The 57671-nt window shown below is 73.2% G+C and carries 42 protein-coding genes and 1 rRNA gene (1 of these 43 running past the window's edge); 30 read left to right on the forward strand and 13 right to left on the reverse strand.

Translation table 11 applies throughout. The annotated features are described in order from the left end of the window. Positions 1 to 91, forward strand: a 5S ribosomal RNA gene (rrf, locus tag ACGFX4_RS21115); the annotation flags it as partial. A 65-nt stretch (positions 92 to 156) separates the two neighbouring features. Next, positions 157 to 1014: a phosphatase PAP2 family protein gene (locus ACGFX4_RS21120; RefSeq protein WP_393076498.1), complete on the forward strand. Its 858-nt coding sequence runs from the start codon at positions 157 to 159 to the stop codon at positions 1012 to 1014. A 93-nt stretch (positions 1015 to 1107) separates the two neighbouring features. Here ACGFX4_RS21120 and ACGFX4_RS21125 read toward each other — a convergent pair whose 3' ends face one another. From ACGFX4_RS21125 to ACGFX4_RS21135, 3 genes are all read right to left on the reverse strand, one after another. Then, positions 1108 to 1620 carry a hypothetical protein gene (locus tag ACGFX4_RS21125; protein WP_393076501.1) on the reverse strand — a complete coding sequence of 171 codons (513 nt, stop codon included), beginning with the start codon at positions 1618 to 1620 and terminating at the stop codon, positions 1108 to 1110. Between the two features lie 134 nt (positions 1621 to 1754). Beyond that, positions 1755 to 2288, reverse strand: coding sequence for a GPR1/FUN34/YaaH family transporter (locus ACGFX4_RS21130; protein WP_393076504.1), 534 nt, complete (start codon positions 2286 to 2288; stop codon positions 1755 to 1757). Positions 2289 to 2550: 262 nt separating this feature from the next. Then, positions 2551 to 5109: a SpoIIE family protein phosphatase gene (locus ACGFX4_RS21135; RefSeq protein WP_393076507.1), complete on the reverse strand. Its 2559-nt coding sequence runs from the start codon at positions 5107 to 5109 to the stop codon at positions 2551 to 2553. Between the two features lie 486 nt (positions 5110 to 5595). On the opposite strand from ACGFX4_RS21135, the gene ACGFX4_RS21140 reads away from it, so the two are divergent. The 8 genes from ACGFX4_RS21140 to ACGFX4_RS21175 all read left to right on the forward strand — a co-directional run bounded on the left by ACGFX4_RS21140 (position 5596) and on the right by ACGFX4_RS21175 (position 18024). After that, complete coding sequence (locus ACGFX4_RS21140) at positions 5596 to 10128, forward strand: HAMP domain-containing protein (RefSeq protein ID WP_393076795.1); 4533 nt, start codon at positions 5596 to 5598, stop codon at positions 10126 to 10128. Between the two features lie 201 nt (positions 10129 to 10329). Then, positions 10330 to 10965: a response regulator gene (locus tag ACGFX4_RS21145; protein WP_345701981.1), complete on the forward strand. Its 636-nt coding sequence runs from the start codon at positions 10330 to 10332 to the stop codon at positions 10963 to 10965. A gap of 122 nt (positions 10966 to 11087) precedes the next feature. Further along, positions 11088 to 13739, forward strand: a complete 2652-nt coding sequence (locus ACGFX4_RS21150; RefSeq protein WP_393076510.1) for a DNA translocase FtsK — start codon at positions 11088 to 11090, stop codon at positions 13737 to 13739. 159 nt (positions 13740 to 13898) lie between these two features. Further along, the gene (locus tag ACGFX4_RS21155) at positions 13899 to 14777 is read left to right on the forward strand and encodes a helix-turn-helix domain-containing protein (protein ID WP_393076513.1); all 879 of its coding nucleotides are present in this window, start codon (positions 13899 to 13901) and stop codon (positions 14775 to 14777) included. Positions 14778 to 14849: 72 nt separating this feature from the next. Then, positions 14850 to 16295 carry a 30S ribosomal protein S12 methylthiotransferase RimO gene (gene rimO, locus ACGFX4_RS21160; RefSeq protein ID WP_393076516.1) on the forward strand — a complete coding sequence of 482 codons (1446 nt, stop codon included), beginning with the start codon at positions 14850 to 14852 and terminating at the stop codon, positions 16293 to 16295. Further along, positions 16292 to 16924 (forward strand): CDP-diacylglycerol--glycerol-3-phosphate 3-phosphatidyltransferase, encoded by a 633-nt coding sequence (gene pgsA / locus ACGFX4_RS21165; RefSeq protein WP_393076519.1) that lies wholly within the window; start codon positions 16292 to 16294, stop codon positions 16922 to 16924. Before rimO ends, pgsA begins: the two co-directional genes overlap by 4 nt. Continuing rightward, entirely contained in the window at positions 16921 to 17409 is a 489-nt protein-coding gene (locus tag ACGFX4_RS21170) for a CinA family protein (protein WP_393076521.1), read from the forward strand. Before pgsA ends, ACGFX4_RS21170 begins: the two co-directional genes overlap by 4 nt. 243 nt (positions 17410 to 17652) lie before the next feature. Beyond that, a complete protein-coding gene (locus tag ACGFX4_RS21175; protein ID WP_345699207.1) occupies positions 17653 to 18024 on the forward strand; it encodes a helix-turn-helix transcriptional regulator in 372 nt (123 codons plus the stop codon). Between the two features lie 249 nt (positions 18025 to 18273). On the opposite strand, the gene ACGFX4_RS21180 is transcribed toward ACGFX4_RS21175, so the two are convergent. Next, complete coding sequence (locus tag ACGFX4_RS21180; RefSeq protein ID WP_393076524.1) at positions 18274 to 22926, reverse strand: ATP-dependent helicase; 4653 nt, start codon at positions 22924 to 22926, stop codon at positions 18274 to 18276. A 157-nt stretch (positions 22927 to 23083) separates the two neighbouring features. On the opposite strand from ACGFX4_RS21180, the gene ACGFX4_RS21185 reads away from it, so the two are divergent. The 6 genes from ACGFX4_RS21185 to rny all read left to right on the forward strand — a co-directional run bounded on the left by ACGFX4_RS21185 (position 23084) and on the right by rny (position 30002). Continuing rightward, a complete protein-coding gene (locus ACGFX4_RS21185) occupies positions 23084 to 24607 on the forward strand; it encodes a S8 family serine peptidase (RefSeq protein WP_393076527.1) in 1524 nt (507 codons plus the stop codon). A 206-nt stretch (positions 24608 to 24813) separates the two neighbouring features. After that, positions 24814 to 25008, forward strand: a complete 195-nt coding sequence (locus ACGFX4_RS21190; protein WP_393076530.1) for a DUF3046 domain-containing protein — start codon at positions 24814 to 24816, stop codon at positions 25006 to 25008. A gap of 121 nt (positions 25009 to 25129) precedes the next feature. After that, on the forward strand, positions 25130 to 26320 hold the full coding sequence (locus tag ACGFX4_RS21195) for an AI-2E family transporter (RefSeq protein WP_393076533.1): 1191 nt from the start codon (positions 25130 to 25132) through the stop codon (positions 26318 to 26320). Between the two features lie 133 nt (positions 26321 to 26453). After that, positions 26454 to 27551 (forward strand): recombinase RecA, encoded by a 1098-nt coding sequence (gene recA / locus ACGFX4_RS21200; protein WP_393076536.1) that lies wholly within the window; start codon positions 26454 to 26456, stop codon positions 27549 to 27551. A 202-nt stretch (positions 27552 to 27753) separates the two neighbouring features. Continuing rightward, positions 27754 to 28452: a regulatory protein RecX gene (locus tag ACGFX4_RS21205; protein ID WP_393076538.1), complete on the forward strand. Its 699-nt coding sequence runs from the start codon at positions 27754 to 27756 to the stop codon at positions 28450 to 28452. Between the two features lie 149 nt (positions 28453 to 28601). After that, entirely contained in the window at positions 28602 to 30002 is a 1401-nt protein-coding gene (gene rny / locus ACGFX4_RS21210; protein WP_393076541.1) for a ribonuclease Y, read from the forward strand. 11 nt (positions 30003 to 30013) lie between these two features. Here the strand turns inward: rny and ACGFX4_RS21215 are convergent, their stop codons facing one another. From ACGFX4_RS21215 to ACGFX4_RS21235, 5 genes are all read right to left on the reverse strand, one after another. Then, positions 30014 to 31738 (reverse strand): FAD-dependent monooxygenase, encoded by a 1725-nt coding sequence (locus ACGFX4_RS21215; RefSeq protein ID WP_393076543.1) that lies wholly within the window; start codon positions 31736 to 31738, stop codon positions 30014 to 30016. 98 nt (positions 31739 to 31836) lie between these two features. Continuing rightward, a complete protein-coding gene (locus ACGFX4_RS21220) occupies positions 31837 to 32673 on the reverse strand; it encodes an amino acid ABC transporter permease (RefSeq protein WP_393076546.1) in 837 nt (278 codons plus the stop codon). Continuing rightward, positions 32670 to 33320, reverse strand: a complete 651-nt coding sequence (locus ACGFX4_RS21225) for an amino acid ABC transporter permease (RefSeq protein WP_393076549.1) — start codon at positions 33318 to 33320, stop codon at positions 32670 to 32672. The genes ACGFX4_RS21220 and ACGFX4_RS21225 overlap by 4 nt, the downstream gene beginning before the upstream one ends. A 45-nt stretch (positions 33321 to 33365) precedes the next feature. Further along, positions 33366 to 34268 carry a glutamate ABC transporter substrate-binding protein gene (locus tag ACGFX4_RS21230; RefSeq protein WP_393076552.1) on the reverse strand — a complete coding sequence of 301 codons (903 nt, stop codon included), beginning with the start codon at positions 34266 to 34268 and terminating at the stop codon, positions 33366 to 33368. 73 nt (positions 34269 to 34341) lie between these two features. Further along, positions 34342 to 35103, reverse strand: coding sequence for an amino acid ABC transporter ATP-binding protein (locus tag ACGFX4_RS21235; protein ID WP_393076555.1), 762 nt, complete (start codon positions 35101 to 35103; stop codon positions 34342 to 34344). A gap of 363 nt (positions 35104 to 35466) precedes the next feature. On the opposite strand from ACGFX4_RS21235, the gene ACGFX4_RS21240 reads away from it, so the two are divergent. Further along, the gene (locus ACGFX4_RS21240) at positions 35467 to 36216 is read left to right on the forward strand and encodes a response regulator transcription factor (protein ID WP_393076558.1); all 750 of its coding nucleotides are present in this window, start codon (positions 35467 to 35469) and stop codon (positions 36214 to 36216) included. Between the two features lie 6 nt (positions 36217 to 36222). Further along, positions 36223 to 37653 (forward strand): sensor histidine kinase, encoded by a 1431-nt coding sequence (locus ACGFX4_RS21245; RefSeq protein WP_393076561.1) that lies wholly within the window; start codon positions 36223 to 36225, stop codon positions 37651 to 37653. A gap of 13 nt (positions 37654 to 37666) precedes the next feature. Here the strand turns inward: ACGFX4_RS21245 and ACGFX4_RS21250 are convergent, their stop codons facing one another. Then, the gene (locus ACGFX4_RS21250) at positions 37667 to 38692 is read right to left on the reverse strand and encodes a TAXI family TRAP transporter solute-binding subunit (protein WP_393076563.1); all 1026 of its coding nucleotides are present in this window, start codon (positions 38690 to 38692) and stop codon (positions 37667 to 37669) included. Between the two features lie 73 nt (positions 38693 to 38765). On the opposite strand from ACGFX4_RS21250, the gene miaB reads away from it, so the two are divergent. Both miaB and ACGFX4_RS21260 read left to right on the forward strand, forming a co-directional pair. Next, a complete protein-coding gene (miaB, locus tag ACGFX4_RS21255) occupies positions 38766 to 40250 on the forward strand; it encodes a tRNA (N6-isopentenyl adenosine(37)-C2)-methylthiotransferase MiaB (protein WP_393076799.1) in 1485 nt (494 codons plus the stop codon). Positions 40251 to 40370: 120 nt separating this feature from the next. Next, positions 40371 to 41063 (forward strand): hypothetical protein, encoded by a 693-nt coding sequence (locus tag ACGFX4_RS21260; protein ID WP_393076566.1) that lies wholly within the window; start codon positions 40371 to 40373, stop codon positions 41061 to 41063. A gap of 15 nt (positions 41064 to 41078) precedes the next feature. Here the strand turns inward: ACGFX4_RS21260 and ACGFX4_RS21265 are convergent, their stop codons facing one another. Next, positions 41079 to 41315 (reverse strand): antitoxin, encoded by a 237-nt coding sequence (locus tag ACGFX4_RS21265; RefSeq protein ID WP_393076568.1) that lies wholly within the window; start codon positions 41313 to 41315, stop codon positions 41079 to 41081. A gap of 113 nt (positions 41316 to 41428) precedes the next feature. Between ACGFX4_RS21265 and miaA the strand changes: the two genes are divergently transcribed. The 5 genes from miaA (at position 41429) to hflX (ending at position 47909) form a co-directional block, all read left to right on the forward strand. Beyond that, complete coding sequence (gene miaA, locus ACGFX4_RS21270; protein ID WP_393076571.1) at positions 41429 to 42364, forward strand: tRNA (adenosine(37)-N6)-dimethylallyltransferase MiaA; 936 nt, start codon at positions 41429 to 41431, stop codon at positions 42362 to 42364. 245 nt (positions 42365 to 42609) lie between these two features. Further along, the gene (locus ACGFX4_RS21275; protein ID WP_393076574.1) at positions 42610 to 43089 is read left to right on the forward strand and encodes a hypothetical protein; all 480 of its coding nucleotides are present in this window, start codon (positions 42610 to 42612) and stop codon (positions 43087 to 43089) included. A gap of 35 nt (positions 43090 to 43124) precedes the next feature. Beyond that, the gene (gene dapF / locus ACGFX4_RS21280; RefSeq protein WP_393076801.1) at positions 43125 to 44003 is read left to right on the forward strand and encodes a diaminopimelate epimerase; all 879 of its coding nucleotides are present in this window, start codon (positions 43125 to 43127) and stop codon (positions 44001 to 44003) included. 161 nt (positions 44004 to 44164) lie between these two features. Beyond that, positions 44165 to 46396: a RelA/SpoT family protein gene (locus ACGFX4_RS21285; protein ID WP_393076804.1), complete on the forward strand. Its 2232-nt coding sequence runs from the start codon at positions 44165 to 44167 to the stop codon at positions 46394 to 46396. A 7-nt stretch (positions 46397 to 46403) separates the two neighbouring features. Beyond that, a complete protein-coding gene (gene hflX / locus ACGFX4_RS21290; RefSeq protein WP_393076577.1) occupies positions 46404 to 47909 on the forward strand; it encodes a GTPase HflX in 1506 nt (501 codons plus the stop codon). Positions 47910 to 47971: 62 nt separating this feature from the next. On the opposite strand, the gene ACGFX4_RS21295 is transcribed toward hflX, so the two are convergent. Beyond that, positions 47972 to 49138: a trypsin-like serine peptidase gene (locus tag ACGFX4_RS21295; protein ID WP_393076580.1), complete on the reverse strand. Its 1167-nt coding sequence runs from the start codon at positions 49136 to 49138 to the stop codon at positions 47972 to 47974. 29 nt (positions 49139 to 49167) lie between these two features. After that, complete coding sequence (locus ACGFX4_RS21300; protein ID WP_393076583.1) at positions 49168 to 50220, reverse strand: trypsin-like serine peptidase; 1053 nt, start codon at positions 50218 to 50220, stop codon at positions 49168 to 49170. A 252-nt stretch (positions 50221 to 50472) separates the two neighbouring features. On the opposite strand from ACGFX4_RS21300, the gene ACGFX4_RS21305 reads away from it, so the two are divergent. The 5 genes in view from ACGFX4_RS21305 to ACGFX4_RS21325 are tightly spaced (at most 12 nt apart) and all read left to right on the forward strand, a layout consistent with a single transcriptional unit that may run on beyond the window. After that, positions 50473 to 52242, forward strand: coding sequence for an IucA/IucC family protein (locus ACGFX4_RS21305; protein ID WP_393076586.1), 1770 nt, complete (start codon positions 50473 to 50475; stop codon positions 52240 to 52242). Next, positions 52134 to 52799, forward strand: coding sequence for a GNAT family N-acetyltransferase (locus tag ACGFX4_RS21310; protein WP_393076807.1), 666 nt, complete (start codon positions 52134 to 52136; stop codon positions 52797 to 52799). Before ACGFX4_RS21305 ends, ACGFX4_RS21310 begins: the two co-directional genes overlap by 109 nt. 6 nt (positions 52800 to 52805) lie before the next feature. After that, on the forward strand, positions 52806 to 54182 hold the full coding sequence (locus ACGFX4_RS21315; protein ID WP_393076589.1) for a lysine N(6)-hydroxylase/L-ornithine N(5)-oxygenase family protein: 1377 nt from the start codon (positions 52806 to 52808) through the stop codon (positions 54180 to 54182). Beyond that, positions 54160 to 55929: an IucA/IucC family protein gene (locus ACGFX4_RS21320; RefSeq protein WP_393076592.1), complete on the forward strand. Its 1770-nt coding sequence runs from the start codon at positions 54160 to 54162 to the stop codon at positions 55927 to 55929. The genes ACGFX4_RS21315 and ACGFX4_RS21320 overlap by 23 nt, the downstream gene beginning before the upstream one ends. 12 nt (positions 55930 to 55941) lie before the next feature. Beyond that, on the forward strand, positions 55942 to 57671 hold the 5' portion of the coding sequence (locus tag ACGFX4_RS21325; protein WP_393076595.1) for an ATP-dependent DNA helicase. Its footprint extends 349 nt past the window's final position; 1730 of the gene's 2079 nt are visible here — the first part of the coding sequence; it begins with the start codon at positions 55942 to 55944; its stop codon lies off the right edge, out of view.

The raw sequence follows: 57671 nt of genomic DNA on the forward strand, positions 1-57671 counted from the left end.
GCCCGGTTACATTCCGAACCCGGAAGCTAAGCCTCACAGCGCCGATGGTACTGCAGGGGGGACCCTGTGGGAGAGTAGGACGCCGCCGAACAATCATTCAGGGAAGGGCCCCGCCACTTGTGGCGGGGCCCTTTTCGCGTTGTGTACTCTTCGCCAATGCAGAACCTCACCCTGACCTGGCAGACCTCGGCGGTCGCCTCCGTTGCGCTGTACGGCTCGGCGTTCGCGGTCGCGCGGTTCGCCAAGCGGCCGGGGCCGGCGGCGGTGCTGCGGGAGGCGGGGACGCTGCTGGCGCTGTTCACGCTCTGGCAGGTGGTGGGCCACCTGTCGCTGATGAGCACCGACCACGCGCTGGACCGGGCGGAGTGGATCCACCGGACGGAGCTGGAGTTCGGGCTGCCGGACGAGGTGGCGTGGCAGCGGGTCGTGATGCCGCATCCGTGGCTCGTCCAGGCGGCGAACTACTACTACGCGACGATGCACTTCGGCGCGATGCTGGTGCTGCTGCTCTGGCTGTTCGTGAAGCACCGGGCGAAGTATGCGTGGGTGCGGACGACGGTGGTGGTGACCACGGCGGTCTGCCTGCTGGTGCAGTTCGTTCCGGTGGCACCGCCGCGGATGCTGCCGGGGAACGGGTTCGTCGACCTGGCGGTGCAGTACGGGCAGTCGGTGTACGGCGGCGCGGTGGCGGGGGTGGTGCCGGACCAGCTGTCGGCGATGCCGTCGGTGCACGTGGCGTGGTGCGTGATCGTCGCGGTGGCCGTGATCGCGGTTGCCCGCGGGCCGTGGCGGTGGCTGGTGGTGCTGCACCCGGTGCTGACGGTCGTGGTCGTGGTGGTGACGGCGAACCACTTCTGGGCGGACGGCCTGGTGGCGGTGGGCATCCTGCTGGTGGTGTACCTGGTGCAGAACGCGGTGTCCGGCTGGCGTCAGGGGACACCGGCCGTCCAGGCGGTCACGGAGGCAGCCGCACAGGAGCTGCCGGAGCGCAGGCCGGTGGGCCGGAGGCGCTGAGGGGCCCGACATACCCGGCACACTCGACGCAGAGCCACGTGAGGGGCCAGAAGCAGCCCCGAGCAGCAGCGAGGTCCCGCGGAGGGGTGGAACTCAGCTCCCGGAGTCCTTGCGGTAGCGCTTCGCGAGGACCGGGTCGGATTCCCACCACAGGCCGGTGCTGTTGCTCTCCCCGTCACCGGCGGAATCGGAGCCGGAGCCGGGGTCGGGGTCTGCCGAAGCAGTCGCGGTCTCGTCGTGGCGGAGGCGGAACAGCAGGCCGGGCACGGTCTGGAGCAGCACGGCGAACAGCAGGACGGTCAGCACGGTGAACAGCGGCGGGGTCACCAGGCCCGCCAGGGGCACCAGGAAGACAGTGTGACCGAGGCCGGTGCCGCGCGCTCTGAGCAGGCATTCCTGTTCGTCGGTGACGTTCGCGGTGATCACGTTCGACGAGGTGCGGTCCTTGGTGTGGACGCGTACCCGGTGGGTGCCGGCGGTGGCCGGGAAGCGGGCGGTGTGGCCTTGGCGGACGTCGCCGGCGGGGGTGCCGTCGATGGTGACGAGGAGGGTGCCGGCGCGGCCGATTCTCGGTGCTTCGGCGTGCACGACGATCGTTCCGGTCATCGTTCCGGTCATGGCTGCGCGGCCCCCCTGGCCCTGGATCGTTGATCGCCGGCCAAGGGTAGCGGGGTGGCGGTGACATGGCTGGGCCGGGCCCCCTGGAGGGTCCGGCCGTGGTGCCGTGCGTGTGGTGCGGGCTACTTGTTGAGCGGGAGCGACACCCCGAGCCACTTGCCCTCGGTGAGGGCGAGGGTGGCGGAGTACCAGGCGGCGAGGCCGGCGACGGCCGCGACCCAGGCGCCGGCCTTGGCGAGGCCGTCGGTGCTGCCGAGGGTCGCGATGGCGCTGAGCACCAGCGAGACCGTGAGCAGGCCGTAGGTGGCGCGGCTCCAGAGCCCGGCGCCCCAGCTCGCCGCGGTGAGGGTGAGCGCGAGGAGTGCCCAGAGGAGCAGGAACAGGCCCGCGGTGTTCTTGTTGGCCGCGCCCGCGCCGGACCATACGGCCCAGAACGCGCCGAGGCTGGTGAAGGCGGTGCCGCTGAAGCGGTCGCCGCCGCGGAACTGCCAGAGGCCGGCGATGAACAGCGTGATGCCGCCCACCAGATGGGCCAGGGAGGCGGCGCCGCCGGAGCTGGTGCCGCTGAGGACACCGGTGCCGAGCACGCCGTAGCCGAGAAGGGTCAGACCGAGAGCCAGATTGCCGAGCGGGGCCGCGGAGGCGTCATTGCTCACCGTGGGCTCCTTTCACTCTGCGCCAGGGCATGGCGCGTTCACTGGTGAAGGTGAGGTGATGGTGGTGCGTGGATGCCGGGCCGTGGGCGCACCGGCAGAAGGGTGCGGCGGCAGCGGCTGAGTGAAGAACCGGCTGGTCAGGTGCCGGTCGAGTGTCCCCTCCGGGGTGAATCCCCGGTGATGTCGGTGTACCCGGCACCAACGCCTTGTACCCTTGTGAATCTCACAATTTGGGTATCTGTCAGATAACCGAATCGGACAACTACGGTCGCCGTTGGGTCGGAATGCGCAACGTGAGGATCGCCATGTCGTCCGAGGGCGGCTCGGGCGCGAAGCGTTCGACGGCGCGGTGGACGCGGGCGGCGACGGCGCCGGCGGTCAGTCCGGTGCAGCCGGTGAGCACTTCGGCGAGGCCGTCGTCGCCGAGCATCCGGCGGCCTTCCCGGCGCTCGGTGACGCCGTCGGTGACGCAGAGCAGGACCTCGCCGGGGGCGAGGATCAACTCTTCTGCGGTGAGGTCGAGTTCGTCCATGACGCCGAGCAGCGGCTGGGGCGAGGCGGCCTGGTCGACCTGGCCGTCGGTGCGCAGTCGCAGCGGCAGCGGGTGGCCGGCGCAGACCAGGGAGAGGGCGGTGGAGCCGTCCTCGCGCGGGGTCAACTCGCCGTAGAGCAGGGTGAGGAAGCGGGCGCGGGTGCCCTCGTCGAGGATCGCGGCGTTGAGCCGGCTGAGCACCTGCGGGGCGCTGAGGCCCTCGCGGGCGAGCAGGCGCAGCGAGTGCCGGGCGAGCCCGGTGACGGAGGCGGCCTCGGGGCCGGTGCCGCAGACGTCGCCGATGGCGAAGCCGTAGGTGCCCTCGCGGATCGGGAAGAGGTCGTAGAAGTCGCCGCCGACCTCGTTGCCCTCCCCGGCGGCCTGGTAGAAGACCTCCACCTCGACGCCCGGGATCTTGGGCAACTCGGGCGGCAGCAGGGCGCGTTGGAAGGCCTGGCTGGTGGCGGTGCGCTCGCTGTAGAGCCGGGAGTTGTCGAGTGCGAGGGCGGCCCGGCGGGAGAGGTCCTCGGCGAGTTCGAGGATCTCCTGGCGGAAGCGCCCGGTGCCGCCGCCGCCGAGGACGAGCAGGCCGATGACCCGGTTGCGGGCGGAGAGCGGCAGCACCACGGTCTCGCCGGGCAGGCCGGCGAGGTCGGGGCTGTCGGCGAGGCCGAGGCTGCGGGCGGTGTCGCCCGGAGCGTGCCAGGGGCGGGCGCCGGGGCCGCGGTCGGCCTCCGGGGGCGGGGTCTTGTCGAGCAGGGCGCGCAGCGGGTCGATCCGGTCCTCGTCCTCGTGGAGGAGGAAGGCGAGTTCGGTGCCGGCGGTGCCCGTGCCGGTGTCGCCGGTGGTGTAGACGGCGCACCAGGAGGCGAGGGTGGGGACGGCCATCTGGGCCATCAGGGCCAGGGTCTGCTCGTGCTCCAGGGTGCCGGCGAGCAGGTCGGAGGCCTCGACGAGGAAGGAGAGGGAACCGCGGCGGAGCCGTTCGAGTTCGGCGAGGCGGGCGCTCTCCAGGGCGAGGGCGATCCGGTCGGCACCGAACTGGAGGCGCAGCGCGTCCTCGTTGTCGTAGCGGCCGGGGGTGGCGGCGGCGACGCCGAGGGTGCCGGTGAGGCGGCCCTCGACCTTGAGCGGGACGGTGATCAGCGAGCGCATGCCGGTGTCGGTGAGCAGCGCGGGCTGGTGCGGTCGGACGGCGAGGTCCTCGTGGACGGCGGGCAGTCGGGCGGAGTCGAAGCGGCCGACGCCGCCGTCGACGGGCAGCCGGCCGAGCCGGCGGCCGGCCGGGGCGAGGCCGGTGGACGCGCGGACCTCGAACTCGGTCTCGTCCTCGCTGGTGAGCAGCAGGTAGGCGGCGTCGCCGTCGAGGAGGTCGCGGGCGCGTTCGACGATCCGCTGGAGCAGGCCGGACAGGTCGTCGGGGGTGACCGGGCCGGTGAGCAGGTCGAGCGGTTCGAGGGCGGCCGGGGTGTCGGCGGCGGTGGCGGGGGAGCGGAGCACGGCGCGGTCCTGGCCGCGGACCAGGAGGCAGAGCACGGTGGGGGTGCCGTGGCTGTCGCGCATCCGGATGTGGAGGCCGTAGACGTCGGTGGTGGTGCCGTCGGTGCCGCGGACCGCGTAGCCGCCCTCCCAGCGGGCGAGGCGGAGGGTGTCGGTGAGGCCGAGGCCGGGGTTCTGCGGCCACTGGGCGTACTCGCTCCACGGCCGGCCGAGGGTCTCGGCGGCGGAGTGGCGGAAAAGCGCCTCGGCGTCGTCGTTCCAGGAGCGGACCAGGCCGTGCTCGTCGAGCTGGACGACGGCGACGCGGACCTGGCCGTCGGTGCCGGGGAGTTCGCCGCCGGGCAGGCTGGGCAGGGCGTACCGGGTTCCGGGGGTGTGCTCGGGCAGGTCGAGGCGGAACCAGACGGTCTTGCGGCCGGCGCTGTACTCGACGCCCCAGCGGCTGGCGAGGGCGGAGCACATCAGCAGGCCGCGGCCGCCCTCGCCGTCGGGGTCGGCGAAGTGGTCGCTGGTGGCGGCGGGGACGTTGGCGAAGGAGGGGATGCCGCGTTCGGGGTGGCGGTCGGTGACCTCGATCCGGACGGCGTCGTCCTCGCGCAGGCAGCAGACGTCGGCGGCGGTGCCGGCGTGCACCACGGCGTTGGTGACGAGTTCGCTGGTGAGCACGACCGCGTCGTCGACGACCTCGGTCAGGCCCCAGCCGAGCAGGGCGTCGCGTACGAAGCCGCGGGCTGCGGCGGCCGAGCGGCCGACCGGTTCGAAAGTGGCGGCTGCGCGCGCGGTGACCACGGCGACGTCTCCTCTCCTCTGCTCGTGCTGTCGGGGTCGGCGTGCGGTGCCGCTGCGCCCGGTGCAGCGGTCCACCCTACTTTCCGCGCGGTGCCCGGTGGGGGCGTGCGGCGGAATCGGGCCCCTGAGGGTGATTCTCTTCACCGTTTTCGTGTCTCGGGACGAGAACCCTCTGCAAGCGGCCGGACACCCGGCGCGGCGCCTGCCAGACTGGGGGGTCCGCGGTCGTCGGCCGGAGCAGTACGGTCGAGGGCGGCGGTCCAAGGCTCCGGGGGCCGCCCGCCCGCTCCCGAGCGGTAGTGAACACCATGACGTGGGAGGGCCCCGTTGAGTTCGGCCACCAAGGACGTAACCGGTACGATCCCGGCCGCCGCGCGCGGCAGCCGGTCGGCGCCGCCGTCGCGCGGCGGCGCCGGGCGTCGGCCGGGCCCCAACCGGGGTGCCGAGCCGGCGGAGCTGCGCAAGCTGCTGGCGGCGCTGACCGCGATGCGCGACGGCAACTTCCGCCGCCGGTTGACCTTTCCCGGGGACGGGATGCTGGCGGAGATCGCCGCGGTGTTCAACGAGGTGGCGGAGCGCAACCAGCACCTGACCGGTGAGCTGGCCCGGGTGCGCCGGGCGGTGGGCCGGGAGGGCCGGCTGTCGGAGCGTCTGGAGACGGGTGTCGGCGAGGGCGCCTGGATGGCGGCGGTCGACAACTGCAACGCGCTGATCGACGACCTGGCCCGGCCGATGGCCGAGGTGGGGCGGGTGCTGTCCTCGATCGCGGAGGGCGACCTGGACCAGCGGATGGAGCTGCGTTCGGTGCACACCACCGGCGCGAGCTACCCGTTGCGCGGTGAGTTCCTGAAGGTCGGGCGGACGGTCAACGGCCTGGTGGAGCAGCTGTCGGAGTTCACCGACGAGGTGACCCGGGTGGCGATCGAGGTGGGCACCGAGGGCAAGCTCGGTGGTCAGGCCAGGGTCCGCAGCGTGTCCGGCAGTTGGAAGGACCTGGCGGACTCGGTCAACACGATGGCGGGCCGGCTGACCGCGCAGGTGCGCAACATCGCGGAGGTGACCACCGCGGTCGCCAAGGGCGACCTGTCGCGCAAGGTCACGGTCGACGTCGCGGGCGAGATGGCGGAGTTGAAGAACACCGTCAACACGATGGTGGACCAGCTGAACGGGTTCGCCGCGCAGGTGACCCGGGTGGCCCGTGACGTGGGTACCGAGGGCCGGCTGGGCGGTCAAGCGCAGGTGCCGGGCGTGGCCGGCGTGTGGCGCGACCTCACCGACTCGGTGAACTTCATGGCGAACAACCTGACCGCGCAGGTGCGCAACATCGCGGAGGTGACCACCGCGGTCGCCAAGGGCGACCTGTCGCGCAAGATCGAGGTCGACGCGCGGGGCGAGATCCTGGAGCTGAAGAACACCATCAACACGATGGTCGACCAGCTGTCGGGCTTCGCCGAGCAGGTGACCCGGGTGGCGCGTGCGGTGGGCACCGAGGGCATCCTGGGCGGTCAGGCGCAGGTGCCGGGCGTGGCCGGGGTCTGGAAGGACCTGACCGAGAACGTCAACTCGATGGCGAACAACCTGACGTCCCAGGTGCGCAACATCGCGCAGGTGACCACCGCGGTCGCCAAGGGCGACCTGTCGCAGACGATCCAGGTCGACGCGCGGGGCGAGATCCTGGAGCTGAAGAACACCATCAACACGATGGTCGACCAGCTCTCGGCGTTCGCGGACGAGGTGACCCGGGTGGCCCGGGACGTGGGCACCGAGGGCATCCTGGGCGGTCAGGCGAGCGTGCCGGGGGTCTCCGGCACCTGGAAGGACCTGACCAACTCGGTCAACCTGATGGCCAACAACCTGACCAGCCAGGTGCGCAACATCGCCGAGGTGACCACGGCGGTGGCCCGCGGCGACGTGTCGAAGAAGATCACCGTCGACGCGAAGGGCGAGATCCGCGAGCTGGTGACGACCGTGAACACCATGGTCGACCAACTCTCCGCGTTCGCGGACGAGGTGACCCGGGTGGCCCGCGAGGTGGGCACCGAGGGCATCCTGGGCGGCCAGGCGCGGGTGTCGGGCGTCTCCGGCATCTGGCGGGACCTGACCGACAACGTGAACTTCATGGCGTCCAACCTGACCAGCCAGGTGCGGACGATCGCCGAGGTGGCGTCCGCGGTGGCCCGCGGCGACCTCTCCAAGAAGATCACCATCGAGGCGCAGGGCGAGGTCAAGGCGCTCGCCTCCACCCTGAACACCATGGTCGACCAGCTGTCGGCGTTCGCCGTCGAGGTGACCAGGGTGGCGCGCGAGGTGGGCACCGACGGCACGCTGGGCGGTCAGGCGAGCGTGTCGGGCGTGGCCGGCATCTGGAAGGACCTGACCGACAACGTCAACCTGATGGCCAACAACCTGACCGGCCAGGTCCGCAACATCGCCCTGGTGATCACCGCGGTGGCGCGTGGCGACCTGTCGCAGAAGATCGACGTGGACGCCCGCGGCGAGATCCTGGAGCTGAAGACCAGCATCAACATCATGGTGGACCAGCTCGGCGCGTTCGGTGACGAGGTCACCCGCGTCGCCCGCGAGGTGGGCACCGACGGGCGGCTCGGCGGCCAGGCCCGGGTGGCGGGCGTGGCCGGCACCTGGCAGGACCTCACCGAGTCGGTGAACGAGCTGGCCAACAACCTGACCCGGCAGGTGCGCGCGATGGCCCAGGTGGCCACCGCGGTGACCCGCGGCGACCTGTCGCCCCGGGTCAACGTGGAGGCGTCCGGCGAGCTCGCCGAGCTCAAGGACAACATCAACCAGATGGTCGCCAACCTGCGCGAGACCACCCGGGCCAACAAGGAACAGGACTGGCTGAAGACCAACCTGGCCCGGATGTCCGGTCTGCTGCAGGGCCGCCGGGACCTGTCGGCGGTCGCCTCGCTGATCATGAGCGAGCTGACCCCGGTGGTCTCCGCGCAGCACGGCGCCTTCTTCCTCGCCCAGCCGGCCGGCCGCACCGCCGAGGCGGTCAACGAGGACGACGACGAGAACGACGTGGTGCTGCGCCTGATCGGCTCCTACGGCTACAACCGGCGCACCATGCCGACCACCTTCCGGCTCGGTGAGGGGCTGATCGGTCAGGCGGCGGTGGAGAAGCGGCCGATCGTGCTGAAGGAGACCCCGCCCGGGTACCTGAAGATCGCCTCCGGGCTCGGCGAGTCGGCGCCCGCGCACGTGGTGGTGCTGCCGGTGCTGTTCGAGGACCGGCTGCTCGGCGTGATCGAGCTGGCCACCTTCTCCTCGTTCACCGCGGTCGCGCTGGACTTCCTCAACCAGATCGCCGACCAGATCGGTGTCACCGTCAACACCATCTCGGTCAACACCAAGACCGAGGGCCTGCTGCTGGAGTCGCAGCGGCTCACCGCCGAACTGTCGATGCGCTCCGCGGAGCTGGAGGCCCGGCAGGAGGAGCTGGAGCGCACCAACGAGGAGTTGCAGGAGAAGGCCGAGCAACTCGCCCAGCAGAACCGGGACATCGAGATCAAGAACAGCGAGATCGAGGAGGCCCGGCAGATCCTGGAGGAGCGCGCCGAGCAGCTCGCGCTCGCCTCGCGGTACAAGAGCGAGTTCCTCGCCAACATGTCGCACGAGCTGCGCACCCCGCTCAACTCGCTGCTGATCCTGGCCAAGCTGCTGTCCGACAACAACGAGGGCAACCTGTCGGCCAAGCAGGTCGAGTTCGCCGAGACGATCCACGGCGCGGGCAGCGACCTGCTCCAGCTGATCAACGACATCCTCGACCTGTCCAAGGTCGAGGCGGGCAAGATGGACGTCCGTCCGGCCCGGATCGCCCTGGTCCAGCTGGTCGACTACGTGGAGGCGGCGTTCCGGCCGTTCACCGTGGAGAAGAACCTGGACTTCGCGGTCCGGGTCTCCGCGGACCTGCCGGTCACCCTGCACACCGACGAGCAGCGGCTGCAGCAGGTGCTGCGCAACCTGCTCTCCAACGCGGTGAAGTTCACCGACTCCGGCGCGGTCGAGCTGCTGATCCGCCGCGCCGCCAACGGCGACGTGCCGCAGCACGTGCGCGAGCAGCTGCTGGAGGCGGAGGCGATCTCCGGCCCGGACGAGGCGCTGATCGCGTTCTCGGTCTCCGACACCGGCATCGGCATCCCCGGCAACAAGCTCCGGGAGATCTTCGAGGCCTTCAAGCAGGCCGACGGCGGCACCAGCCGCAAGTACGGCGGCACGGGCCTGGGCCTGTCGATCAGCCGGGAGATCGCCCGGCTGCTCGGCGGTGAGATCCACGTGGAGAGCGAGCTCGGCCGGGGTTCCACCTTCACCCTGTACCTGCCGTTGCGCACCGACGCGGCGGACGCCCCGGCCGGGGAGCGCGCGCCCCTGCGTGCCTCCATCGCGGTGACGCCCGCCGGGACGCCGGTGCCGATCGGCGAGAGTCCGGCGGACCACTGGGCGCAGGAGGTCCGCGAGCTCGCCCAGGAGCGCCGCCGCGGGCTGGCCGAGCGCCGCCGGGCCGCCGAGCTGGAGCGTCCGGCGCCGCGTCCGGCGGAGGAGCCGATCCCGCGCCAGGGGCCCGACCAGGTCCAGGCGCCGGCCCCGGCCCGGCCGGCGCCGGTGCCGCAGTTCCACGGCCGGTTCGACGGCGAGCGGGTGCTGATCGTGGACGACGACATCCGCAACGTCTTCGCGCTGACCAGCGTGCTGGAGCAGTACGGCCTGACGGTGCTGTACGCGGAGAACGGCCGCGAGGGCATCGAGGTGCTGGAGCAGCACGAGGACGTGGCCCTGGTGCTGATGGACATCATGATGCCGGAGATGGACGGGTACGCGACCACCGAGGCGATCCGCCGGATGCCGCAGTTCGCGGGCCTGCCGATCATCGCGCTGACCGCGAAGGCGATGAAGGGCGACCGGGAGAAGAGCCTCCAGGCGGGGGCGACCGACCACGTCACCAAGCCGGTCGACCCGGACCACCTGCTGGCGGTCATGCGCCAGTGGCTGGCCGTCCAGTAGCCGCCACGCTCCGGGCCCGCCGTCACTGGCGGGCCCGGCCGGGAACCCGGTAGGGTCACCCATCGTTGCGAACAGTGACCGAACGGTGACGGGTCGCACGGAGCCTGTGGTGGGCAAGGGGGTACGGCTAGCATGACCGGGGCAGTGATGGGTGGCACGCGGGTGCCGGCCCTCGGGAAACAACCGGCAGGAGGGCGGGTCCTGGTGCAGAAGGCGAAGATCCTTCTGGTCGACGACCGGCCGGAGAACCTCCTCGCGCTGGAGGCCATCCTCTCCGCACTCGACCAGACCCTGGTCCGCGCCTCGTCCGGCGAGGAGGCGCTGAAGGCGCTGCTCACCGACGACTTCGCGGTCATCCTGCTGGACGTGCAGATGCCCGGCATGGACGGCTTCGAGACGGCCGCGCACATCAAGCGCCGCGAGCGCACCCGGGACATCCCGATCATCTTCCTGACCGCGATCAACCACGGTCCGCACCACACCTTCCGCGGCTACGCGGCCGGCGCGGTCGACTACATCTCCAAGCCCTTCGACCCGTGGGTGCTGCGCGCCAAGGTGTCGGTCTTCGTCGACCTCTACATGAAGAACTGCCAGCTCAAGGAGCAGGCGGCGCTGCTGCGCCTGCAGCTGGAGGCGGGCGAGCAGCCGCTGCCCGGCGGCGCGCTGCTGGGCGAGCTGTCGGCCCGGCTGGCGGCGGTGGAGGAGCAGGCGGAGGCGCTCACCAAGCAGTTGGAGGGCTCGGCGGACACCGGCTCGGCGGCCACCGCGGCCCACCTGGAGCGCAAGCTCGCCGGCCTGCGCCGGGCGCTGGACGCGCTCCGTCCGGGTTCGAACTGATCGGGTGTCACCGTCCCCCGTCCGGGTGAGCCGCGGCGGGGGTGACGGGCCGTCGCGACACGTGCCCTTTCGTACGGTTGAGCGCATGGGATCGGCTGGACCGCCCCGGTAGGCTGCTGCCCATGGCCACTCGAACGCCCGGTGCCGCGGCGCGCAAGCCCGGGCCGGCCAAGAAGGCGCCGGCCAAGAAGGCCGCCGCGCCCAAGCCCGCCGCGAAGGCGCCCGCGAAGGCTCCGGCCAAGCGCGCCGCCGCGAAGAAGACCGCGGCCGCGCCGCCGCCGCCCCCGCCGCGGCCGATACTCTTCCGCGCCGTGCGCGCGGTCTGGTTGGGCATCGCGCACTCGATCGGCGCGGTGTTCCGCGGCTTCGGCCACGGTGCGAAGAACCTCGACCCGGCGCACCGCAAGGACGGCGTCGCGCTGCTGCTGCTCGCCCTCGGCCTGGTCACCGCGGCGGGCACCTGGTTCTCCCCGCAGGGCTGGCTCGGCGAGGCGGCCACCAACGTGGTCTCCGGCCTCTTCGGCCGGCTCGACGTGCTGGTGCCGTTCCTGCTGCTCGGCGTGGCGGTGCGGCTGATGCGCCACCCGGAGGTGCCGGAGGCCAACGGCCGGATCGCGATCGGCCTGTCCACCCTGGTCGTCGGGGTGCTCGGCCTGGTGCACATCGGCTGCGGCGCCCCGGCGATGGGCACCGGCGCGACCCGGATACGGCAGGCTGGCGGCATCCTCGGCTGGGCCGCCTCCACCCCGATGATGGCCGCGGCGGGCCCGCCGCTGGCCGTTCCGCTGCTGCTGCTGGTCGCCTTCTTCGGTCTGCTGGTGGTCACCGCCACCCCGGTCAACAAGATCGGCGAGCGGCTGCGGCAGCTCGGCGTCCGGCTCGGTGTGGCCGAGCCGCTGCCCGGCGACCTCGCGGCCGACGGCCTGCCGGCCGGCGAGCGCGAGTACTCCACCGCCCCGCCGGAGGACGCCGACCCGGACGCGCTGCCGATCACCATCGACGACGACGAACTGTCGGCCCGCCGCCGGCGCCGCCGGAGGAAGGGCGAGGACGAGGAGACTCCCGAGCCGGTCTCCTTCGACAAGGACCCGTACGAGACCCGCGACCTGGCCGCCGGTGTCGCCGCCGACCTGGACGGCGCCCTGACCTGGGGCGTCCCCGGCTCCCCGGCGGTCGCCTCGATGCTGCACCAGGTCAAGGACAACACCGCCCCGCCGGAGGAGCCGGCCGTCCCGGCCGCCCGCGCCTCCGAGGCCCCGGACGGCCACGGCCCCGCGCCGCAGCGGATGGAACAGCTCCAGCTGTCCGGCGACATCAGCTACGCGCTGCCGCCGCTCGACCTGCTGGAGCGCGGCGCGCCCGCCAAGGCCCGCTCGCAGCTCAACGACGACGTGGTCGCCCAGCTGACCGGGGTGTTCGCCGAGTTCAAGGTGGACGCCCGGGTCACCGGCTTCACCCGCGGCCCGACGGTCACCCGCTACGAGGTCGAGCTCGGCCCCGCGGTGAAGGTCGAGCGGATCACCGCGCTGGCGAAGAACATCGCCTACGCGGTGGCCACCCCCGACGTGCGGATCATCTCGCCGATCCCCGGCAAGTCCGCGGTCGGCGTGGAGATCCCCAACCGGGACCGGGAGATGGTCACCCTCGGAGACCTGCTGCGCTCGCGCGCTGCCGCCGAGGACAGCCACCCGATGGTGGTCGGCATGGGCAAGGACGTCGAGGGCCACACCGTGATGGCCAACCTCGCGAAGATGCCGCACGTGCTGGTCGCCGGTGCCACCGGCGCCGGCAAGTCGTCCTGCATCAACTGCCTGATCACCTCGGTGCTGATCCGGGCCACCCCGGACGAGGTGCGGATGGTGCTGGTCGACCCCAAGCGGGTCGAGCTGACCGCGTACGAGGGCATCCCGCACCTGATCACGCCGATCATCACCAACCCGAAGAAGGCCGCCGAGGCCCTCCAGTGGGTGGTGCGCGAGATGGACATGCGCTACGACGACCTGGCGGCCTTCGGCTTCCGGCACGTCGACGACTTCAACGCGGCGGTCCGCGCGGGCACCGTGCAGCCGCCGCTGGGCAGCGAGCGCGAGCTGGCGCCGTACCCGTACCTGCTGGTGATCGTGGACGAGCTGGCCGACCTGATGATGGTCGCCCCGCGCGACGTCGAGGACTCGGTGGTGCGCATCACCCAGCTGGCCCGTGCGGCCGGCATCCACCTGGTGCTGGCCACCCAGCGGCCCTCGGTCGACGTGGTCACCGGCCTGATCAAGGCCAACGTGCCGTCCCGCCTCGCCTTCGCCACCTCGGCGATGGCCGACTCCCGGGTCATCCTGGACCAGCCCGGCGCGGAGAAGCTGATCGGCAAGGGCGACGCGCTGTTCCTGCCGATGGGCGCCTCCAAGCCGGTCCGGATGCAGGGCGCCTTCGTCACCGAGGCGGAGATCGCCAAGGTGGTGCAGCACTGCAAGGACCAGCTGACGGCCCGCTACCGCGAGGACGTGGTGGTCGGCGGCGGCCCGAAGAAGGAGATCGACGAGGAGATCGGCGACGACCTGGACCTGCTGATCCAGGCGGCGGAGCTGGTGGTCTCCACCCAGTTCGGCTCCACCTCGATGCTCCAGCGCAAGCTGAGGGTCGGCTTCGCGAAAGCCGGCCGTCTCATGGACCTGATGGAATCGCGGGGGATCGTCGGCCCGAGCGAGGGTTCGAAGGCCCGCGACGTGCTGCTCAAACCGGACGAACTGGACGCCGTACTGATCACGCTCCGGGGGTGACCCGGGGCCGGTCTCACTCGTTCGGAGGAATGTGATGACCGTCCGTCAGATCTCCCCGAGCGGACCCGCCCGTTCGGGCCCCCTCCGGTTGAGAAACGTTCCGCCTCCACCCCTAGACTGTGTGATCAGCAGGTGGCCAACGCTCGAAAGGCGCGCCCAGTGACCATCGGCAAGTCCCCCCGCAGCGACGCCCGTGGGTCCGCCGTGCCTTCCTCCGGCGCCCCGCAGCCGCCCGTCGACCCCGGCACCGCGGTGCCGGCCGAGGACGTGCCGAGCATCGGCCGGGTGCTGTCGAGGGCCCGGATCGACGCCGGCCTGACCGTCGATCAGGTCAGCTCCACCACCCGGGTCCGGGTGCCGATCGTGCACGCCATCGAGGCGGACGACTTCGAACGCTGCGGCGGCGACTTCTACGCCCGCGGCAACATCCGGCTGATCGCCCGGGCCGTCGGCGAGGACGGCGACGCCCTGGTCGCCCGGTACGACGCCGCGCACGGCGGGGCGCCCGGCCCCAAGCACGCCACCCAGCTGCTCGACACCGGCCCGATCAAGGTCACCGACCACCGCCGGCCGAACTGGAACATCGCCATGGTCGCGGCGATCGTCGCGGTGGTCGCGCTGATCGGCTTCAACCTGTTCAGCGGCTCCTCGGCCACCGACGGCACCCCCGGCGAGGCCAGCGCCCCGCTGCCCTCCACCGCCGCGGCGCCGTCCACCGCCTCCGCCCAGCCGCCCGCCCCGGCGCCCAGCCTCGCCCCGATCGCCGCCGCCCCGGCCGACAAGGTGACCGTGAAGCTGGTCGCCGAGAAGGACAAGAGCTGGGTCACCGCCAAGGACAGCGCCGGCAAGTCGCTCTTCTCGAACAACCTCGAAGAGGGCCAGGCGCAGACCTTCACCGACCCGAAGAAGATCAATCTGGTGATCGGCAACGCCGGCGCCGTGCACGTCTTCGTCAACGGCAAGGACCTCGGTCCGGCAGGTCAGGACGGACAGGTCGTGCACCTCACCTACACGCCGGGTGACCCGCAGGCGGGCTGAACCGACGGATGTGACCAGGCGCGCGGGCTCCGGGGGGAACGGCACCGGGGCCCGCGCGTTAATCTTGGCGTCATGCCTGAACCCCGCACTGTCGCCCTGGTCACGCTCGGATGCGCCCGCAACGAGGTCGACTCCGAGGAACTCGCCGGGCGACTGGAGGCCGACGGCTGGCGGCTGGTCGACGACGCCAGCGACGCCGACGTCGCCGTCGTCAACACCTGCGGGTTCGTCGAGGCCGCCAAGAAGGACTCCGTCGACGCCCTGCTGGAGGCCAACGACCTCAAGGGCCACGGCCGCACCCAGGCCGTGGTCGCGGTCGGCTGCATGGCCGAGCGCTACGGCAAGGAGCTGGCCGACGCCCTCCCGGAGGCCGACGGCGTGCTCGGCTTCGACGACTACTCCGACATCTCCACCCGCCTGCAGACCATCCTGGCCGGCGGCCACGTCGAGGCGCACACCCCGCGCGACCGCCGTGCCCTGCTCCCGCTCACCCCGGTGGCCCGGCAGGCCGCGGCCGCCGAGGTCGCCCTGCCCGGCCACGGTGCCCCCGAGGACCTTCCCGACGGCCTGGCCCCCGCCTCCGGCCCGCGCACCCTGCGCAAGCGCCTGGACGACGCCCCGGTCGCCTCGATCAAGCTCGCCTCCGGCTGCGACCGGCGCTGCTCCTTCTGCGCCATCCCCGCCTTCCGCGGCTCCTTCATCTCCCGCCGCCCCTCCGACGTGCTGAACGAGGCGGTCTGGCTGGCCGGCCAGGGCGTCCGCGAGGTCGTCCTGGTCAGCGAGAACAACACCTCGTACGGCAAGGACCTGGGCGACATCCGCCTGCTGGAGACCCTGCTGAGCGAGATCGCCGCGGTCGAGGGGATCGAGCGGGTCCGGGTCAGCTACCTGCAGCCCGCCGAGATGCGCCCCGGCCTGATCGACGTGATGTGCGGCACCGACAAGGTCGTCCCGTACTTCGACCTGTCCTTCCAGCACTCCGCGCCGGCCGTGCTGCGCCGGATGCGGCGCTTCGGCGGCACCGAGCAGTTCCTGGAGCTGCTCGGGACCATCCGCGCCAAGGCCCCGCAGGCCGGCGCCCGGTCCAACTTCATCGTCGGCTTCCCCGGCGAGACCGAGCAGGACTTCGCCGAGCTGGAACGGTTCATCACCGGGGCCGGCCTCGACGCGATCGGCGTCTTCGGCTACTCCGACGAGGACGGCACCGAGGCCGCGACCTACGACGGCAAGCTCGACCAGGACGTGATCGACCAGCGCGTCGCGCAGCTCTCGAAGCTCGCCGAGGAGCTCACCGCGCAGCGCGCCGAGGCCCGGATCGGCACCGAGGTGCTGGTGCTGGTCGAGTCCGTGGAGGACGGCGTGGTCGAGGGCCGCGCCGCCCACCAGGCGCCGGAGACCGACGGCCTGACCACGCTGCTGGGCCTGGACGACGCCGAGATCGGCCGGTTCTACCGGGCCACCGTGGTCGGCACCGAGGGCGTCGACCTGGTCGCCGAGGTTCTGGAGGACGGCGAATGACCAAGGGGCCAGGGGCCCCCACGGCGACGCGGCCCGTGGCGGCCGCGCCGCCGCCGCAACCGGGGGTCTGGAACATCGCCAACGTGCTGACCATGGTCCGGCTGCTGCTGGTCCCGGTCTTCGTGGCGCTGCTGTTCGCCGACGGCGGGCACAACCCCAAGTGGCGCGCGGTCGCCTGGGCGGCCTTCGCCATCGCGATGATCACCGACCTGTTCGACGGCGAGCTGGCCCGGCGCAAGGGCCTGATCACCGACTTCGGCAAGATCGCCGACCCGATCGCGGACAAGGCGATCATGGGTGCGGCGCTGGTCGGCCTGTCCGTCCTCGGCGACCTGCCGTGGTGGATCACGGTGGTCATCCTGGCGCGCGAACTCGGCATCACCCTGATGCGCTTCTGGGTGATCCGCTTCGCCGTCATCCCGGCCAGCCGGGGCGGCAAGCTCAAGACCCTCACCCAGGGCATCGCGGTCGGCATGTACGTCCTGCCGCTCACCGGCTGGCTCGCCACCGCGCGCGCCGTGCTGATGGGCGTGGCCGTGCTGCTCACCGTCGGCACCGGGCTGGACTACGTGGGCCAGGCGATCCGGCTGCGCCGGGAGGGCCTGGCGAAGCAGCGGGCGGGACGATGACCGACGCGGGTGCGGTCGCGCTGGCGGAGAAGGTGCTGGCCGCGCTGAAGGGGGAGGGGGCGACGCTGGCCGTCGCCGAGTCGCTCACCGGCGGCCTGCTCGCCGCCACCCTGGTCGACGTCCCCGGTGCCTCCGCGGTCTTCCGCGGCTCGGTCACCGCGTACGCCACCGAGGTGAAGGCCTCCGTGCTCGGCGTGGACGAGGGCCTGCTGGCCGTCCACGGACCCGTGCACCCGGTGGTCGCCCGCCAGATGGCCGACGGCGTCCGGCGGCTGCTCGGCGCCACCTACGGCCTCGCCACCACCGGTGTGGCGGGCCCCGAGCCGCAGGACGGCCGGCCCGTCGGCACCGTCCACGTGGCCCTCGCCGGACCCGCGGGAACACGCGCCGTTTCGCCACTGTTGTCAGGGGGACGTGCCACAATCCGGCTGAACACCGTCACCGTCGCACTGGAACTGCTGCTCGAACGGGCGGCGAACGCGTAGCGAACCGGCCACGCGGCCCGCAGCCCTTTGCTGAAATCGCTGAACTCGCCCCCCAGGTCCGAGGATCGTGTTAGACCGGATGGCCTGACCGGGCAGATATCAGCCATCGGCGGGGAACACACAGGGGAGGGGGCAGCCTTGCAGCCCAGAGTGAACACGACCACGGTCCCCGCACGGGATGCGGCCAAGGCGGTACGGTGGGGTCGTGACATCTCGATTCGCAGTCCGAGGAGGGAGGCACCGATGATTCTGCTCCGTCGCCTGCTGGGCGATGTGCTGCGTCGGCAGCGCCAGCGCCAGGGCCGCACACTCCGCGAGGTGTCGGCAGCTGCCAGGGTTTCGCTCGGCTACCTCTCCGAGGTTGAGCGAGGGCAGAAGGAGGCCTCCTCCGAGTTGCTCTCCGCCATCTGCGACGCGCTCGACGTCCGGATGTCCGAGGTGATGCGCGAGGTCAGCGACGAGCTGTCGCTCGCCGAACTTGCGGCGATGGCCACCCTCTCGGAGGGTGATCTGCTGAGGCCGGTGCTCGAACCGGTTCCGCTGCCGGCTCCCGGGGTCGACCGGGCCGGGTCCATGTCGCCGAAGACGGCGGCGATGGACGTGGTGGCGGCCTGACCGGACCTCGTTCGTCCCGCCGACCGGCGCGGGACGCGAGTGAGGGAGGCCGTCGATGCGGAGTGCCTGGGCGCTGCGTGGGGTTCTGCTCGCACTGACCGCTGTACTGGGTTGGATCTTGTTCGAGGGCGGCACCGTCGGAACCGGCGGTGCCGCCCTCGGCATACTCGCGGCCGGCGGCTGGGGGCTGGGGCTGATCCCCGTCCACGCGAAGGCCGTCGACGGGGACGAGCGGCCCGGACGGGCGCGTCAGCGGGCCCGGAGGCGGTAGCCGCGGGGGGTCGGGTGGAAGCCCGCCTCCTCCAGGACCCGGCCGAGCGGCGACTCCAGGGCCGGGGTGCCGTTGGCCCGCTCGACGGTGACGGTGCCGAGGGCCCCCTGCTGGACGGCGGCGGCGAGGGCCTGGACGGCCGGGCCCGGGTCCTCCGTCCAGTGCAGCAGCGACTTGCCGCCGCGCTCCACGTAGAGGGTGAGCTCGCCGTCGGTGAGCACGACCAGGGCGCCGGCCTTGCGGCCCGGGCGGTGGGCGCCGGCCTTGGCGCCGGTGTCCTTGGCGTCGGCGGTCGGGGGCTCGGGCCAGGGGAGGGCGGAGCCGTACGCGTTGGCGGGGTCGGCGGCGGCGAGGACCAGCACCTGCGGGGGCTCGGCCGCGGGGCCGGCCGACCAGTCGGTGGCCGAGCGCTCCAGCCGGCCGTTGACCGAGCGCAGGCGGTCGGCGGCGCCGTCCATCGCGAACTGGGCGCCGCCGAGCCCCTCGACGAAGTAGCCGCGGCGGGTCTTCCCCCGCTCCTCCAGCGCGGAGAGCACCCGGTACACCCCGGCGAAGCCGCCGGGGACCCGCTCGGTGGCGACGGTGCCGCGGGTGAGGATGCCGTGCCGGTCCAGCAGGTTCTGTGCCTGCGCGGTGGCGCGGACGGTCGGGTCGCCGCCGTACGCCGGCAGCAGGGACCAGCGGCCGGCGGCGGTGGGAGGGCCGGACCGCAGGGCACCCGCGGGGCGGCCGAGGCCTCGACCGGCGCCGCCGTAGCGGCCGCGCGGGGTGGCCCGCGGCGCCCGGTGCGCGGTGGACCCGGCGGTGCGGCCGGAGCCGAGCAGGGCGCGCAGCGGGGCGAGGGTGTCGTTGGTGACGTACCCGGCCCAGACCAGGTCCCACAGGGCGTCGGCGAGCTCGGCCGGCGGGACGTCGGGCTGGCGGTCCGCGAGCTGGCGGAAGAACAGGCCGTACCCGCCGGCCAGGGTCTCCAGCAGCACGGTGTGCACGGGGGTCAGGGCGGGCGGGACGGGCTCGGGGCGCAGCAGATGGGCGTTCTCCGGGAGGTGGAGGCTGATCCAGCCGTCCTTGCCGGGCAGCGCGCCGGCGCCGGACCAGCCGACCTCGCCGGCCGCCATCAGCTCGTCGAGCATCCCCGGGGCGTAGTCGGAGAGCCGGGCGGGCAGGACCAGCTTCTCCACGGCGGAGGCGGGCAGTGCGGTGCCCTGGAGCTGCTCGACCACCCGGTACAGGCCGTCCAGGCCGCGCAGCCGGTGGCCGGCCAGGTGCTGCCACTGCGGGAGGAACGCGGCCAGGGCGCGCGGCGGGACGGCCTCCACCTCCTGGCGCAGCGCGGCGAGCGAGCGGCGGCGGAGCCGGCGCAGCACCTCGGCGTCGCACCACTCCTGGGTGGCGGTGTGGCCCTCGATCGGCCGGAACTCGCCCTGGACCAGGCGGCCGGCGGCGGTCAGCCGGTGCAGGGTGCCGGTGACCACGGCGGTGCCCAGGCCGAAGCGGCCGGCCGCCTCGGCGGCGGTGAACGGGCCGTGGGTGCGGGCGTAGCGGGCCAGCAGGTCGCCGAGCGGGTCCTTGACCGGCTCGGTGAAGGCCTCCGGGACGCCGACCGGCAGCGGGGTGCCGAGGGCGTCGCGCAGCCGCCCGGCGTCCTCGATCGCGGACCAGCGCAGCTCGCCGCCGATCCGGACCTGGATCACCCGGCGGGCGGACTCCAGCTCCAGCGGCCACAGCGGCTCGGCGCCGCGCAGGGCGAGCTCGGCCTCGGAGAGCGGGCCGAGCAGGCGCAGCGCGTCGGCGACGCCCTCGGCGTCCTTGATCCGGCGCTCGGGGGTGAGCCGCTGGAGCTCGGCCTCCAGCTCGGCCAGGACCTGCGGGTCGAGCAGCTCGCGCAGCTCGGCCTGGCCGAGCAGCTCGGACAGCAGCCGGGAGTCGAGCGAGAGCGCGGCGGCGCGGCGCTCGGCGAGCGGGGAGTCGCCCTCGTACAGGTACTGGGCGACGTACCCGAAGAGCAGGGAGCGGGCGAACGGGGACGGCTCGGCGGTGGTGACCTCGACCAGGCGGACCGCGCGGGACTCCAGGTCGCCCATCAGCTCGACCAGGCCGGGGACGTCGAAGACGTCCTGCAGGCATTCGCGGACGGCCTCCAGCACGATCGGGAAGGAGCCGTACTCGGCGGCCACCTCCAGCAGCTGGGAGGCGCGCTGGCGCTGCTGCCAGAGCGGGGTGCGCTTGCCGGGGCTGCGGCGCGGCAGCAGCAGGGCGCGGCCGGCGCACTCGCGGAAGCGGGAGGCGAACAGCGCGGAGCCGCCGACCTGGTCGGTGACGATCTGCTCGATCTCGGCGGACTCGAAGAGGGCGGCGTCGGCGCCGACCGGGGCGTCCTCGGTGACCGGCTTCGCCGGGTCGGGGAAGTCGAGGAGGTCGGCGTCGGGCAGACGCAGCACGATGCCGTCGTCGGCGTGCATCACCTGCGGGTCCAGGCCGTGCTTCTCGCGCAGCCGGGCGCCGAGGGCAAGCGCCCAGGGGGCGTGCACCTGGGCGCCGAACGGGGAGTGGATGACGATCCGCCAGTCGCCCAGCTCGTCGCGGAAGCGCTCGACCACGATGGTGCGGTCGTCCGGCAGGTGGCCGCAGGCCGCGCGCTGCTCCGCCAGGTAGGCGAGCAGGTTGCCGGAGGCCCAGTCGTCCAGGCCGGCGGCCCGGAGCCGCTCGGCGGCGGCCTCGGGGGCGAGCGCGCCGAGCTCGCGGACGAAGGCGCCGACCGCCCGGCCGAGCTCCAGCGGGCGGCCCAGGGTGTCGCCCTTCCAGAACGGCAGCCGGCCGGGCACCCCGGGCGCGGGGGTGACCAGCACCTTGTCGTGGGTGATCTCCTCGATCCGCCAGGAGGTGGTGCCCAGGGTGAAGACGTCACCCACCCGGGACTCGTACACCATCTCCTCGTCCAGCTCGCCGACCCGGCCGCCGCCCTTCTTGGGGTCGGCGCCGGCGATGAAGACGCCGAACAGGCCGCGGTCGGGGATGGTGCCGCCGGAGGTGACGGCGAGCCGCTGGGCGCCGGGGCGGCCGGTGACCGTGCCGGCCACCCGGTCCCAGACCACGCGGGGCCGCAGCTCGGCGAAGGCGTCGGACGGGTACCGGCCGGCCAGCATGTCGAGCACGCCGTCGAAGGCGGACTGCGGGAGGGTCGCGAACGGCGCGGCGCGGCGGACCAGGGCGAGCAGCTCGTCCACGTCCCAGGTGTCCAGGGCGGTCATCGCGACCAGCTGCTGGGCCAGCACGTCCAGCGGATTGCGGGGGACGCGCAGGGCCTCGATCCGGCCGGAGCGCATCCGCTCGGTGACCACGGCGGACTGCACCAGGTCGCCGCGGTACTTGGGGAAGACCACGCCGGTGGAGACCGCGCCGACCTGGTGGCCCGCCCGGCCGACCCGCTGCAGGCCGGAGGCGACCGAGGGCGGCGACTCGACCTGCACCACCAGCTCGACGGCGCCCATGTCGATGCCCAGCTCCAGGCTGGAGGTGGCGACCACGGCGGGCAGCCGGCCGGCCTTCAGCTCCTCCTCGACCAGCGCCCGTTGCTCCTTGGAGACCGAGCCGTGGTGCGCCCGGGCGATCACCGCCGGGGCGCCGGCGGCCGCGCCGGAGCCGCCCATCAGCTCGGCCGGGTTGTGCGCCCGGGGCAGCGGCTCGCCGGTGGCGCGCTCGTGGGCGATCTCGTTCAGCCGGTTGCACAGGCGCTCGGCGAGGCGGCGGGAGTTGGCGAAGACGATGGTCGAGCGGTGCGCCTGCACCAGGTCGACGATCCGCTCCTCCACGTGCGGCCAGATCGAGCTCTGGCGTGACGGGTCGTCGGCGTTGGCCGGCAGGTCGTCCAGGTCGGGGACGGGGACGACCACCGAGAGGTCGAAGCGCTTGGCCGAGCCGGGCTGGACGATCGCCGCGCCGCGCTGCGGGCTGAGGTAACGGGCCACCTCCTCGACCGGGCGGACCGTCGCCGACAGGCCGATCCGGCGGGCCGGCCGCTCCAGCAGCTGGTCGAGCCGCTCCAGGGTGAGCGCCAGGTGGGCGCCGCGCTTGGTGCCGGCCACCGCGTGCACCTCGTCGAGGATCACCGTGTCCACCCCGCGCAGCGCATCCCGGGCGGCGGAGGTGAGCAGCAGGAACAGCGACTCGGGGGTGGTGATCAGGATGTCCGGCGGGTGGGTGGTGAAGCGGCGGCGGTCGGCAGCCGGGGTGTCGCCGGAGCGGATCGCGACCTGGACCTCCGGCTCGGGCAGGCCGAGCCGGACGGCCGCCTGGCGCAGACCGGCCAGCGGGGCCCGCAGGTTGCGCTCGACGTCCACCGCGAGGGCCTTCAGCGGGGAGACGTAGAGCACCCGGCAGCGCTTCTTCGGCTCGGCGGGCGGCGGGGCGGAACTGAGCCCGTCCAGCGCGGAGAGGAAGGCGGCGAGCGTCTTGCCGGAGCCGGTCGGCGCCACCACCAGCACGTCGGTGCCCTGCTGGATCGCCGTCCACGCCTGGGCCTGCGCCTCGGTGGGCGCGGCGAACGCCCCGGTGAACCACGCCCGGGTCGCCGGGGCGAAGCCGTCGAGGGCGTCCGGAGGGCCGGGAGCGTCGGAGGTACGGGGCGCCATGCCCCCATGGTGCCCGGTGGTACTGACAACGCGGCGCGCGGCGGGCCGGGGCGCGGGCACCGTCTGCCGCAGTCCAGAAGGGCAAATCGGATAAAACGCTCATATGGTGATGATTCGGGCTTGATTTTTCGGGCCCCCACCGAGCGGAGGCCGTGCGATGGAGCAGGTGAGCCACACCGGCAGCCGGCCTGCCGCACACCACCACCGGAGCATCCGCGTCCTCGGCGCCATGCTGCTCACCGCCCTGCTGCTCGGCGGAGCCGTCCCGTACGTCGCCGGACCCGGCCGCTCCTACCTCAGCTACCTGGTGCTCGCCGAACAGCAGGACGGCCAGGGCGCCCGGCTCGCCGCCGCCGAGGCGCGGGCCGCCGGCGGACAGGTCGTCCAGGACTACCCGCAGATCGGCGCGGTGCTCGCGTACGCCACCGGATCCTTCGCCGAGAAACTCCGCGGCCGCCCCGGAATAGCCGCCGTCGGCGCCACCCGCACCGCCGCCGTCCCCGGACCGCCCCGGCCGCTCACCGGGGCCGGCGCCTTCGGCAGCAGCGCCGAACAGGCCGACCGCGGCGACGACTCGACCGCGACCATCCCCGACCCGGCCGAGCAGAGCGACTGGAACCTCGCCATGATCGGCGCCACCGAGGCGCCCGTCGGGGTCTCCGCGCTGCTCCAGGCCCCCGCGATGGACCTGGCGGCCGGGCACGGCGCCGTCCCCTCCGCGGACCAGCTGCGCCAGGTCACCGTCGCCGTGCTCGACTCCGGCGTCGACGACACCCACCCCGACCTGCGCGCCGCCGTCGACCCGAACGCCTCCGCCTCCTGCGCCGACGGCCGACCCGACGCCCGGTACGGCGCCTGGCGGCCCGACTCCGGCGTCGCCGAGAGCGGCCACGGCACCCACGTCGCCGGCATCGTCGGTGCCGCCCGCGACGGCCACGGCGTCACCGGCGTCGCCCCCGGCGTGCGGATCGCCGCCGTCCGGCTGCTCGGACCGCTCGGCCAGTACTACGCCGAGAACATCGTCTGCGGCATGCTCTGGGCCGCCGACCACGGCGCCAAGGCCGTCAACGACAGCTACTTCGCCGACCCGTGGAAGTACAACTGCCCCGAGGACGCCGACCAGGCCGCGCTGATCGCCGCGGTCGGACGCGCCGTCGGCTACGCCCAGAAGAAGGGCGCCGTGGTCGTCGCCTCCGCCGGCAACGACGGGCAGGACCTCGGCGCCGTCCGGCCCGACCGGCGCAGCCCCAACGACCGGATCTCCGGACCCGGCCAGGACCGGCAGCTCGGCACCGAGTGCATCCGGCTGCCCGGCGAACTGCCCGGCGTGGTCACGGTGGGCGCCGTCGACCGGCGCGGGCTGCCCGCCGGGTACAGCAACTACGGGCGCGGGCGGGTGTCCATCACCGCGCCCGGCGGCGACCCGGACGGCGGGCCGCAGGGCGCGGTCGTCTCCGACTGGCCCGGCGGGCAGTACGCGGCGCTCGCCGGGACGTCGATGTCCGCCGCCCACGTCACCGGCGCGGTCGCCGTCGTCGCCGCCCAGCACCCCGACTGGGGGCCCGACCGGCTGGCCGCCGCCCTCGCCGAAGCGGCGGCGGCCGGCTGCCCCGGGCTGATCACGGCCGCCTGCCAGGACCGGGAGTACTACGGCGCGGGCGTGCTGGCGCTGCCGAAGTAGCGGAGCGGTGCGGGGTTCCGGCCGGTGGCCGCTCCGCGGGAGGAGTCCCGGCTTCGCCGAACGTCGGTGGCGGCTTCGCGGGGTGGGGCGGGGGAGTGGCCCGGCGTCCCGGCTTTGCCGAACCGGGGGTGCGGGCGGGTCGGGCGGTCGCCGTGGACGGCATGGGTGGGGGCCGGGGTGTCGGGGTGGTGGCGGATACTGGGGGCATGAGGCTGACGGAGTTCTGGCGGCGGATGTACGCGCATTTCGGCGAGGGCTACGCGGAGTCGTTCGCGCAGGACCACGTGATGACGGAGCTGGGGCACCGGACGGTGCGTCAGGCGCTGGACGCCGGGTGGGAGGCCAAGGACGTGTGGCGCGCGGTGTGCCAGACGCAAGGGGTGTCGGCGCAGCTGCGTTGACCCGATTCACCCCGTTGTGGGTGAGACTGTCCCGGTGGTCAGCAACGACGAGAAAACCCCGCACCCGGAACGGCTTCCCGACGACCGTCCGCCCCGCCGAGCGGCGTTGACCGGAGGGGCGATGCCGCGCTGGCTGCCCAAGGCGATGGTGCTGGCGCTGGTGCTGGTCGGGCTGTTCCAGCTGGCGAACTGGGCGTTCCACCAGCTGATCGACCTGTTCGTGATGCTGCTGGTCGCCTTCTTCCTGTCGCTGGCGATGGAGCCGGCGGTGGACCGGATGGCGGCCCGGGGCGTGCGGCGCGGGCTCGGGACGTTCCTGGTGTTCATCGGCCTGGCGGTGGCGGTGGCCGGGTTCTTGACCGCGCTCGGCACGCTGCTGGTCGACCAGGTGACCCAGATCTCCACCAGGCTGCCGCACTTGCTGGAGGACCTGATCAACTGGGTCAACCGGACCTTCCACCAGGACTTCTCGCTCAGCGAGCTGCAGCACCGGGTGCTCCAGGACTCCGGGACCATCGAGCGCTACGCCCAGCAGGCGGCGGACAACATCTGGGGGGTCTCCTCCACGGTGATCGGCGGCCTGTTCCGAGCGTTCACGGTCGGCCTGTTCACCTTCTACTTCACCGCCGAGGGCCCGCGGGTGCGGCGGACGGTCTGCTCGTTGCTGCCGCCGGCGAAGCAGGCCGAGGTGCTGCGGGCGTGGGAGATCGCACTGGCCAAGACCGGCGGGTACCTGTACTCGCGGGCGCTGCTCGCGGTGATCTCGGCGGCGGCGCACTGGATCGCGTTCGAGGTCATCGGGCTGCCGTACGCGGCGGCGCTCGGCATCTGGGTCGGTGTGATGTCGCAGTTCGTGCCGACCATCGGCACGTACATCGCGGGTGCGCTGCCGGTGCTGGTGGCGCTGACGGTCCGGCCGGTGGACGCGCTGTGGGTGCTGGCGTTCGTGGTGGTCTACCAGCAGATCGAGAACTACCTGCTGCACCCGCGGATCACCGCGAAGACGGTGGACGTGCACCCGGCGGTGGCGTTCGGCTCGGTGATCGCCGGGGCGGCGCTGCTGGGCGCGGTCGGCGCGCTGATCGCGATCCCGGCGGCGGCGACGCTGCAGGGGTTCGTCGGGACGTACGTGCGGCGGTACGAGGTGACCGAGGACCCGCGGATCGACCGGGGCGAGGAGCGCAGGGAGCGCAGGCGGCAGACCGTGCGCCGGTTGCGGCGCATGGTGAGCGGCGGATCGTCCGAGGAAAGCGCGGGTCAGGGGCAGGACGAGAGGCACGGGGGTGGATCGGACGGCCCGTCGGGGTCATAATCGAACTAATGTTCCCTATGCTCTTCGGCGGCGAGTTTTCCACAGGCGCGGGCCGATCCCGGCCGATTGTCAGTGGGACGCGCTAGCGTCGATGACGATGAAGCGCACAGCACAGAACCCGAGGGTGGAAGCCATGGCAGGTACGGACCGCGAGAAGGCGCTCGAGACCGCGCTCGCCCAGATCGAGCGGCAGTTCGGCAAGGGCTCGGTGATGCGCCTGGGCGAGAAGGCCAACGAGCCGATCGAGGTGATCCCCACCGGGTCCACCGCGCTGGACGTCGCGCTGGGCGTCGGCGGCATCCCGCGCGGCCGCGTGATCGAGATCTACGGCCCCGAGTCCTCCGGCAAGACCACGCTGACCCTGCACCTGGCGGCCAACGCCCAGCGGGCCGGCGGCACGGTCGCGTTCGTCGACGCGGAGCACGCGCTCGACCCGGAGTACGCCAAGAAGCTCGGCGTCGACACCGACGCCCTGCTGGTCAGCCAGCCGGACACCGGCGAGCAGGCGCTGGAGATCACCGACATGCTGATCCGCTCCGGCGCGATCGACCTGGTGATCATCGACTCGGTGGCGGCGCTCGTCCCGCGCGCCGAGATCGAGGGCGAGATGGGCGACTCGCACGTCGGTCTGCAGGCGCGTCTGATGAGCCAGGCGCTGCGCAAGATCGCCGGTGCGCTGAACCAGTCCAACACCACCGCGATCTTCATCAACCAGCTGCGCGAGAAGATCGGCGTGATGTTCGGCTCGCCGGAGACCACGACCGGTGGCCGCGCGCTGAAGTTCTACGCCTCGGTGCGCCTGGACATCCGCCGCATCGAGACGCTGAAGGACGGCACCGAGGCGGTCGGCAACCGCACCCGCGTCAAGGTGGTCAAGAACAAGGTGGCCGCGCCGTTCAAGCAGGCCGAGTTCGACATCCTCTACGGCGTGGGCATCAGCCGCGAGGGCGGCCTGATCGACATGGGTGTGGAGCACGGCTTCATCCGCAAGTCCGGCGCCTGGTACACCTACGAGGGCGACCAGCTCGGCCAGGGCAAGGAGAACGCCCGCAACTTCCTGCGGGACAACCCGCAGCTGGCCGACGAGATCGAGGCCAAGATCAAGGGCAAGCTCGGCATCGGCCCCAAGGTCGAGACCGAGGGCGGCGAGGCCGCTCCGGCCGCCGCCGAGGTCCCGGCTCCGGCCAAGACCGCCGCGGCGAAGAAGGCGGCGGCCGCTGCCAAGGCCTGATCCCTTGAGGTACGCAGATCCCGCCGATCGGTCACCGGGCTCCCGAGGGGGGCCCGGTGGCTTTGGCGACCCCGCGGACGAGGGCCCGCCGGACTGGTTCGCGGCCTGCGCGGAGCCCGAGCCCGAGCCCGAGCCAGGGCCGGAGGCGTACCGCGGACCGGACCCGGACCGCGGAGCGGCCGGGGAGCCGGGGACCGCGGAGGTGCCCGGCCTGCTCCGGGCCTCCGACCTGGCCGGTGGGCGGCGCCGCCGACGCACCGCGGTCGCCGAGGAGCGGCCGGAGCCCGCCGGCCGGCCTGGGCAGCCGGACGACGACGGCGAGCCCCGGCGGCCCGCGCGGAAGCGGCGCCGGGCCGAGGCGGGGGAGCGGGACCAGGAACGGGAGCGGGAGAAGAAGGCCGAGGAGCCGGTCGACCCGGAGGCCCGGGCCCGGGACATCTGCCTGCGGCTGCTGACCGGCGCCGCGAAGACCCGGCGGCAGCTCGCGGACGCGCTGCGCAAGCGCGAGATCCCGGACGAGGTCGCCGAGGGCGTGCTCGCCCGCTTCGAGGAGGTCGGGCTGATCGACGACGCGGCGTTCGCCGCGGCGTGGGTGGAGTTCCGGCACACCAACCGGGGCCTGTCCCGGCGGGCGCTGGCGCAGGAGCTGCGGACCAAGGGCGTCGCCGGCGACCTGGTCGAGCAGGCCGTCGCGCAGGTCGAGCCGGAGGACGAGACGGACGCCGCGCGGGCCCTGGTCGAGCGCAGGCTGCGCACCACCCGCGGCCTGGAGCGGGACACCCGGATCCGCCGGCTGGTCGGGATGCTGGCCCGGCGCGGCTACTCCGAGGGCCTGGCCTTCCGGGTGGTCCGGGAGGCGATCGAGGCCGAGGGCGGCGACGGACCTGACGGACCGTGGTGATGCGGAGTCAGATCGTGCAGGTCAACTCCGGATCACATCTTGACCGTTTCGTGACCTGCGCCTAGCCTCGCTGGCAAGGGGATCACTTTCGATCGCGCTTCGGCCACGCCTGCGCTGGATCGGTCGCAGGGGACGGGGAGTGGGCCGTGATGAGCATCGCCGCAGGCACCGGGTCGGGCTCGCCGATGCTGCTCGCCGCCCTGGTCCTGGCCGGGGCGCTCGGTCTGGTGGTGGCCGCGGCCTGGCTGATGGTCCGCCAGCGCCGGGCCGAGCTGGACCGCCGCGAGGAGCGGCTGATGGCCGAGCTGCACCGCCTGCACAGCCAGGAGGACGAGCTCGCCGCCCGGACCGTCGAGGCCGAGCAGCTGCGCACCGAACTCGGTGAGCTGGCCGCCGAGCGCCGCCGCTCGCTGGAGCGCACGGCCGGGCTGACGGCCGACCAGGCCCGGGCCGAACTGGTCCGGGCCGAGCAGTCGGCGGCGCGGCGGGAGGCGGCGGTCTCCGTCCGCGAGATCGAGCGGCAGGCCAAGGCCGACGGCGAGCAGCGGGCCCGGGAGATTATCGCCTCGTCGATCCAGCGGCTGGCCTCGGAGCAGACCGCGGACACCGTGGTGACCGCGTTCCCGCTGCCGAACGAGGAGATGAAGGGCCGGATCATCGGCAAGGAGGGCCGGAACATCCGGGCCTTCGAGGCGGTGACCGGGGTCAACCTGATCGTCGACGACACCCCGGGGCTGGTGCAGCTGTCCTGCTTCGACCCGGTCCGGCGGGAGGCGGCCCGGCTGACCCTGGAGGCCCTGGTCGCCGACGGGCGGATCCATCCGCTGCGGATCGAGGAGGCGCACGGGCGCAGCAGCGAGGAGGTCGAGCGGCTCTGCGTGCGCGCCGGTGAGGACGCGCTGCTGGCGATCGGCGCGGCGACCGGGGAGACCGCCCCGGAGCTGGTGCGGACGCTCGGCACGCTGCGCTACCGCAGCTCGTACGGGCAGAACGTGCTCGGGCACCTGGTGGAGTCCGCGCACATCGCCGGGATGATGGCGGCCGAACTGGGCGTCGACCCGGAGCTGGTGAAGCGGGCCGCGCTGCTGCACGACATCGGCAAGGCGCTCAGCCACCGGGTGCCGGGCGGGCACGCGGCGATCGGGGCGGAGTTCGCCCGACGGCACGGCGAGTCGGCCGAGGTGGTGCACGCGATCGAGGCGCACCACGGCGAGGTCGAGCCGCGGACGGTGGAGGCGGTGCTGACCCAGGCCGCCGACGCCTGCTCGGGCGGCCGGCCCGGTGCCCGGCGGGAGTCGGTGGAGGCGTACGTGCGGCGGCTGGAGCGCCTGGAGGAGATCGCCCGGTCCCACGACGGGGTGTCGAAGGTGTTCGCGATGCAGGCCGGGCGGGAGGTGCGGGTGATGGTGCAGCCGGACGTCGTGGACGACGTGCGGGCGCAGGTGATCGCCCGGGAGGTCGCCAAGCAGGTCCGGGAGGAGCTGACCTACCCGGGGCAGATCCGGATCACCGTGGTGCGGGAGAGCCGGGCCACCGAGTTCGCCCGGTAGGGCGCTCGGCGCTACCGGCGGGCGGGGGGTTCCGCGTCGGTCGGGGGCTGCTCGCGCAGGGCGTGCCCCTGGCGGACCGCGCCGGCCTCCACGGTCAGCGGCGCGGTCAGGTCGTGCAGCGAGTCCGCCTTGAGGCCCTGGGTGGTGCCGATGAGGTGGCCGTCCGGGCGGATCAGCAGGACGGTGTGCGGTTCGGCGCCGGGGTAGGCGTCGGTGACCAGGACCTCGACGGGGACCGGGAGGGCGGCGGCGACCTCGGCGAGCCGGGGCATCAGGCCGGTGCCGAGCCAGTGCTCGGACGACCAGACCGAGGTGCCGGGCGCGACCAGGAGCAGCAGGAAGCCGCTGCCCAGGCGTGCCCGCAGGTGGTCGGCGGCGCCGTCGGTGGTGACCACGGGCAGGTCGGGGACGAGCACGCCGGGGGCGGTGGCGGGCAGGTTCTCGGTGAGGGCGGTGGCGCGGCCGGCGCCGCCGCGCTGCGGCGGGACGCGGCCGGGCACGCCGGAGGGCGCGGCCGGGTAGGCGGGGGCGCCGCCGAAGCGCCCGGTGCCGAGCTGGCCGTCGGCGAGCAGCGGGGCGTGCTTGCGGAAGGAGCCGGTGAGCAGCGAGCGCCGGGTCTGCTGCCAGCCGCGCAGCGGGCGGAGCAGCGGCATGGTCTGGTCGACGGCGCGCAGCCGGGCGCCGACGGCGGCGCGGCGTTCGGTCTCGTAGCCGTCGAGCAGCGAGCCGCCCGGTTCGGGGCCGCCGGCGTGGAGGTGCCAGGCGAGGGCGAGCCGCCAGGCGAGGTTGTCGGCGTCGCGCAGGCCGTCGGCGAGGTTCTGCATGCCGAGGGCGCCGTGCAGGTGGGCGGCGTCGCCGGCGAGGAAGCACCGGCCGGACCGGAAGCGGGCGGCGAGCCGCTGCTGGGCGGTGTGGTCGGCGGCGGCGAGCAGGTCGTAGGCGGGGAGGTCGCCGCACCAGGCGGTGAGGGTGGACTTGACCCGGGTGAGCAGGGTGTCGCCGGTGACGATGCCGGGCCAGGTGGCGTGCGGGTCGACGGGTTCGGTGGGGGCGGGGCGGCCGGGAGGCAGCCGCCAGTCGAGCCGCCACAGGCCGTCGGGCAGGGGCCGGGCGGAGGCTTCGCGGTCGCCGCGCCACGGGGGTTCGCGGTGCAGCCGGGCCTCGCCGGGGAACGGCAGGTCGACCCGGACGGTGGCGACGGCGTGCCGGTCGACCGCGGGCCGGCCCGGGAAGCGGATCTTGAGCAGCTTGCGGACGGTGGAGCGGGCGCCGTCGCAGCCGACCAGGTGGCTGCCGCGCCACCAGGTGTCGCGGCCGTCCTGGGCGGAGGTGGTGCGGACGGAGACGCCGTCCCGGTCCTGCTCCAGTTCGACCACCCGGCTGAGCGGGCTGAGCTGGATCAGCGGGGTGGCGGTGACGGCGTCCCGCAGGCCGCGCTGGAGGCGGTGCTGGGCGAGGTGGAGGACCGGGTGGTCGTCCAGCGGGATGCGCAGCACCTCGGAGCGGCGGCGCCAGATGGAGAGGGTCTCCCAGCGGGCGGCGTCGGAGGCGGCCCGCGGGTAGCCGATCCGGGTCAGGAAGGCGGTGGACTCCTCGCCGAGGACGACGCTGCGCGGGCCCTCCGAGCAGACCCCGGCGCCCTCGTCGAGGACGATGCTGGGAACGTCGTTGCGGGCCAGCGCGAGGGCCAGGGCGAGGCCGACCGGCCCGGCCCCGACCACGATCACCGGGTCCACGTCGGCTCCTCCGGGCGCTCAGCGGGGGCAGCCGGGGCGGAGAGGGGGGTCCCAGGTGGTGTCACGAAGAGCAATGCAACAGATCACCTGGGTGTCCGTCAAGCAGCGTCCGGTGTGCGCCGGTTCGCGCCGCGGCGGCCACGCGCCTCCAGCCACCTGGCGAGGGAGGAGAGGGCCAGGCACATGCCGATGTAGATCGGGGCGACGATCAGCACCATCGGGATGAAGGGGTAGCCGTCCGGGGTGGAGGTGGTGGAGGCGATCAGCTTGCCCTGGTAGAGCAGCTCCGGGTAGGTGATGACGAAGCCGAGCGAGGTGTCCTTGAGGGTGACCACCAGCTGGCCGATCATCGCCGGCAGCATCGAGCGGACGGCCTGCGGGACCAGGATCAGCAGCATGACCTGGCTCTTGCGCATGCCCAGCGCGTACGCGGCCTCGCCCTGGCCACGCGGCAGGGCGTTGATGCCGCTGCGGATGATCTCGGCCTGCACCGAGCCGTTGTAGAGGGTCAGGCCGAGTACCAGCGCCCACATCGGCTGGTCCGGGAAGACCGCCTGGTAGAGCGCGAAGATCATGATCAGCAGCGGCATCGCGCGGAAGAACTCCACCACGGCGGTGGTGGGGGCGCTGAGCCAGCGGTGGTCGGAGAGCCGGCCGGCGGCCAGTGCGGTGCCGAGCACCAGGGAGCCGAGGGCGGCCAGGCCGAAGGCCTCCAGGGTGGCGACGGCGCCGTCCGCGAGGCGCTGCTGCACGGTGGTGTACTCGAACACCGACCACAGGTCACCGCTGAACTGGCCGGCGTCGGCCAGCGAGGCGAAGGCGTACCAGAACAGTCCGGCGATGCCGAGCACGCCGAGCACGCCGAAGGTGGCGTAGCGGACCTTGGCCCGCGGGCCGGGGAGGTCGTAGAGGACGGACGCGTTCTGGGTGCTCATCGGGCCACCGCCAGCTGCTTCTCGAGGACACGGAAGATCCCGCTGACGGTGAAGCTGATCACCAGGTAGGCCAGCGCGATCCAGAAGAAGGTCGCGAAGATCGGGTAGCCCTTCTCGTCGAACACCTTCTGCACGCCGAACGTCTCGGGGACGCTGAACGCACCGGCGACGGCCGAGTTGCGGGGCAGGGCGATGAAGATCGAGCTCATCGGCTGCAGCACGGTGCGGGCGGCCTGCGGCAGCACGATCAGGCGGAGCGTCTGGCCGAAGCCCATGCCCAGGCTGCGGGCGGCCTCGGCCTGGCCGAGCGGCACCGTGTTGATGCCCGAGCGCAGCACCTCGCAGACGAACGCCGAGGTGTAGACCGAGAGCGCCAGGACGGCGAAGGCGAAGGACGAGAAATGCACGTCCAGCCGGGGCAGGGCGAAGACCGCGATGATGAACAGCAGGGTCAGCGGGGTGTTGCGGAAGACCGTCACCCAGGCGGTGCCGAAGGCCCGCAGGATCGGCACCGGGGAGACCCGGAAGGCCGCCAGCACAACTCCCAGCAGCAGGGCGAACAGAGCACTGACAGCGCTGAGTTCGATCGTCTGCAGGAAGCCGTGGTAGAAGGTCGAGAAATTGCCGTCCTCGAACAATATGCCCACGCCGGCGGCCCTCCTCTCGTACTAAGGGATCGTCAGGGAAGCGGATCAGTAGCGCTCGAGCGGCGGGACGGCCGGGGCGGCCGCGCCGGAGAGGCCCAGGGTGGCGTCGTACGCCTTCTTCCAGTCGCCGTTGTCCTCGTGCGCCTTCAGGGCGTCGTTGACGGCGTCGCGCAGCGCCTTGTCGTCGAGCTTGAGGCCGACGCCGTACTTCTCGGTGGAGAAGGTCTTGCCGACCACCTTGAGCTTGCCGGCGTTCTTGGCGGCGTAGCCCTTGAGGATGGCGTCGTCGGTGGTGACCGCGTCGACCTCCTTGGTGAGCAGCTTGTCGACGCAGAGCGAGTAGTTCTCGTACGCGGTGACCTTGGCGCCGTAGGTCTTGATCTTGTCGATCGAGGTGGAGCCGGTGACCGTGCAGACCTGCTTGTCCTTGGTGGCCTCGGGGCCGGTGATGTCGGCGTTGTCCTTGTTCACCAGCAGGTCCTGGCCGGCGATGTAGTACGGGCCGGCGAAGGAGACCTGGGCCTTGCGCTTGTCGTTGATCGAGTAGGTGCCGACGTAGAGGTCGATCTGGCCGCCGGAGAGCGCGGTCTCGCGGTTGGCGGAGGCGACGGTCTTGAAGTCGATCTGGTCGGCGGAGAAGCCGAGGTCGGCGGCGACCATCTTGGCGATCTCGATGTCGAAGCCGTTGCGGGTGTTGTTGGTGACGTCCTCGAAGCCGAGGAAGGGCTGGTCGGCCTTGGCGCCGATGGTGATCTTGCCCTTCTTCTTGGCGGCCGCCCACACCGGCGAGGCGTCCAGCTTGAAGTCGGCCTTCGCGGTGTAGCCCGGGGCCTTCGGGGCGGCGGAGTCGCCGGAGGCGGCGTTCGGGGAGCCGTCCTTGCCGCAGGCGGCGACGGCGGTCAGGGCGAGAACGGACAGAGCGGCGGCGGCGGTACGACGAGCCTTCATGAGGGCGTGATCTCCTCGGAAATTGTCATGGTTCAGTCGGATGTTCGAAGCTGACGCTAGATCACCGGGGCACTCAGTGGTGCAGGATCTTCGAAAGGAAGTCCTTGGCGCGGTCGGACCGCGGCGCGGTGAAGAAGGCGTCCGGGGTGTTCTCCTCGACGATCCGGCCGTCCGCCATGAAGAGCACGCGGTTGGCGGCGGAGCGGGCGAAGCCCATCTCGTGGGTCACCACGACCATCGTCATGCCCTCGGCGGCGAGCGAGCGCATCACCTCGAGCACCTCGTTGACCATCTCGGGGTCGAGGGCGGAGGTGGGCTCGTCGAACAGCATCACCTTGGGCTTCATGGCCAGCGCCCGGGCGATCGCCACGCGCTGCTGCTGGCCGCCGGAGAGCTGGGCCGGGTACTTGTCCGCCTGGGCGCCGACGCCGACCCGCTCCAGCAGCTCGCGGGCGGTCGCCTCGGCCTCGGCCTTGGCCACCTTGCGCACCTTGACCTGGGCGAGGACCACGTTCTCCAGCACGGTCTTGTGGGCGAACAGGTTGAAGCTCTGGAACACCATGCCGACCTCGGCGCGCAGCCGGGCCAGCTCCTTGCCCTCGGCGGGCAGCGGGCGGCCGTCGATGGTGATGGTGCCGGAGTCGATCGTCTCCAGCCGGTTGATCGTCCGGCACAGGGTGGACTTGCCGGAGCCGGACGGCCCGATCAGCACCACGACCTCGCCGCGGGCGATCTCCAGATCGACGTCCTGCAGCACGTGCAGCGCGCCGAAGTGCTTGTTCACCCCGCTCAGCGCCACCAGCGGGGCGGCGTCGGAGACGGTCTTCTCGGTCATCGCGCCTTGCTCCCTCGTATCCGATCCCAGGGTGAACTCCCTTGGGCCGCAGTGCCACTGACGGTTCGATTGGTGCCGGGGGCCGGAGCCGGCGGAGCCCGCAGCCCCCGGTGGGGCGACCATAGACAACCTGGCGATGCTCCGTCAGCCGATCTGAGGGGAACTTGAGGATCACGAATCGGCTACGCCAGGTGACTGCCGGGTTGCATATCGGGTCAGTAACGGTCCGCCGGGGACGGTCGACGGACATTGACCCGGCGGGCTCCGATGGGAGTGGATGCCAGGATGCCCTGGAGTTGTTCCGGAGCTAGCCATGACAATGGCTGGAGAACACCGAGAACCGGAACCAGGAAAGGAGCGCGGATGCGCCTGCTTCTCGTCGAGGACGACGACCGCGTCGCCGCCGCGCTGGTCGCGGTGCTGGGCCGGCACGGCTTCCAGGTCCGGCACGCCCGCAGCGGCCACGAGGCGCTGGACGCCCTCGTCCCGGACGGCAACGAGCCGTTCCGGGTGGTGCTGCTCGACCTCGGGCTGCCCGACCGCGACGGCTTCGAGGTGTGCAGCCGGATCCGGGCCGGCAGCGGCGTCCCGGTGATCATGGTCACCGCGCGGGCCGACATCCGCTCCCGGATCCACGGCCTCAACCTCGGCGCCGACGACTACGTGGTCAAGCCGTACGACATGGGCGAGCTGCTCGCCCGGATCCACGCCGTCGCCCGGCGCGGCTCCGGCGCGCCCGCCGAGGCCGCCGCCGAGCGGCCCTCCGGCCCGCTGGAGTCCCGCGGCGTGGTGATCGACCGCGAGCGCCGCCGGGTCAGCGTCGAGGGCCGCGACGTGCCGCTCACCCGCAAGGAGTTCGACCTGCTGGCGCTGCTCGCGCAGAGCCCCGGCGTGGTCTACCGGCGCGAGCAGATCTTCAGCGAGGTCTGGCGCAGCGGCTGGGAGGGCAACGGCCGGACGCTGGAGGTGCACATCGGTTCGCTGCGCACCAAGCTCGGCCTGCCCGGGCTGGTCGAGGCGGTCCGTGGCGTCGGCTACCGGCTGATCCCGGACGAGCCCGGCGACCCGGCGCCGCTCGGGGACCCCTCCGGCAGCGGCGAAGCGGGGCGCTGACCCGCTGTGCGCAACCGCCTGCTCGGCATCCTGCTCGCCCTGATGGCGGCCGTCCTGGCCGCCCTGGGCGTGCCGCTGGCGTACCTGATCGCCTCCGTCGAGCAGGGCCGGGTGGTCGTCGACCGGATCGACGACGCCGCTCGCTTCGCCCAGGACCTGCCCACCCAGGGCCGGGCCACCTCCGCCATGAAGGGCGATCCGCAGCCCGCCACCGGCGATGCCAGCCGGCTGCACATGCTCGGCGTCGAGGCCGCCCGCTACCACGAGCTCTACGGGGCCCGGATCGGCGTCTTCCGCCGCGACGGCAGCGCCGTGGCCGTCGCCCCCGACGACTGGCGGCTGCCCGAGACCGGGATCGGCGCCCAGGCCTTCCAAGAGGCGCTGGACGGCCGCCGCAGCCACAACTCGCCGCAGGTCTGGCCGTGGACCGACGACCGCACCCTGACCGTCGCGCTGCCCGTGGTCCGCGACGGCGACGTGGTCGCGGTGATCCTCACCGAGTCGCCCACCGGGCCGCTGCGCGCCCGGATCCTGCACCGCTGGATGGTGATCGGCGCGGGCGAGGCGCTCGCCATGATCGTCGCCGTCCTGCTGGCCGTCCGGCTCACCGGATGGGTGCTGCGCCCGGTCCGCACCCTGGACCGCGCCACCCACGACATCGCCACCGGCCGGATGAACGCCCGGGTCGCGCCCAGCGGCGGACCGCCCGAGCTGCGCCGCCTGGCCCGCTCCTTCAACGACATGGCCGACCACGTGGTGCTCGCCATGGACCAGCAGCGGGCCTTCGTCGCCGATGCCTCCCACCAGCTGCGCAACCCGCTCGCCGCGCTGCTGCTGCGGGTCGAGCTGCTCGGCCTGGAGCTGCCCGAGGGCCACGAGGAGGAGCTCGGCGCGGTCCGCGAGGAGGGCTCCCGGCTCGCCCGGGTGCTGGACGACCTGCTCGGCCTCGCCACCGCCGAGCACGCCCGTCCCGAACCCGAACCGGTCGACCTCACCGCGCTGGTCCTCGCCCGGATCGACGCCTGGCGGCCGCTGGCCGCCCAGCGCGGCGTCGAACTCGTCTGGGACGGGCCCCCGCTCGCGCACGGCTGGGTCGACCCGATCGGCTTCGGCAGCGCGCTGGACGCGGTGATCGACAACGCGCTGAAGTTCACCCCCGCCGGTTCCGAGGTGCGGGTCGCCGTCGAGCTCGGCAAGCGCGAGGTCGCCGTCGCCGTCGTCGACGCGGGCCCCGGCCTCACCGAGGAGGAGCTGGACCGGATCGGCGACCGCTTCTGGCGCTCCTCCCGCCACCAGAACGTGGACGGCTCGGGCCTCGGCCTCTCCATCGCCCGCACCCTGCTGCTGGCCGGCGGCGGCGGGCTCTCCTTCGCGCCCGCCGCGCCCGCCGGCCTGGTGGTCACGCTGACCGTGCCGCGCAAGCGCGACAAGCACTGAGCCGGTCAGGCCCTCAGGGCTTGATCGAGATGTAGTAGCGGCGGGCGCCCTCGTGCAGCGGGAGCGGGTCGGTGTAGACCGCGGTGCGCAGGTCCACCAGCTGGGCGGCGTGCACCTGGTTGCCGATGTTGTCCCGGCTGTCGATCACCGCCCGGGTGATGCCCTGCACCAGCGCCGGGTCCACGTCCGCCCGGGTGACCAGCAGGTTCGGCACCGCCACGGTGGCCACCGCGGTGTTCGCCGGCTCCGAGTGCGGGTACGCGTCCGCCGGGATGGTCGCCGCCCGGTACGCGTCCACCCCGCCGCCCTCGATCAGGTGCAGCGACTCGGCCAGCTCGCCCAGCGGCACGATCCTGATCCGCATCTTGTCCGACAGGTTGGTCAGCGCCGCCGTCGGCAGGCCGCCGGACCAGAAGAACGCGTCCAGCTTCCCCTGGCGCAGCTGCTCGGCGGAGTCGCCGATGCCCAGCATCGCCGGCCGCACGTCCTTGTCCGGGTCCAGGCCGGCCGCGCCCAGCAGCCGCCGGGTCACCAGGTTCACCCCGGACTTCGCCTGCCCCACGCCGACCCGCTTGCCGCGCAGGTCCGCGGTGCGCTTCACCTGCGAGTCCGCCGGGACCACCAGCTGCAGGTAGTCGTCGTACAGCCGGGCCATCGCCCGCAGCTGCGGCTTCCCCGCGCCGTTGAAGCTCGCCACCGCGTCGGCCGTGGCGATCGCGAAGTCGTCCTGCCCGGTGGTCACCCGCTCCAGGTTGTCCAGCGAGCCCTGCGAGTTGTCCAGCTTCAGCTGCACCCCCGGCATCACCCGCGCCACCTGGCCGCGCAGCAGCTGCCCGTACCGGTCGTACACCCCGCCCGGCACCCCCGTCGCGAAGCCCACCTCGCCGCGCGGGTACGCCGCGCCCCGGTCCGAGGAGAGCCACCAGCCCGCCGTGCCCCCCACCACCAGCAGCAGCACCGCCGCCGCCCGGCACAGCCGGCTGCGCGCGGCCGCGCGCAGAGCGGAGCTCAGGCGGGTCTCAGTCGTGGTGTCGGCCATACGAGGGATAGTGCCAGGCCCGGCCGCTCGGCGGGAGGCCCGACCCGGTGCCCTTACCCTTGCTGTCGTGGGTATGGAGGAGAGCTTGCGAACTTACAAGGTCGTCACGTACGGCTGCCAGATGAACGTCCACGACTCCGAGCGCCTGTCCGGGCTGCTGGAGGAGGCGGGCTACGCCAAGGCCGAGCAGGACGGCGAGCCCGACCTGGTGGTCTTCAACACCTGCGCCGTCCGCGAGAACGCCGACAACAAGCTGTACGGCAACCTCGGCCGGCTCGCCCCGGCCAAGCAGGCTCACCAGGGCATGCAGATCGCCGTCGGCGGCTGCCTCGCGCAGAAGGACCGCGACACCATCGTGCGCAAGGCGCCGTGGGTCGACGTCGTCTTCGGCACCCACAACATCGGCCACCTGCCCGCGCTGCTGGAGCGGGCCGCCGTCGAGAAGAAGGCCCAGGTCGAGATCCTGGAGTCGCTGGAGACCTTCCCCTCCACGCTGCCCACCCGACGCGAGTCCGCGTACGCGGCCTGGGTCGCCATCTCGGTCGGCTGCAACAACACCTGCACCTTCTGCATCGTCCCCGCGCTGCGCGGCAAGGAGGAGGACCGCCGGCCCGGCGACATCCTCGCCGAGGTCGAGGCGCTGGTCGCCGAGGGCGTGGTCGAGGTGACCCTGCTCGGCCAGAACGTCAACGCCTACGGCTCCGACCTGGGCGACCGGCAGGCCTTCTCCAAGCTGCTGCGGGCCTGCGGGGAGATCGAGGGGCTGGAGCGGGTCCGCTTCACCTCGCCGCACCCCAAGGACTTCACCGACGACGTCATCGCCGCGATGGCCGAGACGCCGAACGTGATGCACCAGCTGCACATGCCGCTGCAGTCCGGCTCCGACACCGTGCTGCGCGCGATGCGGCGCTCGTACCGGCAGGAGCGGTTCCTCGGGATCATCGAGAAGGTGCGGGCCGCGATGCCCGACGCCGCCATCTCGACCGACATCATCGTCGGCTTCCCCGGCGAGACCGACGAGGACTTCGAGCAGACCCTGCACGTGGTGCGGGAGGCGCGGTTCGCCAACGCCTTCACCTTCCAGTACTCCAAGCGCCCCGGGACGCCGGCGGCCGAGATGGAGAACCAGATCCCCAAGGCCGTGGTCCAGGAGCGCTACGAGCGGCTCGTGGCCCTGCAGGAGGAGATCTCCTGGGAGGAGAACAAGAAGCAGGTCGGCCGGAAGCTGGAGATCCTCGTCGCCGAGGGCGAGGGCAAGAAGGACGACCGGACCGACCGGCTCTCCGGGCGGGCGCCCGACAACCGGCTCGTGCACTTCAGTCGGCCCGAGGGCGGCGTACGACCCGGCGACATGGTGACCGTCGAGATCACGTACGCGGCGCCGCACCACCTGCTCGCGGAGGGGCCGGTGCTCGACGTCCGGCGGACGCGGGCCGGCGATGCGTGGGAGAAGCGGCAGGCCGCGCCGGAGACGGCGAAGCCGGCGGGCGTGCTGCTCGGGCTGCCGAAGATCGGCGCGCCCGCGCCGCTGCCGCCTGCGGCGGACGGCTGCTGCTGACCCGTGAGCGTCGAAGCCGCCCGCGTAGCGAGACTGCTGCGGGGGCGGCTTTCGCGTTGGGGGGTGGCCGGCCGCGCAGTTCCCCGCGCCCCTGTCGGGGCGCGCTATAGGGTGATCGGCATGCTCATTGGTGCTGCCGTGTGTCCTTGTCCGCCCTTGCTCGTGCCGGAGGTCGCGGCCGGGGCCGCGTCCGAGGTGGACGGGTTGCGGGAGGCGTGTCTGGCGGCGGTGGGGGAGCTGCTGGGTGCGGAGCTGCTGGTCGTGGTGGGGACCGGGGCGAAGGCCGGGGTGTGGACCGAGGGCGGGGTCGGGTCGTTCCACCGGTACGGGGTGAAGCGGGCGGTGCGGCTGCCGTCGGGCGGGGTGGACGGGCCGGAGCTGTCGCCGTCGCTGACGGTGGGGGCGTGGCTGCTGGAGCAGGCGGGCGCGCAGCTGCCGACGCACGCGGTGGCGGTGCCCGCGGACACCGCGCCGGAGCGGCTGCTGGGCCTGGGCGAGGGCCTGGCGGAGCTGGCGGACCGGGTGGCGCTGCTGGTGCTGGGCGACGGCAGTGCGCGGCGTTCGGTGAAGGCGCCGGGCTACCTGGACGAGCGGGCGGAGGGCTACGACGCCGCGGTCGCGGCGGCGCTGGCGGCGGCGGACACCAAGGCGCTGGCCGCGCTGGACCCGGTGCTCGCCGCCGAGTTGCAGGTGGACGGCCGGGCTCCGTGGCAGGTGCTGGCGGGTGCGGCGGAGGGCGCCGGTCTCGGCGGTGAGCTGCGGTACGAGGCGGCGCCCTACGGTGTCGGCTACTTCGTCGCGTCCTGGCGCTGACGGCCGGCCGGGGGGTCAGCTCGCCGGGGGCTCGTCCTTCGGCTTGGAAGCGAAGTCGTCGACCGCGTGCTTGGCCTTGCTGGTGCCGCTCTCGATCTTCTCGCTGTACTTGTGCTTGGTGACCTTGTCGACCGCCGCGCCGGTCTTCTCGACCATGTTGTCGATCTTCTCGTTGTGCTTGCCGGCCAGTTCGCTGGCCTTGCCCTTCAGCTCGCCGGCCTTGCCCTTGAGGTTGTCCATCAGGCTGCTCATGACTCCCCTCCTCCTCTCGAAAATCGGACATTTCCACACGTAGGCAATCAGATCCTCCCCCGGGTCGGACTCCCCGACACGGGTAGTGCGCGGGTTTTGCGAGACTTGGACGCGTGAGCAGCTCCCCCGCCCCCCAGCCCCGTGTCGTCTCCGTGGTCGGCGCCACCGCCGCCGGCAAGTCGGACCTGGCGGTGGCCATCGCCCGGACCCTCGGCGGCGAGGTGATCAACACCGACTCGATGCAGCTCTACCGCGGCATGGACATCGGTACGGCGAAGCTCACCATGGACGAGCGCGGCGGGATCCCGCACCACCTGCTGGACATCTGGGACGTCACCGAGGCGGCCAGCGTCGCCGAGTACCAGCGGCTGGCCCGGGCGGAGATCGACCGGCTGCTGGCGGCGGGCCGCACGCCGGTGCTGGTGGGCGGTTCGGGCCTGTACGTGCGGGCGGCGATCGACGAGATGGAGTTCCCGGGGACGGACCCGGCGGTCCGGGCGCGGCTGGAGGCGGAGCTGGAGCAGGTCGGCTCGGGCGTGCTGCACCGGCGGTTGGCCGAATCCGACCCGGCGGCGGCGGAGGCGATCCTGCCCAGCAACGGGCGGCGGATCGTCCGGGCGCTGGAGGTCATCGAGATCACCGGCCTGCCGTTCACCGCCAACCTGCCGAGCCGGACGGCGGTGTACGAGGCGGTGCAGATCGGCGTCCAGGTGCCCCGGCCGGAGCTGGACGCGCGGATCGGGCTGCGGGTCGACCGGATGTGGGAGGCGGGCCTGCTGGACGAGGTCCGGGAGTTGGAGAAGCTGGGCCTGCGGGAGGGGAGGACGGCGAGCCGGGCGCTCGGCTACCAGCAGGTGCTGGCGTACTTCGCCGGGGACTGCACCGAGGACGAGGCGCGCGAGGAGACGGTGCGGGCGACCCGGCGGTTCGCCCGGCGGCAGGAGTCCTGGTTCCGCGGGGACGACCGGATCCACTGGCTGGCCCGTCCGGAGGGCGCCGACCCGGTCGAGCTGCTGGAACGCTCGCTGGAACTGATCGCCGCGGGCTGAGCCGGCGCCCGGGGGCGGCTTCCGGCCACGGTGCCCGGGCAGCTGCACGGGAAGCCGCAGGTGCACGGGGAACCGAGGGTTACAGGCGGATCACGTCCTGGCATCGGATCACCCGACCACCCCTGCGGACGCCTGTCCGACTGTCTGGACATGCCATCATCGGTACCACCAGAGGCCGGTCACGCGGGGTCGGCCTCACCGCCCGCGAGCCGAAGCGCTCGTGTCGAGCCGTCAGGGGAGGCCGTGTGTCAACGGGTACCGGCCCCGAAACCGATGAGCTGACCGGCCTGGCCGACGGCTCGGAGACCCTGCCCGAGCTCATCGTCCCCACCACCTCGTACGCGGTGGCGCTGCCCGTCATCGACGACCTGGCCGCCCCCGGCGTGGTGCACGAGCGGGACATCCGTCCGCGTCGCCGGCTGCGCTGGTGGCAGATCCTGCCGTTCGCGGTCACCGGCACCTTCGGCTCGCTGATGTTCGCCTTCCCACTGGCCTTCGGCAGCGACGCCGCCTCCGCGATGATCGGCATGCTCGGCCTGCTGATGACGGCCGCCTCGGTCGGCTGGGGCGCGATGGTCGTGCGGCGGGCCGGGTACAAGTGGCCGGGTGTGCCGCGGCGGGGCAGCGGCGAGCGGGCCGGCTGGCGGGCGATCGTGGTCTACACCCTGGTGGTGTGCGTCGCGGTGGCGCTGGCGCTGTGGCGGGTCGTGCAGCTCCGGGGCTGAGACGCTCCCGGGTCCGCGTGCCGCGCGACAGTACTATCGGCGGTGTGAGCGAGCTGAGCGGACTGCCCTTCCTCAAGGGCCACGGCACCGAGAACGACTTCGTCATCCTGCCCGACCACGACGGGCGGCTGGAGCTGGGTGCCGCGCAGGTCGCCGCGGTGTGCGACCGGCGGGCCGGGATCGGCGGCGACGGGGTGCTGCGGGTGGTGCGCTCGGCGGCGGACCCCGCGGCCGTCGCGATGGCCGAGGCGGCCGAGTGGTTCATGGACTACCGCAATTCCGACGGCTCGATCGCCGAGATGTGCGGCAACGGCGTGCGGGTGTTCGCCCGCTACCTGGTGCACGCGGGCCTGGCGAAGCCGGGCGCGTTCGCGGTGGCCACCCGGGCCGGGGTCCGGCAGGTGCGGATCGCCGAGGACGCGGCGGACGGCACGCCGGGCGAGGTCACCGTGGACATGGGCGTGGCGAGGCTGCCCGGCCCGGACGGGATCGAGGTCGCGGTCGGCGACCGCCGCTGGCCGGCCACCAATGTGAACATGGGCAACCCGCACGCGGTCGCGTTCGTCGCCGACCTCGCGCACGCGGGCAACCTCTTCGACGCGCCCGCGGTCAGCCCGGCCGGGGCCTACCCCGAGGGCGTCAACGTGGAGTTCGTGGTGGACCGCGGGCCGCGGCACGTCGCGATGCGGGTGCACGAGCGCGGCTCGGGCGAGACCCGCTCGTGCGGCACCGGCACCTGCGCGGTCGCGGTCGCGACGGCCCGCCGGGACGGGATCGACCCGGCGGTGACGGGCGAGGCGGTGTCGTACACGGTCGACGTGCCGGGCGGCCGGATCGTGCTGGAGGAGTTCCCGGACGGCCGGGTGGAGATGACCGGACCTGCGGTGATCGTCGCCGAGGGCACCATCGCCTGAGTCCCGGTCGGGAGGGCAAACCTCGGACGGCGTTCTCGTTCGGGTGACACGCGAGGCGATCGCGCGGTCGCGGGGCGTGGTGTGCTCGGTAGCATGGACCACCGGGTCGGGAGGCGCTCCGGTGTTCACTGCCGGAGGTGCAGATGACCGTCCGCCCCGAGATGAGCGTGGGTCTGCCGTCGAGGCCGCAGGTCGGCCGGTTCAGCCGGGCGGCGTTGGGCCGGGCCGGGCGGGCGGCGCTGCTGGCCACCGGACGGGCGCCGGTGCCGGACGCGATCGAGCCGATCGTGCAGGCGCACCGGCAGCACCACCCCCAGGCCGACCTCGCGCTGCTCAGCCGCGCCTACCGGCTGGCCCAGGAGAGCCATCGCGGGCAGATGCGCAAGAGCGGCGAGCCGTTCATCACCCACCCGCTCGCGGTGACGATGATCCTCGCGCAGCTGGGTGCCGACTCCACCACCCTGGTCGCCTCACTGCTCCACGACACCGTGGAGGACACCGATGTGACGCTCGCTCAGGTCGCCGAGGACTTCGGCCCCGAGGTGGCGTACCTGGTCGACGGCGTGACCAAGCTGGAGAAGGTGGACTTCGGCGCGGCGGCGGAGCCGGAGACCTTCCGCAAGATGCTGGTGGCCACCGGCGACGACGTCCGGGTCATGGTGATCAAGCTGGCGGACCGGCTGCACAACATGCGGACGATCCGTCACATGAAGCCCGCCAGCCAGGTCCGGATCGCCAAGGTCACCCGGGACGTGCTGATCCCGCTGGCCGAGCGCCTGGGCATCCAGGTGGTGAAGGCGGAGCTGGAGGACATCGTCTTCGCCACCCTGCACCCCGAGGAGTACGCCCGCACCGGCGCGGTCGCCGCCGCGCACGAGGCGGCGCCGGACGAGCTGCTGCGCCCGTTCGCCGTCGAGCTGGGGCGGCAACTGGCCGAGGCGGGCGTGGCGGCGGAGGTGACCGTGCGGCCGCGGCACTGCGTGTCGCTGCACCGGGTGCTGCTGAAGCGCTCGGCGGCGCTCCGCGAGGACGGGACGGAGCAGGGCCTGCTGCCGGCGGACTTCGGCCGGCTGCTGGTGGTGGTGGAGGAGAATGCGGACTGCTACGCGGTCCTCGGCGAGCTGCACACCTGTTGGACGCCGCTGCCGGGGGAGTTCAAGGACTTCGTGGCGGCGCCCAAGTTCAACCTGTACCAGTCGCTGCACACGGCGGTCGCACTGCCCGGCGGCGAGGTGGTGGAGGTGCTGGTGCGCACCCGGCGGATGCACCGGGTGGCGGAGACCGGGGTGGTCGCGCTGGGCGACCCGCACCAGCACGCGGCCGCGCCCGAGGCCGACCCCGAGGACCGCACCGACCCGGCCCGGCCCGGCTGGCTGAGCCGCTTCCTGGAGTGGCAGCAGGAGACCCCGGACCCGGACGCGTTCTGGTCGACGCTGACCGCCGACCTCTCGGACGACCGGGAGATCACCGCGGTGACCGAGGGCGGCGGGACGCTGCAACTGCCCGCCGGGGCGAGCTGCGTGGACGCCGCTTACCTGCTCGGCGAGGAGACCGGCCACCGCTGCATCGGGGCCCGGGTGAACGGCCGGCTGGTCGCGCTGTCCACCTCGCTCAAGGACGGCGACATGCTGGCGGTGCTCACCGAGTCGACCGGCGAGCCGACCGGTCCGGCCCCGGAGTGGCTGGAGTACGTGCGCACGCCCGGTGCCCGGCTGGCGATCGAGCGGTGGCTGGCCGCGCACCCGGCGGGCGCCCCGGCGGTGGCCACCGGGCCGTCCGGCGGGCAGCCGGCGCCGGCCGCCCCGCCGCCGGCCGGGCGCGGCACGCTGCCGGTGGAGGTGGTCGGCCGGCCGGGCGCGGCGGTGCGGCTCGCCCGCTGCTGCACCCCGGTGCCGCCGGACGCGGTGACCGGCTTCGCGATCCGCGGCGGCGCGGTGGCGGTGCACCGCAGCGACTGCGCGGCCGGCCGGGAGATGCTGGCGGCCGGCCGCGGCCCGGTGGAGGTGGCGTGGATCCCCGGCGCGGGCCCGGCCGACGGCTTCCGGGCGACCCTGGTCGCGGAGGCGCTGAACCGGCCCCGGCTGCTGGCCGACCTGACCGCGGCGATCTCCGGCGAGGGCGTGTCGATCTTCTCGGCGGAGGTGGAGCCGCCCCGCCAGCTGCGGGTGCGCCACTCGTACACCGTGGAGCTGCCCGCCGCCGAGGCGTTGCCCGCGGTGATGCGGGCGGTACTGCGGGTGTCCGGGGTGTACGACGTGTACCGGCCGGGGGAGCAGCCGCCCGGGGATACCGCGACAAATGGGGATGACGCGTCCACGGAGGGCGTGGGACCATCGTGGGGAATTCACGGGCGTTCCGCCGTGTTTTCGGAGAGCAGTAGCCGATCAATCTAAGGATGAGATGACCTCCACGTTCGACAGCCGCACCCAGCCGAGCGAGTCCGCCCGCCGACTCGCCGACCTCAAGGCGGAAGCCCTGATGGACGAGGACCTCGCGGCGATCGACGAGGACCTCGACCAGAACTACGACGGCGAGCAGTACGACAGGTCCGAGCGTGCGGCCCTGCGCCGCGTCGTCGGCCTCTCCACCGAGCTCCAGGACGTCACCGAGGTCGAGTACCGCCAGCTCCGTCTGGAGCGCGTGGTGCTCGTCGGCGTGTGGACCGACGGGACGCTCGAGGAGGCCGAGAACTCCATGGCGGAGCTGGCCGCACTCGCCGAGACCGCGGGTTCCGAGGTGCTGGACGGTGTGATCCAGCGTCGCGACAAGCCCGACGCCGCGACCTACATCGGGTCCGGCAAGGCCAAGGAGCTGCGCGACATCGTGGCCTCCACCGGCGCCGACACCGTCGTCTGCGACGGTGAGCTCACCCCCGGCCAGCTGATCCAGCTGGAGGACGTCGTCAAGGTCAAGGTCGTCGACCGGACGGCCCTGATCCTGGACATCTTCGCCCAGCACGCCAAGTCCCGGGAGGGCAAGGCGCAGGTCTCGCTCGCGCAGATGCAGTACATGCTGCCGCGCCTGCGAGGCTGGGGTCAGTCGCTGTCCCGGCAGATGGGTGGTGGTGGCTCCGGCTCGTCCGGCGGCGGCATGGCCACCCGTGGCCCCGGTGAGACCAAGATCGAGACCGACCGCCGTCGGATCCGCGAGAAGATGGCGAAGCTCCGCAAGGAGATCGCCGAGATGAAGAAGGGCCGCGACACCAAGCGCCAGGAGCGCAAGCGCCACCAGGTGCCGTCCGTGGCCATCGCCGGGTACACCAACGCCGGCAAGTCCTCCCTGCTCAACCGGCTCACCGGCGCCGGCGTCCTGGTGGAGAACGCGCTGTTCGCCACCCTGGACCCGACGGTCCGGCGGGCCCAGACCCCCAGCGGCCGGGTCTACACCCTGGCCGACACGGTCGGGTTCGTCCGGCACCTGCCGCACCACCTGGTCGAGGCGTTCCGCTCGACCATGGAGGAGGTCGCCGACGCCGACCTGATCCTGCACGTGGTGGACGGCTCGCACCCCGAGCCGGAGACCCAGCTCGCCGCGGTCCGCGAGGTGATCGTCTCGGTCGAGGCACAGAACGTGCCCGAGATCGTGGTGATCAACAAGGCGGATGCAGCGGACCCGCACGTGCTGCAGCGCCTGCTGCGCCGCGAGCCGCACGCCATCGTGGTGTCGGCCCGCAGCGGCATGGGCATCGAGGAGCTGCTGAAGCTCATCGACGACGAGCTGCCGCGCCCCGCGATCGAGCTGCAGGTCCTGGTGCCGTACACCCGCGGCGACCTGGTCAACCGGGTGCACAAGGAGGGCGAGCTGCTCTCCACCGAGCACACCGCCGAGGGCACCCTGCTGCACGCCAAGGTGGCCGCGGAACTGGCCGCCGAGCTGGAGCGCTACACGGTGGTCGCGACCGGCTGAGCCGCCGCGACCCGGAAGGGCCCGGCCCCCCTCGCACGAGGGGGGCCGGGCCCTTCCGCGTGTCACTTGGGGAGCTTGTCGGCGAACGCCTCGTACATCTTGCGGGCCGTGTCGGTGAGGGTCGGCGAGGCCAGCATGGTGGAGGTCGAGTTGCCGACCGAGGTGTTGCCGATCAGCGCGGGCTTGCCGCCGCGCTGGGCGAACCAGCCGCCGCCGCTGGAACCGCCGGTCATGGTGCAGCCGATCGACTGCATCGGCGGGCGGCTCAGGTCGTAGGCGTACACGGTGGCCTTCACGGCCGAGTCGCAGTGCTCCAGCTCGGCGCCGTCGAACGGGGCGTCCGCCGGGTAGCCGTAGGCGGCGAGCGAGGGCACGGTGTCCGGCTGGGCGTTGAACCAGACCGGCACGGCGCCGCCGACGGTCTCCTCCAGCGACTTGCCGCCGCCGTCCTCGTTGTGGACGTGCAGCAGCGCGAAGTCGTACTGGCTGGCCGGGCCGCCGGTCTCGCCGCCCTCGGTGGTCCAGGTCGGCGTCACCCGGATCGCGTCGGCGGCGAACATGCCGTACGGCGCGACCTGCTCGAAGGTGGCCTTCTTGCCGCCGCTGGCGGCGCCGGTCCGGTTGTACGAGGGCACGAAGCTGATCTTCTTGAAGAAGTTGCCGCCCTTGCCCTCGTGGACGCAGTGCGCGGCCGTCCACACCAGGTTGGACTTGCCCGGGTGCTTCGGGTCGGCGACCACCGTGCCGGAACACTCCGACCACTGCTTCTCCGAGACCTGCATGAAGATCTTGCCGACCACCGCGGTGCCCGCGCTGTACGGGTGCTTCTCCGGCTTGGCCGGGATCGCCGCCGGGAACCGCACCTCGGCCCGGGTCGGGGTCTTCGCCTGCGCGGCGTTGGCCTCCTTGGGCTTGACGCCCTGGGCGGTCTGCAGCTTGCCGAGGTCCCAGTAGTCCTTGACCGACTTGAAGGTCTCCGGGCTGAAGCCGTGCTGGGAGGCGAACTTCTCCCAGTCGTCGGCCGACCAGTCCTGCATCTTGGCGATCTGCGCCTGGAGGTCCTTGAGGTCGATGCCGGGCTTGGCGGCGCCGGACGACGCGGACGACGCGGCCGGCGGGGCCGCGTTCGGCTTCGGGTCGTCGTCGTTGCAGGCGGTCGCGGTCAGGCTCAGCACGGTGAGCACCGCGGCGGCCGCGGCCGCGCGGGACCGGTTGTTCAGGGTACGCATGGTCGAATTCCCCGTGGTAGGTCGGTTGTTCACTTCTTGGCGAGGTAGTCGAGGGCCTGCCGGGCGACGGTCTCCAGGTACGGGCCGTTCAGGGTGGTGCGCGCGGCGGTGCCGATCGAGGTGTTGCTCACCAGTGCCTGCCGGCCGTCCGGCATGGTGGCGAACCAGCCGCCGCCGCTCGCCCCGGCGGTCATGGTGCAGCCGATGGTCAGCATCGCCGGACGGGCCGCGTCGAAGGACCGGCTGCCCGGGCGGCCGCCCTCGCAGTGCTCCAGCTCCTTGCCGTCGAACGGCGCCACCGAGGGGTAGCCCCAGACCGAGACGGCGAGCTGCTCGCGCGGCGCGTCGAACCAGACCGGCACGGCCGTGCCGATGGTCTCCTCCAGCGACTTCCCGCCGCCCTTCGGGTCGCGGACCCGGATCACGGCGAAGTCGTACTGGTTGGCGGCGTCGCCGGCCCGGGTGCCCTCGGTGGTCCACAGCGGCGAGGTGATCACCTTGTCGGCCCACCACTGGCCGTACGGCGCGGTCTCGTCGAGGCCCGCCTTGTGGCCGCCGCTGGCGGCGCCCGAGCTGTTGTAGGCCGGCACGAAGATCAGGTTCTGGTACCAGTCGCCGCCCTTGCCCTCGTGGACGCAGTGCGCGGCCGTCCACACCAGGTCGGACTTGCCCGGGTGCGCCGGGTCGGCGACCACGGTGGCCGAGCACTGGCCGACCCCGCCCTTGGGCGCGGTCATGAAGATCTTCCCGGTGGCCGGGAAGCGCGTGTACGGCCGCTCGGCGGGCAGCGCCCGCACCACCGGCACCGGCTCGGCGGTGGCCGACGGCGAGGGCGGCGGCGGGGCCGGCTCGGGCTGCCGCGGCTCCGCCCGGTCGAGCGTGTCGGCGGTCCAGAAGTTCTGCGCCACCGGATTGGAGAAGGCGTGCCGCTTCGCCCAGTCGTCCCAGTCCTGGAAGTGCCAGCCGCGCAGCGCCTCCCAGCTCGGCGGGGAGTCACCGCCCCCCGACGTGCACGCCGCAGCACCGAGCAGCACCGCCGCGGCGAGCGCGGCACAGCGCGCTCTTCCCCCGAACGTCGCCATCGTCCCCCCTGCTGTTCGAAAATCCCCCGGGGAAGTCTCCCACCCGGGCGGGTGCCGACCCCACCCGGCGTCCGCGCTGTTGACGTCCGGTCACCGAACCGTGACCGTGACGGTCCGTCAGGGTCGCACTCTTCACTCGACCGGGTGAGTGATCCACCGTCTTTCACCACAAAGAGTGAGCTGATCTTGTGATCACCCGCCGGGGATAGGTAGCCCTTACCTCTAGACGATCGCACGACCCGAGGAGGGGCTTTGGTCACCACTCTCACCGGAGTGCCTCCGGCCGCCCTGGCCCGGTCGGGCGCCGAACACCCCACCGACCCGCTGCTGCACCCCGATCCGGCCGCCGCAGCCGAACACGCCGCCACCGAGAGCCTGTTGCGCTGCTGGGCCCGGGAGACCGGCGCCCGCCCGGACGGCGACCGGCTGCGGGTGGCCGTGCTCGGCGGCGCCGCCGAGATCACCGCCCCGGTGCTGCACTGGTCCGCCTGCGGCTGGCACCGCTTCGGCCCGGCCACCGTCACCACCGCCGCCCTGCAGCACGGCCGGCCGGTGGACGCCGTCACCGTCGCCGCGCTGATCGCCGGCGCCGCCACCGACAACCCCGACCCCGGCCAGATCGCCGACCTGACCGCCCGGGTCGCCGACTCGGTCGGCCGCACCGCGGAGATCCTCGGCCACCGGCGCGCCCTGTCCGCCACCCCGCCGAGCCCCTTCCTGCGCGCCGAGCAGGCCCTGCTGCTGGGCCACCCGCTGCACCCCACCCCGAAGAGCCGCGACGGCCTCGGCCCCGCCCAGTCCGCCGCGTACTCCCCGGAACTGCACGGCACCTTCCGGCTGCACTGGTACGCCGTCGACCGCACGCTGCTCGCCGCCGACTCCGCCACCGGCCGCCCCGCCGAGGAGCTCACCGCCGAGCTGTACGGCCGCCCGCTGCCGCCCGGCACCGCCGCCCTCCCGCTGCACCCCTGGCAGGCCCGCGAACTCGCGCTGCGCCCCGCCGTCGCCGAACTCCTCGACAGCGGCCTGCTGCACGACCTCGGCCAGCACGGCGAGCCCTGGCACCCCACCAGCTCGGTGCGCACCGTCAGCCGCCCCGGCACCCCGTGGATGCTCAAGCTCTCGCTCGCCCTGCGGATCACCAACTCCCGCCGGGAGAACCTGCGCAAGGAGCTCCACCGCGGCGTCGAGGTGCACCGGCTGCTGGAGGCCGGGCTCGGCGCCCGCTGGAGGGCCGCCCACCCCGGCTTCGACATCGTCCGCGACCCGGCCTGGATCGGCGTCGACCACCCGTCCCTCGGCGACCCCGGCGGCCTCGACACCGTGCTCCGCCGGCAGCCCTTCGGCCCCGCCGACCGGGCGCTGTGCGTCGCCGGACTGGTCGCCGAGCAGCCGATCGGCCGGCTCACCTCGCAGCTGTCCGACGTGCTCGGCGAGCTCGCCGCCCGCACCGGCCGACCGGTCGCCACCGTCGCCACCGAATGGTTCCTGCGCTACCTGGACGCCGTCGTGCTGCCCATCCTCTGGCTGGACGGCCGGGCCGGCATCGCGCTGGAGGCCCACCAGCAGAACAGCCTGGTCGTGCTGGACGCCGAGGGCTGGCCGGCCGGCGGCCGCTACCGCGACAACCAGGGCTACTACTTCCGGGAATCCGCCGCCGACCGGCTCCGGCAGCAGCTGCCCGCCCTCGGCGCGCACAGCGACACCTTCGTGCCCGACGCGGTCGCCGACGAGCGCTTCACCTACTACCTCGGCATCAACCACGTCCTCGGCCTGATCGGCGCCTTCGGCTCCCAGCGGCTCGCCGACGAGCAGCTGCTGCTCGCCGCGCTGCGCCGGTTCCTGGCCGGCCCCCGGGCCACCGCCACCGGCTCCACGCTGCCCGCCCACCTGCTGCAGGCACCCACCCTGCGCTGCAAGGCCAACCTGCTCACCCGGCTGCACGGCCTGGACGAACTGGTCGGCCCGGTGGAGACGCAGTCGGTCTACGTGGCCCTCGACAACCCGGTGGCCGGGGCGTGACCCCCGGCGGCGCGGCGGTGACCGTCCCCACCGCCGCCGGGGAGTTCCGGCTCCGCCCGGTCACCCTGCCCGGCGACCTCGACCTGCTCACCGGCTGGATGAACGACCCGGCCGTGGACGCCTGGTGGGAGCTGGCCGGGCCGCCCGAGGCCACCGAGCGCCACCTGCGCGCCCAGCTCGACGGCGACGGCCGCAGCATCCCGTACCTGGGCCTGCTCGACGGCGTCCCCACCGGCTACTTCGAGCTCTACCGGGCCGACCTCGACCCGCTCGCCGCGCACTACCCGGCCCGCCCGCACGACATCGGCGTCCACCTGCTGCTCGGCCCGCCCGCCGCCCGCGGCCGGGGCCTGGGCAGCCTGCTGCTCGGCGCGCTGGCCGGCCTGGTCCTCGACCAGCGCCCCGAATGCACCCGGGTGGTCGCCGAACCGGACCTGCGCAACACGCCCTCGGTACGGGCCTTCCGCAACGCCGGGTTCACCCAGACCGCCGAGCTCGACCTGCCCGCCAAGCGCGCCGCCCTGATGGTCCGGCCGCGCGCACCGCACGAGTCCTAGGACGAGATGGATCTCCCGCAGCCCGAACCGTACGACCTGATCGGCGTCGGCATCGGCCCCTTCAACCTGTCCCTGGCCGCCCTCGCCGACCGCGCCGACGGCGTCGACGCCCTCTTCCTCGACGCCAGACCGGAGTTCCGCTGGCACCCCGGCATGCTGGTGGACGGCGCCCGGATGCAGGTGCCCTTCCTCGCCGACCTGGTCTCGCTGGTCGACCCGACCAACCCGTGGTCCTTCCTCAACTACCTGCGCCACCAGGAACGGCTGCTCCCGTTCTACTTCGCCGAGCGCTTCCAGCTGCCCCGCCGCGAGTACGAGCACTACTGCCGCTGGGCCGCTGACCGGCTGCCCAACTGCCGTTTCGGCCGACCGGTGACCGCGCTGCACTGGGACGCCGAGGAGGAGCTGTTCCGGGTGGTGACCGGCGGCCCGGCGGCCGAGGAGCACCGGGCCCGCAACGTGGTGCTCGGCGTCGGCACCGAACCCGTCCACCCCGAGGCCTTCGCCCCGCTGCGCGCCCACCCCGCCGTCTGGCACTCCGCCGAGTACCTGCACCGCCGCGACACCCTGGCCGGCGCCCGGGACATCACCGTGGTCGGGTCCGGACAGTCCGGCGCCGAGGCCTTCCTCGACCTGCTGCGGCTGCGCGCCGGCGACGGCACCCGGCTGCGCTGGCTCACCCGCACCCGGGCGCTCGCCCCGATGGAGTACTCCAAGCTCGGCCTGGAGCAGTTCACCCCCGACTACACCCGGTACTTCCACGGCCTGCCCGCCGACACCCGGGACGCCCTGGTCCCCGCCCAGTGGCAGCTGCACAAGGCCGCCAGCGCCGAGACCCTCGCCGAGATCCACGACCACCTGTACGAACGGACCGTCGGCCGCCCGCTCGACGCCGACCCGGTCGAGATCCTGCCCGGCACCGCCGTCACCGAGGCCGCCGCCGGACCCTGCGGCGGCCTCGAACTGCACTGCCGGCACGTCGACTCCGGGCGGCGGCACCTGGTGCGCACCGACGCCGTCGTCCTCGCCACCGGCTACCGGGCCGTCCGCCCGGCCCTGCTCGACCCGGTCGCCGACCTGGTCGACTGGGACGAGCACGGCCGCTACCGGGTCGACCTGGACCACCGGGTCGCCCTGCGGCCCGGTGTCACCGGCGGTCTGTACGTGCAGAACGCCGAGCTGCACACTCACGGTGTCGGCACCCCGGACCTCGGCCTCGGCGCCCACCGCGCCGCCGTGATCCTCAACGCCGTCGCCGGCAAGCCGCTCCACCCGCTGCCCCACCGCACCGCCTGGACCACCTTCGCCCCGCCCGCGTCCGTTCCGCCGGTGCTCCCCAGACCCCAGGAAGGCCACGTCCGTGCCGCAGCAGCACCCCGCTGAACCCGCGCTCCACCTGCCCGCCCAGCTGACCGCGGAGCACTGGGGCAGGGCCCGGCGGGCGCTGCTCGCCAAGATGCTCGGCGAGTTCGCCTACGAGGAGCTGATCGAACCGGTCCCGGACGGGGACGGCTGGCTGGTCGAACTCCCCGGCGCCGCCTACCGGTTCCGGGCCGACCGCGGCGCGTACGGCAGCTGGCGGGTCGACCCCGGGTCGCTGGACGGCGAGGCGGACCCGCTGCGCTTCCCGCAGCACGCCGCGCAGCCGCTCGGCCTCGGCGGCGACACCGTCGGCCACCTGGTCCGCGAGCTGACCGCCACCCTGATCGCCGACGCCCACCACGACGCCACCGCGCTGACCGCCGCGGAACTCGCCGACCTCGACCACGTCGCCCTGGAGGGCCGGCAGACCGGCCATCCGTGGATCGTCCCCAACAAGGGCCGGCTCGGCTTCTCCGCCCGCGACTGGGCCGCCTGGGCCCCCGAGGCCCGCGTCCCGCAGCAGCTGCCCTGGCTCGCCGTGCACCGCCGGCTCGCCGAGTTCCGCGGCGACCCCGGCCTGTACGAGCGCGAGCTGGAACCCGCCTTCCGCGACCAGCTCGGCGAGGACTACCTGCTGCTGCCCGTCCACCCCTGGCAGTGGGACGAGACCGTGGTCGGCCTGTTCGCCCCCTGGATCGCCAGCGGCGAGATCGTCCCGCTGCCCAGCGACGGCGACCTGCGGCTGCCCCAGCAGTCCATCCGCAGCTTCTTCAACCTCTCCCGGCCCGACCGGTGCACCGTGAAGCTGCCGCTGTCCATCCTCAACACCCTGGTCTGGCGCGGCCTCCCGGTCGAACGCACTCTCGCCGCGCCCGCCGTCACCGCCTGGATCCACGGCCTGCGCGACCGCGACGCCTTCCTGCGCGACGAGTGCCGGGTCGTCCTGCTCGGCGAGATCGCCTCCGTCACCGTCGACCACCCGATCTACCGCGACCTGCCCGAGGCGCCCTACCAGTACAAGGAACTGCTCGGCGCGATCTGGCGCGAACCGCTCGGCGCCCACCTCGAACCCGGCGAGCGCGGCCGCACCCTCGCCGCCCTGCTGCAGACCGGCTCCGACGGACGGGCCCTGGTCACCGAGCTGGTCGCCCGCTCCGGGCTCGCCCCCGAGCAGTGGCTGAAACGGCTGTTCGCCGCGATGCTCCCGCCACTGCTGCACTTCCTGTACCGCTACGGCACCGTCTTCTCCCCGCACGGCGAGAACGCCATCCTGCTCTTCGACGACCGGGACGTCCCGGTGCGGCTCGCCGTCAAGGACTTCGTCGACGACGTCAACATCAGCGACCAGCCGCTGCCCGAACTCGCCGACCTGCCGGCCGAGGTCGACGCCGTGCTGCTGCGCGAAGGCCCGGAATACCTCTGCCAGTTCATCCACTCCGGCCTGTTCATCGGCGTCTACCGCTACCTCGCGCCACTGGTCGAGGAACAGCTCGGCCTGCCCGAGGACCGGTTCTGGACGCTGGTCCGCGAGGAGGTCCTGGCCCACCAGCGGCGCTTCCCCGAGCTCGCCGAGCGCTTCGAGCTCTTCGACCTGCTCACCCCCCGGATCGAACGGCTCTGCCTCAACCGCAACCGGCTGCTGCTCGACGGCTACCGCGACCGCCCGCACCGCCCGCACGCCGCCGTGCACGGCCACGTCGACAACCCGCTCTGCGCCGACGCCGTCCTGCCGACCCGACGGCGCGGGATTGTCACCCCCGCGCCGTAGGGTGGGAGTGCCATGACGAACGACTCCTCATCCCCGCAGCCGGACGACGAAGCACCGGTCGCCGTCCCCGCCTCGCGCATCCCAGAGCTGCTGCACGCCGCCGTCACCGCCGTCGGCGGCGTGGAGCGACCCGGCCAGATCACCATGGCCGAGGCGGTCGCCGCCGCCGTCGACAACGACGAGCACCTCCTCGTCCAGGCCGGCACCGGCACCGGCAAGTCACTCGCCTACCTGGTGCCCGCCCTCGCCCACGGCGACCGCGTGGTGGTCGCCACCGCGACCCTCGCCCTGCAGCGCCAGCTCGTCGAGCGCGACCTGCCCCGCACCGTCGACGCCCTGCACCCCGTGCTGCGCCGCCGGCCGCTCTACGCCATGCTCAAGGGCCGCTCCAACTACCTGTGCCTGCACCGCGCCAACGAAGGCACCCCGAGCGACGAGGGCGAGGGCCTGTTCGACCCGGTCGAGGTCATGGGCGGCCCCACCGGCAAGCTCGGCCAGGACGTGCTGCGGCTGCGCGACTGGGCCGACGAGACCGAGACCGGCGACCGCGACGACCTCTCGCCCGGCGTCTCCGACAAGGCCTGGGCCCAGCTCGCCGTCACCTCCAAGGAGTGCCTCGGCGCGTCGCGCTGCGCGTACGGCCAGGAGTGCTTCGCCGAGAAGGCCCGCGAGAAGGCCAAGCTCGCCGACGTGGTGGTCACCAACCACGCGATGCTGGCGATCGACGCCATCGAGGGCGCCCCGGTGCTCCCCGAGCACGGGCTGCTGATCATCGACGAGGCGCACGAGCTGGTGAACCGGGTCACCGGCGCCGCCACCGCCGAACTCACCGTCAACGCCGTCAACCGGGCGGTTCGGCGCGCCGCCAAGCTCGCCAACGAGAAGTCCGTCGACGCGCTGCAGGCCGCCGCCGAGAACTTCCACGGCCTGATGGAGACCGCGCAGGCGGGGCGGCTGGAGGAGCTCCCCGAGTACCTGGCGTACGCGGTCGCCGGCATCCGGGACGCCAGCCGGCAGGTGATCACCTCGCTCGGCGAGACCCGCGACAAGGGCCTCACCGACGAGGACGCCGTCCGCAAGCAGGCCATGGCCTCCGCCGAGACCCTGCACGAGACCGCGGACCGGCTGCTCACCGAGTCCGAGTGGGACGTCATCTGGGTCGAGCGCAGCGACCGCTTCGGGATGGGCACCGCCTCGCTGCGGGTCGCCCCGCTCAGCGTCTCCGGCCTGCTCCGGGAGAACCTCTACAAGGAACGGTCGGTCGTCCTCACCTCCGCCACCCTCAAGCTCGGCGGCGACTTCAACGGCGTCGCCGCCTCGCTCGGCCTGCCCGGCGAGAGCCGGCTGCCCGACGTGCGGAGTTCGGCCGAGCCCGAGGTGGAGGTCGGCGAGGACGCGCCGCCGTACTGGCGCGGCATCGACGTCGGCTCCCCGTTCAGCTACCCCAAGCAGGGCATCCTGTACGTCGCCAAGCACCTCGCCGACCCCGGCCGCGACCCCGAGCGGCCGGACATGCTCGACGAGCTGGCCGAACTCATCGGTGCGGCGGGCGGGCGGACGCTCGGCCTGTTCTCCTCCATGCGGGGCGCGCAGACCGCGGCGGAGGCGCTCAGGGAGCGGCTGGACAACCGGATCCTGCTCCAGGGCGAGGACACCCTCGGCGAGCTGATCCGCGAGTTCGCCTCCGACGCGAGCAGCTGCCTGTTCGGCACGCTCTCGCTGTGGCAGGGCGTCGACGTGCC

This window comes from Kitasatospora sp. NPDC048365, from assembly GCF_043200835.1.
Classification (GTDB): domain Bacteria; phylum Actinomycetota; class Actinomycetes; order Streptomycetales; family Streptomycetaceae; genus Kitasatospora; species Kitasatospora terrestris.

Coding starts and splice junctions, on each gene's coding strand:
- ACGFX4_RS21260 (WP_393076566.1), top strand. CDS start 40,371: ATGCTCATTGGTGCTGCCGTGTGTCCTTGTCCGCCCTTGCTCGTGCCG.
- rny (WP_393076541.1), top strand. CDS start 28,602: ATGAGCATCGCCGCAGGCACCGGGTCGGGCTCGCCGATGCTGCTCGCC.
- ACGFX4_RS21295 (WP_393076580.1), bottom strand. CDS start 49,138: ATGCGTACCCTGAACAACCGGTCCCGCGCGGCCGCGGCCGCCGCGGTG.
- ACGFX4_RS21175 (WP_345699207.1), top strand. CDS start 17,653: ATGATTCTGCTCCGTCGCCTGCTGGGCGATGTGCTGCGTCGGCAGCGC.
- rimO (WP_393076516.1), top strand. CDS start 14,850: ATGCCTGAACCCCGCACTGTCGCCCTGGTCACGCTCGGATGCGCCCGC.
- ACGFX4_RS21120 (WP_393076498.1), top strand. CDS start 157: ATGCAGAACCTCACCCTGACCTGGCAGACCTCGGCGGTCGCCTCCGTT.
- ACGFX4_RS21180 (WP_393076524.1), bottom strand. CDS start 22,926: ATGGCGCCCCGTACCTCCGACGCTCCCGGCCCTCCGGACGCCCTCGAC.
- ACGFX4_RS21125 (WP_393076501.1), bottom strand. CDS start 1,620: ATGACCGGAACGATCGTCGTGCACGCCGAAGCACCGAGAATCGGCCGC.
- ACGFX4_RS21250 (WP_393076563.1), bottom strand. CDS start 38,692: ATGGCCGACACCACGACTGAGACCCGCCTGAGCTCCGCTCTGCGCGCG.
- ACGFX4_RS21190 (WP_393076530.1), top strand. CDS start 24,814: ATGAGGCTGACGGAGTTCTGGCGGCGGATGTACGCGCATTTCGGCGAG.
- ACGFX4_RS21240 (WP_393076558.1), top strand. CDS start 35,467: ATGCGCCTGCTTCTCGTCGAGGACGACGACCGCGTCGCCGCCGCGCTG.
- recA (WP_393076536.1), top strand. CDS start 26,454: ATGGCAGGTACGGACCGCGAGAAGGCGCTCGAGACCGCGCTCGCCCAG.
- ACGFX4_RS21140 (WP_393076795.1), top strand. CDS start 5,596: ATGCGCGACGGCAACTTCCGCCGCCGGTTGACCTTTCCCGGGGACGGG.
- ACGFX4_RS21170 (WP_393076521.1), top strand. CDS start 16,921: ATGACCGACGCGGGTGCGGTCGCGCTGGCGGAGAAGGTGCTGGCCGCG.
- ACGFX4_RS21150 (WP_393076510.1), top strand. CDS start 11,088: ATGGCCACTCGAACGCCCGGTGCCGCGGCGCGCAAGCCCGGGCCGGCC.
- ACGFX4_RS21185 (WP_393076527.1), top strand. CDS start 23,084: ATGGAGCAGGTGAGCCACACCGGCAGCCGGCCTGCCGCACACCACCAC.
- ACGFX4_RS21315 (WP_393076589.1), top strand. CDS start 52,806: ATGGATCTCCCGCAGCCCGAACCGTACGACCTGATCGGCGTCGGCATC.
- ACGFX4_RS21230 (WP_393076552.1), bottom strand. CDS start 34,268: ATGAAGGCTCGTCGTACCGCCGCCGCCGCTCTGTCCGTTCTCGCCCTG.
- pgsA (WP_393076519.1), top strand. CDS start 16,292: ATGACCAAGGGGCCAGGGGCCCCCACGGCGACGCGGCCCGTGGCGGCC.
- ACGFX4_RS21300 (WP_393076583.1), bottom strand. CDS start 50,220: ATGGCGACGTTCGGGGGAAGAGCGCGCTGTGCCGCGCTCGCCGCGGCG.
- miaB (WP_393076799.1), top strand. CDS start 38,766: ATGGAGGAGAGCTTGCGAACTTACAAGGTCGTCACGTACGGCTGCCAG.
- ACGFX4_RS21195 (WP_393076533.1), top strand. CDS start 25,130: ATGCCGCGCTGGCTGCCCAAGGCGATGGTGCTGGCGCTGGTGCTGGTC.
- ACGFX4_RS21220 (WP_393076546.1), bottom strand. CDS start 32,673: ATGAGCACCCAGAACGCGTCCGTCCTCTACGACCTCCCCGGCCCGCGG.
- ACGFX4_RS21265 (WP_393076568.1), bottom strand. CDS start 41,315: ATGAGCAGCCTGATGGACAACCTCAAGGGCAAGGCCGGCGAGCTGAAG.
- ACGFX4_RS21285 (WP_393076804.1), top strand. CDS start 44,165: ATGAGCGTGGGTCTGCCGTCGAGGCCGCAGGTCGGCCGGTTCAGCCGG.
- hflX (WP_393076577.1), top strand. CDS start 46,404: ATGACCTCCACGTTCGACAGCCGCACCCAGCCGAGCGAGTCCGCCCGC.
- ACGFX4_RS21235 (WP_393076555.1), bottom strand. CDS start 35,103: ATGACCGAGAAGACCGTCTCCGACGCCGCCCCGCTGGTGGCGCTGAGC.